The sequence below is a fragment of the Frankia sp. CgMI4 genome, assembly GCF_001756285.1.
Taxonomy (GTDB): Bacteria; Actinomycetota; Actinomycetes; order Frankiales; family Frankiaceae; genus Frankia; species Frankia casuarinae.
The window spans coordinates 1-55,694 of sequence record NZ_MAQZ01000078.1 but is presented as its reverse complement, the minus strand read 5'-3'; the positions used below and the strand labels follow the sequence as shown (position 1 = coordinate 55,694).

42 protein-coding genes and 1 pseudogene are annotated in these 55,694 nt (G+C 69.6%); 26 read left to right on the top strand and 17 right to left on the bottom strand.

Going from position 1 to position 55,694, the window contains the following annotated elements:
• A pseudogene (locus tag Manayef4_RS13590) lies at positions 1-653 on the bottom strand (hypothetical protein); the annotation flags it as partial.
• Positions 654-987: 334 nt separating this feature from the next.
• On the opposite strand from Manayef4_RS13590, the gene Manayef4_RS13585 reads away from it, so the two are divergent.
• The 8 genes from Manayef4_RS13585 (at position 988) to Manayef4_RS13545 (ending at position 6,286) form a co-directional block, all read left to right on the top strand.
• Complete coding sequence (locus Manayef4_RS13585; RefSeq protein ID WP_083282457.1) at positions 988-1,269, top strand: DUF397 domain-containing protein; 282 nt, start codon at positions 988-990, stop codon at positions 1,267-1,269.
• Positions 1,266-1,550 (top strand): hypothetical protein, encoded by a 285-nt coding sequence (locus tag Manayef4_RS13580; protein WP_070131838.1) that lies wholly within the window; start codon positions 1,266-1,268, stop codon positions 1,548-1,550. Before Manayef4_RS13585 ends, Manayef4_RS13580 begins: the two co-directional genes overlap by 4 nt.
• A gap of 124 nt (positions 1,551-1,674) precedes the next feature.
• Entirely contained in the window at positions 1,675-1,893 is a 219-nt protein-coding gene (locus Manayef4_RS13575; RefSeq protein WP_070131837.1) for a hypothetical protein, read from the top strand.
• 3 nt (positions 1,894-1,896) lie between these two features.
• Positions 1,897-2,172 carry a hypothetical protein gene (locus Manayef4_RS13570; protein ID WP_070131836.1) on the top strand — a complete coding sequence of 92 codons (276 nt, stop codon included), beginning with the start codon at positions 1,897-1,899 and terminating at the stop codon, positions 2,170-2,172.
• Between the two features lie 903 nt (positions 2,173-3,075).
• On the top strand, positions 3,076-4,014 hold the full coding sequence (locus Manayef4_RS13560; RefSeq protein WP_139140086.1) for a hypothetical protein: 939 nt from the start codon (positions 3,076-3,078) through the stop codon (positions 4,012-4,014).
• A gap of 98 nt (positions 4,015-4,112) precedes the next feature.
• A complete protein-coding gene (locus tag Manayef4_RS13555; protein WP_070131833.1) occupies positions 4,113-4,574 on the top strand; it encodes a hypothetical protein in 462 nt (153 codons plus the stop codon).
• A gap of 123 nt (positions 4,575-4,697) precedes the next feature.
• On the top strand, positions 4,698-5,297 hold the full coding sequence (locus Manayef4_RS13550) for a hypothetical protein (RefSeq protein WP_070131832.1): 600 nt from the start codon (positions 4,698-4,700) through the stop codon (positions 5,295-5,297).
• Positions 5,294-6,286 carry an exonuclease domain-containing protein gene (locus tag Manayef4_RS13545; RefSeq protein ID WP_175443386.1) on the top strand — a complete coding sequence of 331 codons (993 nt, stop codon included), beginning with the start codon at positions 5,294-5,296 and terminating at the stop codon, positions 6,284-6,286. Before Manayef4_RS13550 ends, Manayef4_RS13545 begins: the two co-directional genes overlap by 4 nt.
• A 189-nt stretch (positions 6,287-6,475) precedes the next feature.
• Here the strand turns inward: Manayef4_RS13545 and Manayef4_RS24265 are convergent, their stop codons facing one another.
• The 5 genes from Manayef4_RS24265 to Manayef4_RS13530 all read right to left on the bottom strand — a co-directional run bounded on the left by Manayef4_RS24265 (position 6,476) and on the right by Manayef4_RS13530 (position 13,929).
• Positions 6,476-7,900 (bottom strand): hypothetical protein, encoded by a 1,425-nt coding sequence (locus tag Manayef4_RS24265; protein ID WP_175443385.1) that lies wholly within the window; start codon positions 7,898-7,900, stop codon positions 6,476-6,478.
• A 1-nt stretch (position 7,901) separates the two neighbouring features.
• Entirely contained in the window at positions 7,902-10,001 is a 2,100-nt protein-coding gene (locus Manayef4_RS13540) for a DUF87 domain-containing protein (protein WP_217494117.1), read from the bottom strand.
• Positions 10,002-10,046: 45 nt separating this feature from the next.
• Positions 10,047-11,003 (bottom strand): DNA adenine methylase, encoded by a 957-nt coding sequence (locus tag Manayef4_RS23055; protein WP_166793674.1) that lies wholly within the window; start codon positions 11,001-11,003, stop codon positions 10,047-10,049.
• Positions 11,004-11,748: 745 nt separating this feature from the next.
• Positions 11,749-12,783 carry a replication-relaxation family protein gene (locus Manayef4_RS13535; protein ID WP_070131830.1) on the bottom strand — a complete coding sequence of 345 codons (1,035 nt, stop codon included), beginning with the start codon at positions 12,781-12,783 and terminating at the stop codon, positions 11,749-11,751.
• 177 nt (positions 12,784-12,960) lie between these two features.
• Positions 12,961-13,929, bottom strand: a complete 969-nt coding sequence (locus Manayef4_RS13530) for a hypothetical protein (RefSeq protein ID WP_083282454.1) — start codon at positions 13,927-13,929, stop codon at positions 12,961-12,963.
• A 291-nt stretch (positions 13,930-14,220) separates the two neighbouring features.
• On the opposite strand from Manayef4_RS13530, the gene Manayef4_RS13525 reads away from it, so the two are divergent.
• Positions 14,221-15,030: a DUF2127 domain-containing protein gene (locus tag Manayef4_RS13525; RefSeq protein ID WP_108913274.1), complete on the top strand. Its 810-nt coding sequence runs from the start codon at positions 14,221-14,223 to the stop codon at positions 15,028-15,030.
• Positions 15,031-15,060: 30 nt separating this feature from the next.
• Here Manayef4_RS13525 and Manayef4_RS13520 read toward each other — a convergent pair whose 3' ends face one another.
• From Manayef4_RS13520 to Manayef4_RS13515, 3 genes are all read right to left on the bottom strand, one after another.
• Positions 15,061-15,594: a DUF2231 domain-containing protein gene (locus Manayef4_RS13520; RefSeq protein WP_175443388.1), complete on the bottom strand. Its 534-nt coding sequence runs from the start codon at positions 15,592-15,594 to the stop codon at positions 15,061-15,063.
• A 202-nt stretch (positions 15,595-15,796) separates the two neighbouring features.
• Positions 15,797-16,117 (bottom strand): helix-turn-helix transcriptional regulator, encoded by a 321-nt coding sequence (locus tag Manayef4_RS24260; protein ID WP_023842061.1) that lies wholly within the window; start codon positions 16,115-16,117, stop codon positions 15,797-15,799.
• A 328-nt stretch (positions 16,118-16,445) separates the two neighbouring features.
• Positions 16,446-17,330: an LLM class F420-dependent oxidoreductase gene (locus tag Manayef4_RS13515; protein ID WP_070131827.1), complete on the bottom strand. Its 885-nt coding sequence runs from the start codon at positions 17,328-17,330 to the stop codon at positions 16,446-16,448.
• Between the two features lie 618 nt (positions 17,331-17,948).
• On the opposite strand from Manayef4_RS13515, the gene Manayef4_RS13510 reads away from it, so the two are divergent.
• Together Manayef4_RS13510 and aat are read left to right on the top strand one after the other, a co-directional pair.
• The gene (locus Manayef4_RS13510) at positions 17,949-20,330 is read left to right on the top strand and encodes an EAL domain-containing protein (protein WP_070131826.1); all 2,382 of its coding nucleotides are present in this window, start codon (positions 17,949-17,951) and stop codon (positions 20,328-20,330) included.
• On the top strand, positions 20,321-21,223 hold the full coding sequence (gene aat, locus Manayef4_RS13505; protein ID WP_023842058.1) for a leucyl/phenylalanyl-tRNA--protein transferase: 903 nt from the start codon (positions 20,321-20,323) through the stop codon (positions 21,221-21,223). Before Manayef4_RS13510 ends, aat begins: the two co-directional genes overlap by 10 nt.
• 115 nt (positions 21,224-21,338) lie before the next feature.
• Here the strand turns inward: aat and Manayef4_RS13500 are convergent, their stop codons facing one another.
• Positions 21,339-22,556, bottom strand: coding sequence for a pyridoxal phosphate-dependent aminotransferase family protein (locus Manayef4_RS13500; protein WP_330218996.1), 1,218 nt, complete (start codon positions 22,554-22,556; stop codon positions 21,339-21,341).
• 791 nt (positions 22,557-23,347) lie between these two features.
• On the opposite strand from Manayef4_RS13500, the gene Manayef4_RS13495 reads away from it, so the two are divergent.
• Positions 23,348-24,085 carry a class I SAM-dependent methyltransferase gene (locus Manayef4_RS13495; RefSeq protein ID WP_070131843.1) on the top strand — a complete coding sequence of 246 codons (738 nt, stop codon included), beginning with the start codon at positions 23,348-23,350 and terminating at the stop codon, positions 24,083-24,085.
• A 47-nt stretch (positions 24,086-24,132) separates the two neighbouring features.
• Here Manayef4_RS13495 and Manayef4_RS13490 read toward each other — a convergent pair whose 3' ends face one another.
• Positions 24,133-27,507, bottom strand: a complete 3,375-nt coding sequence (locus tag Manayef4_RS13490; protein ID WP_070131825.1) for a UvrD-helicase domain-containing protein — start codon at positions 27,505-27,507, stop codon at positions 24,133-24,135.
• Positions 27,508-27,832: 325 nt separating this feature from the next.
• On the opposite strand from Manayef4_RS13490, the gene Manayef4_RS13485 reads away from it, so the two are divergent.
• Entirely contained in the window at positions 27,833-32,917 is a 5,085-nt protein-coding gene (locus Manayef4_RS13485) for an AAA domain-containing protein (protein ID WP_070131824.1), read from the top strand.
• 42 nt (positions 32,918-32,959) lie between these two features.
• Here the strand turns inward: Manayef4_RS13485 and Manayef4_RS13480 are convergent, their stop codons facing one another.
• Positions 32,960-34,291, bottom strand: coding sequence for an acetamidase/formamidase family protein (locus Manayef4_RS13480; RefSeq protein ID WP_070131823.1), 1,332 nt, complete (start codon positions 34,289-34,291; stop codon positions 32,960-32,962).
• A 392-nt stretch (positions 34,292-34,683) separates the two neighbouring features.
• Here Manayef4_RS13480 and Manayef4_RS13475 point away from each other — a divergent pair, with 392 nt between their 5' ends.
• From Manayef4_RS13475 to Manayef4_RS13465, 3 genes are all read left to right on the top strand, one after another.
• On the top strand, positions 34,684-35,718 hold the full coding sequence (locus Manayef4_RS13475) for a thiamine-phosphate kinase (protein WP_070131822.1): 1,035 nt from the start codon (positions 34,684-34,686) through the stop codon (positions 35,716-35,718).
• A 457-nt stretch (positions 35,719-36,175) separates the two neighbouring features.
• Positions 36,176-39,910: a multifunctional oxoglutarate decarboxylase/oxoglutarate dehydrogenase thiamine pyrophosphate-binding subunit/dihydrolipoyllysine-residue succinyltransferase subunit gene (locus Manayef4_RS13470; protein WP_070131821.1), complete on the top strand. Its 3,735-nt coding sequence runs from the start codon at positions 36,176-36,178 to the stop codon at positions 39,908-39,910.
• 145 nt (positions 39,911-40,055) lie between these two features.
• Complete coding sequence (locus tag Manayef4_RS13465) at positions 40,056-40,235, top strand: DUF6104 family protein (protein WP_011438124.1); 180 nt, start codon at positions 40,056-40,058, stop codon at positions 40,233-40,235.
• Positions 40,236-40,280: 45 nt separating this feature from the next.
• Here the strand turns inward: Manayef4_RS13465 and Manayef4_RS13460 are convergent, their stop codons facing one another.
• Positions 40,281-41,261: a zinc-binding dehydrogenase gene (locus Manayef4_RS13460; RefSeq protein ID WP_070131820.1), complete on the bottom strand. Its 981-nt coding sequence runs from the start codon at positions 41,259-41,261 to the stop codon at positions 40,281-40,283.
• A 190-nt stretch (positions 41,262-41,451) separates the two neighbouring features.
• On the opposite strand from Manayef4_RS13460, the gene Manayef4_RS13455 reads away from it, so the two are divergent.
• Complete coding sequence (locus Manayef4_RS13455) at positions 41,452-41,697, top strand: hypothetical protein (protein WP_070131819.1); 246 nt, start codon at positions 41,452-41,454, stop codon at positions 41,695-41,697.
• A gap of 204 nt (positions 41,698-41,901) precedes the next feature.
• On the opposite strand, the gene Manayef4_RS13450 is transcribed toward Manayef4_RS13455, so the two are convergent.
• Positions 41,902-43,128: an NADP-dependent malic enzyme gene (locus Manayef4_RS13450; protein ID WP_070131818.1), complete on the bottom strand. Its 1,227-nt coding sequence runs from the start codon at positions 43,126-43,128 to the stop codon at positions 41,902-41,904.
• A 950-nt stretch (positions 43,129-44,078) separates the two neighbouring features.
• Between Manayef4_RS13450 and rfbC the strand changes: the two genes are divergently transcribed.
• The 4 genes from rfbC (at position 44,079) to Manayef4_RS13430 (ending at position 47,120) form a co-directional block, all read left to right on the top strand.
• Positions 44,079-44,702: a dTDP-4-dehydrorhamnose 3,5-epimerase gene (gene rfbC, locus Manayef4_RS13445; protein ID WP_070131842.1), complete on the top strand. Its 624-nt coding sequence runs from the start codon at positions 44,079-44,081 to the stop codon at positions 44,700-44,702.
• Positions 44,699-45,274: a GNAT family N-acetyltransferase gene (locus tag Manayef4_RS13440; RefSeq protein WP_011438128.1), complete on the top strand. Its 576-nt coding sequence runs from the start codon at positions 44,699-44,701 to the stop codon at positions 45,272-45,274. Before rfbC ends, Manayef4_RS13440 begins: the two co-directional genes overlap by 4 nt.
• Positions 45,275-45,570: 296 nt before the next feature.
• On the top strand, positions 45,571-46,107 hold the full coding sequence (locus Manayef4_RS13435; RefSeq protein ID WP_070131817.1) for an anti-sigma factor: 537 nt from the start codon (positions 45,571-45,573) through the stop codon (positions 46,105-46,107).
• On the top strand, positions 46,104-47,120 hold the full coding sequence (locus Manayef4_RS13430) for a SigB/SigF/SigG family RNA polymerase sigma factor (protein WP_083282453.1): 1,017 nt from the start codon (positions 46,104-46,106) through the stop codon (positions 47,118-47,120). The genes Manayef4_RS13435 and Manayef4_RS13430 overlap by 4 nt, the downstream gene beginning before the upstream one ends.
• A gap of 9 nt (positions 47,121-47,129) precedes the next feature.
• On the opposite strand, the gene Manayef4_RS13425 is transcribed toward Manayef4_RS13430, so the two are convergent.
• A complete protein-coding gene (locus Manayef4_RS13425; protein ID WP_070131816.1) occupies positions 47,130-47,591 on the bottom strand; it encodes a hypothetical protein in 462 nt (153 codons plus the stop codon).
• Between the two features lie 188 nt (positions 47,592-47,779).
• Between Manayef4_RS13425 and Manayef4_RS13420 the strand changes: the two genes are divergently transcribed.
• A complete protein-coding gene (locus Manayef4_RS13420) occupies positions 47,780-48,757 on the top strand; it encodes a diacylglycerol kinase family protein (protein ID WP_070131815.1) in 978 nt (325 codons plus the stop codon).
• Positions 48,758-48,784: 27 nt separating this feature from the next.
• Here Manayef4_RS13420 and Manayef4_RS13415 read toward each other — a convergent pair whose 3' ends face one another.
• Positions 48,785-49,558, bottom strand: coding sequence for a glycerophosphodiester phosphodiesterase (locus tag Manayef4_RS13415; RefSeq protein ID WP_011438133.1), 774 nt, complete (start codon positions 49,556-49,558; stop codon positions 48,785-48,787).
• Between the two features lie 547 nt (positions 49,559-50,105).
• Between Manayef4_RS13415 and Manayef4_RS13410 the strand changes: the two genes are divergently transcribed.
• Complete coding sequence (locus Manayef4_RS13410) at positions 50,106-50,354, top strand: WhiB family transcriptional regulator (RefSeq protein ID WP_011438134.1); 249 nt, start codon at positions 50,106-50,108, stop codon at positions 50,352-50,354.
• Between the two features lie 426 nt (positions 50,355-50,780).
• On the opposite strand, the gene Manayef4_RS13405 is transcribed toward Manayef4_RS13410, so the two are convergent.
• Entirely contained in the window at positions 50,781-52,244 is a 1,464-nt protein-coding gene (locus Manayef4_RS13405; RefSeq protein WP_175443387.1) for a sensor histidine kinase, read from the bottom strand.
• A gap of 100 nt (positions 52,245-52,344) precedes the next feature.
• On the opposite strand from Manayef4_RS13405, the gene Manayef4_RS13400 reads away from it, so the two are divergent.
• From Manayef4_RS13400 to bioB, 3 genes are all read left to right on the top strand, one after another.
• Positions 52,345-53,511, top strand: a complete 1,167-nt coding sequence (locus Manayef4_RS13400) for an 8-amino-7-oxononanoate synthase (RefSeq protein ID WP_070131840.1) — start codon at positions 52,345-52,347, stop codon at positions 53,509-53,511.
• A 30-nt stretch (positions 53,512-53,541) separates the two neighbouring features.
• On the top strand, positions 53,542-54,258 hold the full coding sequence (bioD, locus tag Manayef4_RS13395) for a dethiobiotin synthase (RefSeq protein WP_011438137.1): 717 nt from the start codon (positions 53,542-53,544) through the stop codon (positions 54,256-54,258).
• Between the two features lie 208 nt (positions 54,259-54,466).
• Positions 54,467-55,519 carry a biotin synthase BioB gene (gene bioB / locus Manayef4_RS13390; RefSeq protein ID WP_070131839.1) on the top strand — a complete coding sequence of 351 codons (1,053 nt, stop codon included), beginning with the start codon at positions 54,467-54,469 and terminating at the stop codon, positions 55,517-55,519.
• The last annotated feature ends 175 nt before the right edge of the window (positions 55,520-55,694 follow it).

Sequence of the window (55,694 nt, the reverse complement as noted above, 5' to 3'; positions counted from 1 at the left end):
CGAAAGCGTGCAGAACGCCCACTGAGGTCAGCGACCAAGGCGCTGTCGGCCGTCTTGCCCGCGAGAGACCCGGCGAGCCGCACAGGGTCGGCGACCAGCCACTCGTAACCGGCCGTGACAAGCGCACCACCGGACAGCGCGAGGAATTGGCGGCGACCAAGCGGTGAGGTCAACAGTRCCACCTCCCCAAGCGCGGCGGCCAGCCCGGTCGAACTCCACAGCCGGTCCAGACCCGCGTCTGCGGGCACCCCGCCCTCGGTCAGTGTAGGGACGCCGAGGTACCTGTGGTGAGGCTTCCGGGCGGCCATCGCAGGAGGACCTGGGGAATGCGTAGGCGGCGTTCCATGGGGAATGAGGCGCGTCCCGGGTCTGGGAACGGTGGCGCCGTGCGGGAAGAATCCCAGCTCGGCGTCCGTRTCCGCGTGCAGGATCGCACGCAGCGCGGCACGGTAGCTGGCCTGTGGCCAGCGGATGGTCCCCCGTTCGAGCCGTCCGATGTACTGAGCGTCGAGCGGGCTGGACTCCCCATGGAACACGGCCTCGTTCACGAGGTCGGCGAGTTCCCGGCGGGACATCTGGGCGCCAGGCACGGACGGTGACAACAGCCTTTGCCGCGCCTGGCGTAGCGCGTCGTTCGGCACAGAGGCGGGCACAGCTTCTCCCCCTTTCGACTGCGCTGACGGCGAGATCGTTGCACAGGGAGACAGACCCTGTACGCGAGCAGGGGAAGCGCGACGCCACGTGGGGAACCCTCCCACCAATCCTCCCCCTCCCCTCCCACGTCGATCCCGCTGTGGAGCCCCGGAGGCGTCATTCCTCCCCGCGGGATGCCCTGGCGCCCACGAACCGGCCGACGGATTGTTGCGGTGCGGTTCCGGACGGGCTTGAACTGGATTCGCCCGACCGGGCCGTCCCCCGGAGCCGCCCGGCCCCCAGCGTCGCCCCCACGGGGGTCGGGCGGCCCCACCCTGGAAGGGAACGAGCGCCATGGCCAACGAAGCGGCCTACACCGATGACGAACGACGCAAGCCCAACCTGAAAGGCGTCTTTGGCGTCGACCTCGACTGGATTCGCGCGGAACACAGCGACGACGCCGGAGACACCCGCATCGAGGTCGCGTTCGCGGGCGGYGGCATTGTCGTGCGCGACTCCAACAAGCCCTCGATCATGCTCCGGTTCTCGATCGCCGAGTTCGACATCTTCGCCCGCGCGGTCCAGGCCGGCGAGTTCGACCGGTTCCTCAAGAGCACGACGGTGCAGGTCCCATGACAGACCGACCGGCCTACACGGCGAGGGAACTCGCCGCGCCCGACATGAAGACCGTCTGGCACAACCAGGTCGACTGGGAGCACGCGCAGGCCAGCGACGCCGCCGGACAGGGACGCCTGGAGATCGCGTTCGCGGGCGGTGGCGTTGTCSTACGCAACACCAGGCGACCGGCGCTGATGCTCGCCTGCTCGTTCGCCGAGTGGGACATCTTCGCGCGCGCCGTCCAGACCGGCGAGTTCGAGCAGTTCCGCAACCTCCCTGCGCAGTCTGGTGCGGTGTAGGCCAGCGCCGGCCCGGCCCGATACCCCGGCCCGRTCGCGCTCGACGGCACCGACCCAGAACCTCACATGTCGCCCTCGGCAGGCAAAGGGAAGCGTTTCGAGGGGCGACACGCCCACCTGGTGGATGGGAGACGACACGAAGACGGCAGCGGGGCCGCTGACGCGGCTCACGCTGACCGGCCAGGCGGGACTACTGCTGCGCCAGCCCATGGCTGTGCGAACCCGCGAGTCCGAGCACGACAGGCCGCTACCCATGGTGAGCCCCGACCAGACGGACCTGGAGTTCATCCCAGTCTCACGCTCGGACCTGGCCCGGACAGCCGTCGAACTGCGTCGCTCGTAGCTGGTGAAGCAGGCCGTGGTCATCTGCCCGCCGGGCGTCTCGCCCGGCCGGACCGCGCTGGCGCTGGCCGTGGCCGAGACGCTGAGCACCAGCCAGCCGGGCAACGGGGCCGTGGTGACGTGCGCGATGGTCCCGCCCCTCGGCCAGGGGCGATCAGCGATCCCGCACGAGGTGTGGGTGTCCGCCGGCGGTGAAGTGCAGGAACGCCACGTCTGGGAGATCGTGGCGTGGTCGGACCTGACGCAATGGCTGGAGAGTCATCGTGGCCCCCGACGGTGATGTCCCCACGCTGGCGCTCCTGCGGCCTCGCCGACCCTGGCTGCGTCCTCGGCGGCAGGCATCGCGCCTTCGCCGGCGGGTGCCGTGGCTCGATCCGAGAACGCCGGTGGAGCGGGCGGCCGTCGAGCTGCTGACGCAGACACAGGACGGGGACGTCGGGCTGGCACAGAGATCGTCTCGTTAGCGGGGTGACGGGGGACGCGGGCCTGGCGATCCGTGTCCCCCGTTTCGCGTGTTCGAGGCGGCTCAACAATCAAGCTCGCCGAGCAGGCCGGGGCCGCCGAGGGCGCGCAGAAGCCCCTCGACGGCGCCGACGGGCCACAAGGCGACCGTCGAGCTGCGGATGCCGGCCACACATGGCCGGAGTTGGCCTTTCACTTCTGATACGGCGAGGGAGCCGACCCAACCGTCCACAGCCGACGCAGCGGCCCGCAGCCAGAGCCAATAGCAGCTGTTACTTCCGATACGGCGCGCGAGCCGGCCCGACCGTCCGCAACCGGCGCAGAAACTTCCCCGCGCTGGGGGCTGCGGGGGCGATGCGGCGCGGGCTTCTCTGCGCCCTCACTCAAGATACGGCGATCGGGAGAGCCGAACCGTCCGCCACCGTCAAGAGCGCGGTCCGGACCCGCACCGTCGGGGACCACGGGCCGCAGAAACGCGACGCGGACCGCTGAGCTGAGGCGGAGCGACCAGTCGCCGTAGCCGGGCCGCTACTTCCGATGCGGCGCACGAACCGGCCCAACGCGGCCGGCCCAAGGCGCGGAGGACGTGGGCGCGGGCGTGCCGGCCGGTCGGCACGCCCGCAGCTCCTCCCCACCTATCCAGCGCCGTGGGTAGCAGAATGGGTACCTTTGGTAGTCTGATGGGGTGTCGTCACGGGTTGCCGTTGTGGCGCCTGGCCGGGTGCCGKAGATCTTCGCAGGTGGCTACACGGATGCCTGCGCCGCGCTCGGCCTGCCCGCGGTGAGCGACGGCTATGTGGTGTGTCTGGAGTCGTCACCGGTGCGGCGGTGGACGGTCGTGACCCGCGGCGCGGACCAGGTGCCGACGGCGGACGCGGATGGCTGGGTCGAGCTCTCGCCCGCGGACCTGGGCCGCCCGGTGGCGGTGTGGGACGGGTGGCCGGAGGAGTTCGACCCCGGCCCGCGCTGTCAGTTCTGCGGCGACCCGGCTCCCGACTGGGTCTACCCGAGCGTCGAGGTGCAGGTCCCCATCGTCGGCACGTCGTGGGTAGGCGTCGAGACGCTGGACGCCGAGGTCGGCGGACGGAGCGACTGGTATGCGTGTAGCGCCTGCCGCCGGCCCATCGACGCCYCCGACTGGCCGGGACTGCTGGACCGGTACGGCGAGTTGGGAACACCGATCCCGGTACAGACGGCGTGGCGGCAGTTCTGGGCCCACCGGGCACCGGCCCGCGCCGCGCCACCCCTGCCATGGACAGCGGTGCACCGCCGCCGGCTCGCGCACGCCATCCGCGCCCACTGGGACACGATGTTCGACCGGACATCGATGCCGGTCCTCACGGCCACCCAGGAGCGCGACGCCGCAGCGCAGCAGGTCCTCGACGCGGCGCGCGACTATCTACAGCATCCGCCGGAGCGCGCCGGCTGGATCCGTTCCTACCCGACGTCCGGCGCGGCCCGCCTGCTGTGCGTGGAAGGCACCGGGTGGAACCTGATAGCCCGAACCGACGCCTCGGCCTACGTGCTCACCGAGGAGCTGCCGCATCTGATCATGGCCGTTGATCGCGGCCCGCGGCTGCCGGGGTTGCTATCGGGACTCGACGCGATCGCCGAACAACGCGACCCGCCTCCAGCCGCGAACCGTGTCGCCGACTCGTGAAACGGTCCGACACGGCAGCATGGATCGTGTCGTTTGTTCCGCATCGACCGCTGCGGGCCGCGAAGCTCGAAGGCCAGTCCCGGTAACGAGGAGAYCGTGTGACGGACGACGCGACGGCCCGCCTGACCGCCGATGTGCACCGGCTGCTGGAGCTGCTTGATCTCCTGCCTGTTCCCGATCTGCACGATCACCAAGACTTCTGGGAAGCCTTCGCCCTGGCGCATTGGGCACACTACAAGCCGTCCTATTATGTCGGGAAGCTGGCGGGCGGCATTGAGGCGCTGGACAGCGACCCCGCCGATGCGGCCCGCGCGCGGGAGCTGGCCGAGTATTGTCTGATCTTCTTCGACGGCGACAACTCCAAGCTGTGGACAGTGCTGGACCAGCCGCCGTCCGCCGGCCGCAGCGGCCGACGACTCGCAGCGTCGCTGTGCGAGGCCGCCTGGCGGATCTACGTTCCGTTGGAGTCGGCTCGGCGACGGGAGGACAGTCCTTCCCGACGGCGCGCTCAGACGATCTCCGCGCTCCGACGGGGAATCGACTGCGGCGACGAGCCCTAGCTAGTGCGCTGACCACGAATGTGTGTCGAGGTGGGGCGCGCGGTCGCGGTCGTCCCGGTATAGATCGCTTTAGCCCCCGGATGCTAGCCTCGCCGGGCATCGGGCCACACGGGGGAGGCGTTCGTGCACGGGATCGCGACAATCGACCGACAGCCAGGCAGCGACACCATCGCCGTCTGGATCACCAACAGGACAGAGYCGTCGCGGGCGCAGAGTGTCAACGCTGTCGTTATTGACGAGGTCAACGACCCCCGCGGACTTGAGAAGGTCAGGTTGTTGACGCGCTGCTGCGTTGTCCTGGCCACGGACGGCTCGTCACTGGAAGGACTACCGATCAAGGGCGATCACCTCACCGTCGCGGACCTCAAGGCCCTCGTCGCCGAGACCGAAGGGCATCAGCAGCGGATCGTCGCGGAGATCGACGCCTACAAGCAGCGCACCAAGTCCAAGACCCTCGTCTCGCCGACGTTCCTTGCCAGCCCGAAGATCGACGACTTCCCGCCAACCGCGGACACCCCGAGTCAACGCGCTCTGGCGACCGCGAACTTCGTCGCCAGCGTGTGGATGTCCTGGCTCACGACCGACGAGGAGCGGCGCAGGCGCACCGTCCAGCCGAAGACTCAGCTGTCGCCATGGATCATGCCCGAGGAACTGAACGATCCGACGGTACCGGACTTCCCGCCCGGCTTCGGCGGCAGGCTCCACGAGCAGCCGCTGGTGTGACGGTGCTCGACTACACCGCCATCGACTTCRAGACCGCCAACTCCTACCGCGGCTCGCCGTGCGCTGTCGGACTTGTCCGCGTACGCGACGGCGCAGCCGTGGACGAACGCCGCTGGCTCATCCGCCCCCCGGCGGCAGTCGACTACTTCGACGCGTTCAACATCATGATCCACGGCATCACCGAAAACATGGTCAAGAACGCGCCCAGGTGGAACCAGGTGCTACCCGCGCTCCTCGACTACATCGGCGACGACATCGTCGTCACCCACAACGCCGGGTTCGACATCGGCGTGATCCRCCATGCCTGCACCGTCGACGAGATCTCGTGGCCGACGATGAGGTTCGTCTGCACCCTCGTGATGTCCCGGCGGGCGCTGGCGCTGCCCTCCTACCGACTACCTTTCGTCACCGACGCACTCGGCTACCAGCTCGACGATCACCACGACCCGCTGGCCGACGCGAAGGCGGTCGTCGGGATCATCGGCGCCCTCGCGGCCCGAGAGGGCGCAGGCGACATCGACGCCCTCGCCTCGTCGCTCCGCGTGTCGGTCGGCAGGATGACCGAGGATCTCTACAACGGAAGCCTCTCGAACGGCGGYAACTACTCGCTGGTCCATCCTGACGTCAACCCGGATGCAGACCCGGACGGCTATCTCTACGGACGCATCGTCGTGTTCACTGGCACGTTGATGTCACTCACCCGCCAAACCGCGTGGGAGGAATGCGCCCGCGTCGGCGCGATCCCGGAACTCAACACGACCAGGCGAACCAACATCCTGGTCGTCGGTGACATCAACCCGACGGTCCTTCGCCCCGGAGCAAACCTCACCGCCAAAGCAGCCAAGGCGTTCGCGTTGCGAGCCAAGGGCCAGGACATCGAGGTCATGACCGAGGACGACTTCCTCCGCTGCCTCGGCGGGAAAGCTCTCACCTCGCCTCGACCGGACACGAGTCGACCTATCGCAAGCTCGGCCCACCTACCCCACTGACGTCCATCCTCATCCGTCGAGCCTGCTCACAGCGCTGCCCGCGTCCACCGCTGTCCACCATCGTCGGCTGTCCGGCTCCTCGGGCCGGCGCGCGGTCGCGCGTTTCCACGAAGGAAATATGTTCTCAACTCACGGCTGGCGGTGACGACACCATCGACTTGGCCGTATCCAATTCCGAGCCGGTAAGTATCAGTATCGAGGTGGCTGAAGTCGACTGAGGCTAATACTATCCCTTTCCAGCCCTAGCTGTTTTTGYGCGAGCAACGTGAGGACGCTTCGTCCGGTTCCGAGGGGAAGCGACGACGCGGAGTGCGCCAATGCCACAGGGATAACCGCATTCGGGTACAGGCGAGTTTGTAGTCGGTCTAGAGTCTCCAGGGTTCTTCGTAGCGTCGGGTAGCTCGCAATATCCTCCGAAGGCAGTCCGGATGAGACCGATTCCGATAGTCGTGGCTGCTCGTATGGTGGTCCGGCAGGTGTTCTTGGTAGCGTTACTACTAGCATGTCGCCATTAGTCGTCTTGTAAAAGAATCGCCGACCATAGAATTCGTCTTTGCCGTAGAAATGGTCCGCATTCTGGTTGACTATGTACCTGTTTATGTACGGCGTGTCTAGCACCATCACATGGCCGTCAGGAATGAAGTCGCTTACCGAATTCGCATGATCCGCAAAGCGTCCGGATTTCTCGATACCGACGAGCAGTGGCGGCTCTAGTTCTTTCAACCTGAGATTCGTGCAGAGGCTACCCCAATAATTCAACATCTGCGTCTTCAGTTTAGCTGTCGTACCGTAGAACGAAAGCGGTCCGTCGGTAATGAATATTCCCGCCCCGAGCAACTCGGGCCGTACACGAAAGAACCCATCGATGTACGACACCGAGAGGAGCCGCTCCGCGACATTCATCGTGCGGGTCAGCACCGTAAGGTTGGAGCCGTCTTCAGAGTACTCCTCGTGGGTGCGGAGCCAGTCGGTCGGATAGATCACCTCGCCGCAGGCGGTACATTTAGAACCTCCGACAGATGCGTTCTGTCCGCCATCGCCACAGCCCGGACAGCCGGAGGYACCGAGCGCGAGCGAGTTCAAGGGGCTACCTGGTGTACCCTGAATCGTCAGTAGCGCGTCAGTGAGAGAGAACGGATCGCCAAAATCGGTGATCTRCTGGCTATCGAACGACGAAGACAGCTCAATACGCCAGGAGTTCACGCCGTTCGCACCGGGCAGATAAACGTTGGAACCAGGTAGGACGCTGTTCACCGTCTGCGTGATTTGGGCGCGTTCCAGTCGACGTGCATCGACAAGCCCCATCGTCCGCGCAGTCAAGAAGTCTTCGATGTCGATGTAGGMGCCGGCAATCTGGACGAATCCAACGCGAACCGATGGATACCCAGCACGGGCTTCGACCTCCTGATTGGATCCATCGAAGGMGATGGCGTAAGTAGGAGGTGGACTGAGATCCGGTAGCGAGTCAAGTGAAATGCAACGCTTCGTAACTTCGGGCGGGTCCTGATCGCTGACGCTCGGGGTCGACCAACGGGCCATGGCATCGGCAATGACAGGGCTCCGCGCGGCGATCACATGTCCTAGGCGCGAGGCGTTCTCGTTCGTGTATGGCATTCTAGATGGTTACAGCCGAAAGACCTGCGGCGGCACGAGCCGCGTTAATCATGTCATGATCAAATTTTGCAACCTGAACCGGTACTATGAACTTACCGGAAAACGTCTTCATGCGAACAAMCCCTCGATCTTCGGCTCGACGGATATCTTCAGCAAATGTTGAGAAGTCGTAGTAATGGCTGAGCTCCTTCGTTTCTCGATCAGAATTGAGATGGGCAACCACATAGTTATGGGTGTTTGAGAGAACCCGCGGAYCGACGGAAGTTACCTCCTGAGTGGCGTATAGGAGACCGATTTCATACTTGGMTGCCTGTTTCGCGAGTACCACCCAAGGGTCGCGCTCGTTCTTCAGCGCCTTGTTTCGATCAAATAGATTATGGGCCTCTTCAACGACAATTTGAATTGGGAGCGGATCTCTCCCAGAGCGAAACCTTCGGTTCGCTTGTTCTAGCAGACCGTTTACGACGCGCTCACTCATGACCTGTCCAACTCGCTCGGAGCCGTGCGAGAGGTCGACGATGACGATGCGCCCCAGGGCAAGATCGGCGGCAACCTTTGAAACAACGTCGCCAGAAGCATTTGGATCGTGGAATTCGGTGAAGTCTTTAAGTCGATTAAGTACCGCAGTGCCACCGGACATGTCAAACACAGAAGATATATCTGCCCACGGCTTGCAGTTTTCCCAAGTTCGTAGATCTGTCAAGATCGCATCGTACGGCGGCTTGAGACCAGCACTGCTCTTCTTCTCTTTGATCCTAGCCGTCAACCAGGTCATTGTATCCTTCAGTCCTTCTCCTGTCCGTATTACTGCCTCGCCGGATTGCTTCGTCAGTGCGTTTGGGTGATCCGCGAGGATGGCGTCGGCCAACTTACCTGCCATTGCAAACTTAATTCCAGGCCACCTGGATGGAACGGTGAATCCGGCCTTGGCAAGCGTCGAGTAGAAGGCAAATCGGCCTCTGGCCGCGCTAGTCCTGATCTTATGATAATCTGGATCTTTATCACCGCCGGGAAAATCCTGAGGATTTGGATCCATGATCTCGGCCGACCGGAAGGCTACAGCGTATCCCGCGTCCACGGTACTGCTAAAGTCGCAAATCATATCCCAGGCAACGGGAAGCTCAGTTCGTCCAAAGAAGTTAGCGGTGAGYGGGACCTCTTGGGGGTCTTGGGGATCGGCGCCGAACTTGTAAACYTTCACCCAATCTGCGCCCTGGCCCAACAGACGCAAACCGGTCTTATCTTGTTTGTTAACATTGGCGTACTCGCCCTGCGGATCGAAAATTAGTTGGCCGATCGGGATGCCCTTTTCCCGAGAGTGCTTGAAGACGGCGGTACAGATCGTCTTGTTTGTATTTGACTTTCCCGCGCGAGTCATACCTAGCACGGCTGTCTTACGAGATATGAAATCGGTGACCCGTACTCTCACGGGTACCGAGTCCAAGCTTGCATCCTGCGCCAGACGACGCGTCGACGAAAAGCGGACGGTACCGAGCTCTATGAGATCGGGCACCGCCCCTGAGCGCAGCTCCTGCTCGCTGATCTCGGGATAGGAAGCAATGAAAGATAGAGCAATCGCGGATGGAGTGTAAACGAAATAACGCGCCCCCGCGTAGACGGTGTCGATATCGGCTCCGAACTGAATGAACGGCTTGCCGTCGATCTTCTCGACATAGAATGTGCCAAGTACGTCGCACCGGAACGCGGACATCTCGATTTGTCGAGATGTCAAAGTGTCTACGACATGCTCAGGACGCTGCTCCCGGATGTTGGCATCCCTCATAGCGGCGAGGCGGGTCGCAATCAGCTCGCCCTCGTTTGGTAGACCCGCCGTGCCCTTCACTCGCAGCAGGATTATCTCATCGCCGTCAAGAGGCTGTTGGGTCTCCTGGGTCGGGACCGTCGCAGCTGCCATGAGAAAGCCGTGTTTCGGGACTCCACCGCACTGGCGCTTCACCAGGTCATCGGTGATGACGACCGCGCTCTCATAGTCGAGCTGATAAACTCCACCGAGYCGCTTGGCTCCTGCAAGCAATCGTGTAAGCGGGCTTGCACCTGCTGCTGCCTTGCCTGCAATTCCTGTCAGAACCGGCGCGGTCACCCTCAACTCCTCTCGCAGCTTCGGCTGCTATTTAGCTTCTTGCTATCACCGTGAGGACGAGTTTGGATCTTCATCCAAGACCTTAAAACGGCCCGACTCGGGAAGATCCACATAGTTCGTGACTAGCAACTCGTCGCGCTCTGAGCGACTTGCCAAGCCTGCCGCCGTGTAGCGATGCGGTACGAGAAGGAGATGACGATCCATCCTGGATGGATATAATCCTCTCACGATTGGATTGTCGTCGTAGGAGAGTAGCCATCGATAYTGATCGGCGTTCCGCAGTTCCTGCGCGAGCTCCATATGGTTTTTACTGTCGAATGACCATTCATACAGGTACTCGGCCTTGTTTACATATGGAGGATCGAGGTAGACGGAAATTTCGGATGGATCTAGATAGGAAAAACTGGTGCGAATTCGAGCCAGTGTCGATCGCCAGTCCGAATTCCATACGTCCAAAAGGCGTCCAGTATCGGCCAGCTCACCGACGGCCCGTATTCGTCGCTGCAAACCTTCCCTACCGAACCGGCAGTCTATCTTATACTGGGATTTCTGGGAGCGGCCACCGATGGGACCGGCGCGACCGTGGAGAATACCCGAGAAAGTGGTCCGATTCAGGATCAGGCATTTTAGCGCGAGATCGCGCCTCGAACGAGGTCGCGATGCCCGCCACCAATCCCATCGGTCGACAGTTATCTTCTCTTCCCACATGCGATTGATCAGCCAGCTAGTGTCAAATGCCGCAGTATACCAAAAGGCTGCGACGAGGGGGTCGGCGTCGGCGAAAATGACGTGTTCGACGACTCCGCCCCCGGCCATCCGAAGAGCGGTGGTTGCTCCTCCGCAAAAGGGTTCCACGAAAAGGCGAGGCGGCGGCACGTTGGCCTTGATTATCGACTCAATGACGGTTGTGAGTTGCCGCTTCGCCCCTGGGTAACGCAGCGGGCTTAGGACGGAACGCTCGAAGAATTGACGATCTTGGAGCTCGTCTGGCTTGTCGAGCACTGTGCAAGGCGGCCAAGGCGTCCGCCGTACGGCCGGGGACGACTTCGGCATGTTGACGCGACCTCCCCGTGCTCCGCTGACGCCTGAACGTTAACGAACCGGGGTAGGAGTTCCGACATCCCCCCACGATCCGCCTGATGGAGGCTGAGCGTAGCGGATCTCTGACCAGCCAGTCGATGGACGCAGCAGATGATCAAGGAATGTTCGACCGATCCGCGGCGCTGCTGGGCCTATCGGGTGCTGGTAGTGATGGCCCGCCAATGCCGGGTTGCCTGACGTTCGCGGTGAGCCAGGAGGCCGCCTCCTGATCAGCTGCCACGAGATGATGGCCTTGACGCCCGAGTGGAGCTGTCAACTGTCTCGGYGGGTGGCCGGGCAGGACGCAGCGTTACAAGCTGCTMGGCGATCCAGTTGACGCGCGCACTGGTGGGCCTGTTTGGCGGAGTGTCGTGGATCTGCGGCCGGCGGTGGCGCACTGCCGCGCACGACACGGTCAGACGATCAGCTGGATGAGGTGTGACGCCGACGACGGCATCGACTACGGCCGCGTCCAGTTCGCCCGCCGCCCCGGCGGCCAGCCCGTGCTCGAAGACACCGAGTGCTTCGCCTTCATCGCAGCCGTAGACCCACGCGAACGCGGTCTGCGGGCGCGGCAGCCTGGTCCGATCGCGCTGATGGATGCCGCCACCCGGACGCGGTCGCCGTATCCAGGTGGCGGGATCCATCGAGCCGTGTGGAGCTGCGGTCAGGCCGCACGCTGCTGGAAATCAGGAGCCGTGGGTGGCATCGGCTGGGGCGGGTGCAGCCGTGTCGGGCGTCCGAGGTCGCTGTCGGCTGTGGAGCTGTCAGTCAGGGGCTTGGCGGTGTTAGGCCAGAGGCTGCCCAGTTGGCCCAGGCTGAGGCGACCGGTGCCGGGCCGGGCGAGGGGCAGCCAGCGGGGCAGGGTGGCGTCCAGATGCTGGTCCGGTTCGGCGAGGTCCGCGGCCGTGGTCGCGACCGGTACCCGCGCCGGGTCATCAAGGGTGCGCAGCGCCTGCGTGAGGACCTCGCGCAGGCGAGCTTCGCGGCGCAGGGTGGTGGTCCAGATCAGGACCGGCGTGTGGATACGGGTCGCCTTCGCGAGCCGGTGGTAGGCGTCGACCTTGAGGGCAAGGCGGCGTAGCGGTTCGGTGCCAAAGTCCAGTTCGACGAACCACTCGATCTCGGCGCCACCCTGCGCCCACCGGCCGTAGCCGTCCGGGCGGACGATGTCCCCGTACAGTCCCGCGCACCGTTCCTCTGACCACCAGGCCGTGAGCCGGCCGGGGGCGTCGGGCCGGCGGGCGCGGTGGATCAGCCGGGTGAACATCCCGTTGACCGCGATCCGGTGGGCCAGGTGCAGGGAGTGGGCGATGCCCATGGCCCGGTCGTGYTGATAGCCGATCTTCTTCGGGTCTAGGCCGTCCTCGTGCGCGAGGACGGCGGCGCCGGCGACGTCGAGGACGTAGTGCATGGGCGACAGGCCACTGACGGCCAGGGGCTGGAACCGGTCGAGGACCCGCCAGCGGTACAGCTCCAGCAGGCGGATGTTCGCCGACCGGCGGGTGACCCAGCCGAGTTCGACGATCTGGTGGGTAGTCAACACCCGGTGCTCGTGGATCATGCGGGTGATCCACCGGTCCCGTGGGGTGAGGTGGCGGGCCAGCCACAGTTGGTGCTCACCACTGGACACGATGCGGGCGGTGGGCCGGGCGTAGGTGCGGCGGCCGAGGTAGGTCTGCTGCGGAGGATTCGTGATCATGCGAAGAGGTCTCCCCAAAGAGGGTCGTCAGGCAGGCAGAGGTCGACGAACACGCAGGCAGGAATGGGCAGACGGCAGGCCAGGCCGAGGGGTGAGCGGGCTGTCGCGTCCGCGCCGGGACACCCGCCCGCCAGCACACGGGGTGTGCGCCGGTCCCACCCGCCGGGGCGGGGGCCCTCATCCGACGGCGGCCAGCGCACCTGTCTCGTCCGGCTCCGCCGGCCCAAGGTCAACCATGTCGACGTCGTCCGGCACGACCACCGCGGGCAGCCCATCCGCAGCCGGGTCATCGGCCTCCAGCACGATCGCGGCCGTGCCGGCCTCGGACACGTCGGCGTTGGGGGCGTGTTCTTCCAGCACCCGGTGCGCCTCGGTGCGTAGTTGCGTGACCAGGGCCCGTGCCTTCTTCGAGCCGACTTTCAGCCGCTTGCGCAGCTCGTCCGAGGAGATCGGACGGCGGTGTTCCTCCCAGTAACGGGTGTCCTCACGCCGCGCCCGGTCCAACAGCGAACCATCGACCACCACGGTGTTCGCCTGCTCGGGAGCGCGCTGCGCAGGAACCGCGCCCACCTCGGCCCGCGGGCTCCCACCTTCGGTTGCCACAGGCACCGCGGTGGACGCCGCTGCCCCGGCAGTCTCCGTCGGCTGGGGTGYGGGCTGAGGGATCGTGGCGCCCTGCGCTGCGGGATGGAAGGTGGTGGGGTGGCGCATCGCACGTAGCAATCCCGGGCCAACCTCGGACCAGCCGATAAGCAGCGCCGGGCCGGCGTCGAACGCGGCCTTGCCGTACTGGCCGGCGATCACCGGCTCGGCTACATTCAGCGCCAGGGTCACCACGCTGGAGAACACCAGCAGCCGCCGAGCCGGATGCAGCAGTTCCGGCGGCGCGCCCTGCACCGCCAGCTGCCGTGTCCCCAGCAAAAGGCCCACCACGGACAAGTCGACGGCAGGAGCCACCAAGGGGGCGACCCAGACTGGCACCCCGAGACGTAGCCCGAGCTGGAAGACGTTGCCGAACCCGAAGGCGAACGTCAGACCGACGACCACAGCCATGATCATGGTGACGAGAGTGACCGCCGCATCCCGTCCCGCCGCCGACGGCACCACAACCGGGCCGTCCACCATGGCGGTACCGCCCGCGGCCATCAGGCACCCGCCTTGGCCAGGGCCCGCGCCGCTACCGGCCGAGATCCGTCACTGGGCGTGATAGCCGCAGGTACGCGAGCCGAAACCACCAGGCTCGTCTTCGCCTGGCTTTGCGTGGATCCTGTCCGAGCCTCCCCGGGGACACGCGACCCGCCATGCCCGTCGGTTGCAACCCGGGTGCTCACGGGTCGGCCGCCCGCCACGGACCGGGTTCTCGCGCCAAGCTGTGTCAGCCTAGGTTGGGAAGAAGCGCGGCGGGCTGGAGACACGGGTGGGACGTGGATGGCGCGGATGAACTGGGAGCTGCGGACGTGTGCCCGCAAGGGCCACGTCACCTACCGTCCGGACGAGACATCGCTGGCCGAGCGGCTGACCGCCCGGACCGCCGTCGGTGTCAGCTGGCGGTGCCTACGGTGCGGCGACTTCGTCGTCGGGGAGCCGGCCCTGTCCGGACCGGCTGAGGACGCACCGCTGCTCCTGCGCGGACGGGCGCTGCGCGACGCGACGGTCCTGCGGCTACTCGCCGTGGAACGGATACTCCGGGCGCTGCTCATGGTCCTGATCGGCTACGCCATCCTCCGGTTCCGCCGATCGGAGGGGCAGCTCCAGCAGCTGTTCGACCGGGCCGTGCCCGCGGCGCGCCCGCTGGCCGACGTCCTGCGTCTCGATCTCGACCATTCCCCTACAATCGATCGCCTGCACCACCTCCTGCACACCCGTCCCCACACCCTGCTCCTCGTCGCGCTGCTGCTGTTCGGCTACGCCGCCGTACAGGTCGTCGAGGGGATCGGGCTATGGCTACTCAAGCGCTGGGGCGAGTACTTCGCCGCCGTCGCCACGTCGGCGTTCCTGCCGTTGGAGATCTACGAACTCACCGAGCGGATCACGGTCCTGCGCATCGGAGCGCTTGTCATCAACGTCGGTGCCGTCGTCTACCTCATCGTGAGCAAACGGCTGTTCAGAGTCCGGGGTGGGGCCGCCGCGTTCGAGGCCGAACGGCACGCGGAGTCCCTGCTCGAGGTGGAGCACTCCGCCCAGGCCGATCCGGCCCGTCCCGATCCTGCGGTACCGCAGGATCCTCGTCCGCAGGCCTTCACCTGAACCGGGCAGGCCCATCACCGGGCAGGCCCATCACCGGGCAGGCCCATCACCGGGCAGGGGAGTCCGGCTGAAGCTGCCGTGCCAGACGGCCTGGGCACCACTGTCGCCGATCCGGTAGACCTGCACGACCGAGCCGGCGGCGACGACCAGGCTGAGCACGGCGAGAACCGCCACGAGCACCMTCCGGCCGGGACCGGTCGCGGTGCGCGCCGGAGCCGTTTCCGTTCCGGTGGCGGCCGAGCGGCGTGCGAGCACCCACGACGCCGCGGCCGCGACGAACAGCCCGGCGGCCCAGGGCAGCAGGGTGTCACCGAGTTCGGCGTGCCGGCGGACCAGCTCGCTCGAGGGCACGCGTGCCTCGAGCCACTCCCCCGCATGGGTGGTGAGCGGCACGCTCACCAGCGCGACCAGAGCGACCAGCGGGGTGATGACGCCCAGCCGGCGCCGCGCCGCCGGCCACACCGCGGACAGCACCACCAGCATCGCTGCCAGCGGCACGAGGATGACAACCACATGCACGAGCAAGACGTGCGCCGGCAGTCCGTTGATCTCCGTTGGCCCCACGGTCGCTCCGATCGTCATCTCGTGATGTCCGCACCACGAGCCGTCACAGACAGGAGAAATCCCGCCCCGCATTACTACAGCAGTAGTAGTACTAATACTACTACTACTGCCTCTGTCGTAGATGAAGCGGGGCGACTAGGGACGCACCGTGCCCAGGGCGAGGCGGAAACGCCGGGGCCGGGACGGTCTCCCGCAGGGTGCGCTAGATCTCGTCGAACTCGCGTACCGCCCGGACATACCGGTGCGGCGCGAGCAGCCGCAGCCGCTCGGCCGGCCGAAACCCCAGCTCCGGCTCGGTGACCGCGAATAGCAGGCAGTAGGCACGCCGATAGGCGACTCCCGGGAATACTTTCCCGAGCTCGTGCCGACGGACCATTTCCGCAGTCGCCGCGGGCGGTGTGAAGCTTTCTCCCCCAGCGAGACCACGCACCTGCTCGGCGAGCCCGTCCTGCGTCAGGCCCCGGGCCTCACGGAAGCGACGAAGAGTACTCGGAGTCCAGCCCGGGTGCTTCGCGTTCGACATCGACGACCTCGTTCCAACGACCTCGTTCCGCTGCCCCGCCAGTTCTCCCACCAGCAGAGTAGTCAGACGGATACCGCGGACGGGCGACAATGTCGGAATCGAGCGCTGGACATCCCTCAAGGTCCGTTTCCTGTSCGGTCACCGGACTGCCCGGGTAATCGCCTGCCGGCTRCCCTGGTCAGTGCGGCCGACACGCGTTGGACTCATGACCAGCGGCTCCGCTCGGGCTGACGGGAGGTCCCCGGGTCCGGCGCCGCGCACGGGCCTGGCCAAGAACGAGCTGCCCCCCTTCGGGACCGGCCTGGAGATCTGGGTCGGGAGATCTGGGTCAGGAGATCTCGGCGAGCCCGGCGACCCGCGGAATCACCTCTTCACCGAGTATGTGCAGAGGCTCGACGTGCCAGACGTCGCGCACGCCACCGAGAACCGCCTGGACACCGAGTTCGGCCAGGTCGTTCAGCTCGTCGAGAATCCTCGCCACATTCTCCCCCCTCGGTCCGACGTCAAAGGAGAAGACCACGGTCTTGAGGATGTCGTCGTAGTTCCGACCCTCGCGTTCGCAGTGTTCACGCAGCACCTGGAGCTTGCGCGCCAGATCGGGACCGGGGAAGAGGTTGCACGCCTGTGCGTACCGGGCCACGAGGCGCAGCGTCTTCCTTTCGCCACCCCCACCGATCAGGATGGGTGGATGCGGCCGCGTCAGCGGCTGCGGCGAATTCAGTGGACGGGCCAACTGGTAGTACCGGCCAGAGAAGGGGCTCTCGTCACCGCTCCACATCCGCAGGCAGATCTGCAGCGTCTCCTCGAGCCGTTCGAACCGCTCGGCCAGCGGCGGGAACGRCAGACCGAGACCGACCGCCTCCTGTTCGTACCAGGCGGCGCCGATGCCCAGCCAGGCCCGCCCGCCGGAGAGCACGTCCAGCGTCGTGACGATCTTCGCCAGGGCGCCGGGCTCCCGGTAGACCGTCCCGGTGACCAGGGTCAGCAGCTTCGYGCGGCGGCTGTGGGCGGCCAGGAAACCCAGCGTCGTGTACGCCTCCAGCATCTCGTTCTCGGCCGGACCGACCATCGCGATCTGGAAGAAGTGGTCCATGACGGCCAGGTAGTCGAATCCGACCGTGTCCGCCACGCGGACCACCTCGGCCAGATCTTCCCCGAGCCGCCCGGAACCGTGCGGGGAGGTGAAGTCGGGTAGTTGCAGACCGATCCGCATGTGCGCTCCTCCCCCGCCTCCAGCGCGGGAAGYGGGACATAGCCGATATTTTCCCATCTGTCGCGCGGCGGCAGCCTCCGGCCGCGGCGACCATGATCGGGCCGCCCTGACGTGATGAGTCGACGACACGGCCACGCCTGCGCGCGGTCACCCCACCCGAACCCAACGCCACGCCCGCAAATCGCAACAAATTTCGATATATAAATAACAAGAGGCTGAGATGCACGAGAATGTAGGCATGCCCGGCCAAGCCTCCGTCATGATGGTCACATGAGGCCCGAGTGGCGGGACCTCCGGGGTGTCCGTACCCTTTCCCTCGACGGAGGTAGTCCCACTCCTCCCGCAGGACCGGTCGCCGTCGGCGGCGGTCGATTACTGGATCTGCGGAGTCGGCACCATGGCGGCACCGGAGAGGGGCCGGAGGGGGAGTCGCCACCAGCGCCCGCCCACGGCGCACCCGTAAAAGATCATATTTTTCGGCGAACCGGCCTTCGGCGAACCGGCAGGCAAGACGGCCGTCGGTGCCGCTGGTGTTGTCGCCGCGGCACCGGGCGATGGCCGTCGGCACGATGYCGGGCACGTGCACAGGTTTCCACCACTCTGCGGGGGGATGACCGGTTGACCGCCTCTCTCCCTCCCCCGTGCCGGTTCCGTCTGATCCGGATTGCCCAGCTCGTCCTGATCGTCGCCACGGTCTACCTGTCCGTTTCCGCGTTCGTCACCGTGCCCCACATCGGCAACGAGACCGGGTCGCTGCGTTACGGCGTCGCCCTCGGCTCGGGCCTGATCTGCCTGGCGCGGGCGGTGTTGATCCGCGGCGAACGCCTCCCCTGGGCCCTGCTCGGTACCGGGCTCATCAGCTACGGAGGCGCGACGATCTACTACAACGCGGCGGTCGCCGGCCGGCAGGACGACGACCTCGGGCCGTCGCTGGCCGATCTCGGCTGGCTGCTCTTCTATCCGGCGTGCTATGTCGCCGTCATCCTCCTGCTACGCAGAAGAGTGCTCCGGCTGCACACGAGCGTCTGGATGGACGCGCTCGTCGGCCTGCTCGGCGTGGCCGCGCTGACCAGCGGCATCGGCGTGGCGATGGCGAACGCGTATCCGCGCTACAGCGCGTGGACGATGACGGTGAACCTGATCTATCCGCTCGCCGACCTGCTGCTGATCYTGCTGATCGTCACGGTGTTCAGCCTGCTGGGCTGGCATCCCGGCCGGGTGTGGTGGCTGCTGGGCATCGGGCTGGTGGGCTTCGCGATAGCCGACTCACTCCTGCTGGTCATCGTCACCACGGACAGGGACCCCGGGTCCGGCCTCCTCGGCACGCTGTGGCTGTTCTCGGTGCTCATGYCGGCCCTGGCCGCCTGGCTGCGACCGCGCTGGCACCCACCGGCCAAGATGTCCGGCTGGGGCGTCATCGCGGTCCCACTGGTGCTCACCGTGATCGCGCTCGGTCTGCTCGTCCTCGGCGCCACGGTCCAGCTGCCAAAGGTCACCGTCGGACTCGCCRCGGCCACGGTGCTGACGGCCCTGGCCCGCGCCGCGTTCACCTTCATCGAGGTCCAGCAGCTCGCCGAAAGCAAGGTGCTGGCCCGCACTGACGAGCTGACGGGCCTGGCAAACCGGCGTGGCTTCATCGAACGGCTGACGAAGGCCGAGCAGCGCGCCACCGGGGTGGACACCTTCGCCCTCCTCCTGCTGGACCTTGACCGGTTCAAGGAGATCAACGACTCGCTGGGGCATCAGGTGGGCGACGCGCTGCTGGCGCAGGTCGGAACCCGTATCTCCGACGCCCTGCGTCCCGGCGACCTGCATGCCCGCCTGGGCGGCGACGAGTTCGCGGTCCTGCTCGAACACGCGGACATCGAGGCCGCAAAACGCGTCGCCGACCGGGTGCTGGCCGTGCTCGGCAATCCCTTCGACGTCGGCGGGGTGACCCTGCACGTCGGCGCGAGCATCGGCGCCGCCGTGTACCCCGACCACGCCGAGGACGCCCACATCCTGTTGCAGCGTGCCGACGTGGCCATGTATGCCGCGAAGTCGGGCCGCACCGGCGTGGAGTCCTACCGTCCCGGCTCCGACGTGAACAGCCTCGTCCGCCTCGACATGATCGAGTCCCTGCGCGCGGCGCTCGGCACCGGCCAGCTGGAGGTGCACTACCAGGTCAAGGTCGACCTCGATTCCGGGCAGGCAAATGCCGTGGAGGCCCTGGTCCGCTGGCGGCATCCCAGCCGCGGCCTGCTCGGGCCAGAGGAATTCGTCCCCCTGGCCGAACAGGCCGGTTTCATCCGGATGCTGACCATCGAGGTGTTGGAGACCGCCCTGGGCCAGTGCCGGCAGTGGCACTCCGCCGGATTCGACGTAGCGGTGGCGGTGAACCTGTCCGCCTCGGACCTGCTGGACCGTGGCTTTCCCGAACAGGTCAGCGGCATGCTCTCCGGCTTCGGGCTGAGCCCGACGGCACTCGAGCTGGAGATCACCGAGACCACGTTGATGCTCGACCGGGTCCGCACGGCCGCCGTACTCGGGGAGCTGCGCGACCTGGGGATCGGAATCGCCGTCGACGACTACGGCACCGGGTACTCCTCCCTGGCCAGGCTCTGGGAGCTGCCCGTTGACGTGCTGAAGCTGGACAAGTCATTCATCCAACGCATGGAGGTCGATGGCCGGGCCGAGGCGATCGTCCGTTCGACGGTCGGGCTCGCCCACGCGCTCGGCCTGCGCATCGTCGTCGAGGGCGTGGAGACCGCTGGAGCGATGCGGATGCTGCGGGATTTCGGCTGCGACCTGGCTCAGGGCTACTTCCTCGGCCATCCGGGCCCATCCGAGCAGGTGACCGAGCAACTGCGGCGACGGGCGCCGTCGGCTGGCATGATCGATCCGGAGACGATCGGCCGGACGGAGGAATGTCCCGGCGATCTCTCCCCGACGATGGAGAGTGYCGTGCTGAACGCCCCAGTCGCCCCGGATCGGACGCCGGCGGTCAAGTCGTGGCGCTGACGGCGCCGCCCCGCGATCTCGGCCCCACCGTATGGGACGGGTTCTCGCTGCTGAGCAGCCCCCGCCAGGCCCCGGTCGCCGTCGGCGGTGAGCTGGATCCGGCGACGTTGATCGGCGCCTACCGGGCCGGCGCCTTCCCCTGGCCGGCGAGCGAGGCCGACGGCGGCAAGGTCCATGAGGACGACGAGGCCCACGGGGACGACAGCGACGACGCGAGCAGCGGGACCCGCGGGGGCGGGGGGTGGCTGCGCGAGATCCTGCGGGCGGCGGTGGCCGCCCGACGCATCCCCCATCTGCCCCCGCACCGTCCCGGTGGGCTGGACCTGCCCTGGTGGAGCCCCGACCCCCGGGCGGTGATCCCGATCGGCCGGCTGCGGGTCAACCGGACACTGCGCAAGCGGCTACGTAACTGCGGGTGGACCACCACCGTCGACGAGCGCTTCGTCGACGTCGTCCGCGGCTGCCGCCGCGGCGGTACCTCCGAATGGATCACTCCCCAACTGGTCGAGGGCTACGCCGAGCTGCACGCCCTGGGCTGGGCGCACAGCATCGAGGTCTGGGAGGGCGACGAGCTGGTCGGCGGCATGTACGGAGTGGGCGTCGGCGGCGTGTTCGTCGGTGAATCGATGTTCCGCACCCGGACCGACGCCTCCAAGGTGGCTCTGGCCGACTTCGACGCCCGGTTCACCGCGGCCGGCGGGGTGCTGCTGGACGTGCAGATCGCGACCCCGCATCTGATCGACCTGGGTGCGGTGGAGATTCCACGGGCCGATTTCCTCGCCGTTCTGGCCCGCGTCCGGGATGCCGACGTCCGCCTCGACCGCGACCGGTATCCGGTCGCCCGCCTTGCCCCGCATGGCGCCTCCGGCGCAATGCGGGGACCCCTGGCCTAGGGCGCCGTCCGGGGTCTCCGTCACCTCGCCTCCGGCGAGCTTCCTGGGAGAGCCGTCGGGCGCCTCCGGCGCAATGCGGGGGCCCCGGTAGGAGCCTGTCTCGGCGAGGTGGGGTTCAGTCGCCGGCGCGGGCCTGCGGGACCGACACCAGGGGAAACCGCTCGACCGCCTCGGCCAGGACGGCCAGCAGATGATCGATCTCGGCGTTGGTGTTGGCCGCGGTGACCTGGATGCGCACCCCGACCTGCTCACGGGGAACGACCGGGAACGGCACCACACTCGCGAAGATCCCCCGTTCGAACAGAAACCGGCCCAACGGCTCGGCCTGCGCGGCGTCKACCAGGGGAATCTCTATGATCGGAAAGCCGCTGGCGTTGAGCGTGAACAGACCGAGCCCGCGCAGGCCGTCGAGGAACCGGCTGGTCAGGCGGTGCAGCCGGGCCCGGATGGCGTCCCCGCGTTCCGCGTTGACCCGCAGCCCGACCAGCCCGGTCGCCAGGGACGCCACCGGCGACGGGCCGGAGAAGACGTACGGGCCCGCGGTGGACTTCAGATACTCCTTCACCTCCGTGGGGCAGGCGACGAAGGCGAGCAGCGACGAGTACGCCTTCGAGAAACCGCCGACCAGGACGAGATCGTCGTAGGTCTCGCCGAGATGGCGGACGATTCCGTTGCCGCGGCTGCCGTAGGGGCTCGACGCGGCGGGATCACGCTCGCCGACGACACCGAACCCGTGGGCGTCGTCAACGTAGAGCAGGGCGTCGTGCGCACGGGTGAGCGCCGCGAGTTCGGCGAGCGGCGGGCCGTTTCCGGTCATGCTGTGGACGCCGTCGACGCACACCACCCGGGGGTGAGGGCTCGTCCGCAGCCGGCGTTCCAGCCGGTCGAGCCGGTCCTCGCGGAAGCGCGCCACGGCGGCGCCATGGGCCGCGGCCACGACCGCGCCGTCATGTGCCGTCTGATGGGCGTGCACCTCGACGAAGAGGGCCCCCTTGCCCACGAGGGCGGGCAGCACCGACAGCTGGATGTGGGTGATGGTCGGGAGCAGCAGCGCGTCCTCGGCACCGAGGAGAGCTGCGAGCGTGTGCTCGATGTCGTCGTACATCCGCGGGCTGGCGATCAGCCTCGACCAGCTCGGGTGGGTGCCCCAGCGGTCCAGGTACTCCGGGACCGCCTCGATGATCTCCTGGTCGAGATCGAGGCCAAGGTAGTTGCACGACGCGAAATCGGTGAGCCAATGATCACCGATCCGTATCCGGCGGCCGTCGATCTCGTCCACCGTCGCGTCGTAAAAGGGCGCGTGGCGGCGCAGGCGGTCCAGTTCGGCCCGCATACCCATAGGCTGATCAAGAACGTGTCGCCAGGCCGGCGATAACGCCGAGACAGGGGACGAAGGCAAGTCGGGACTTTCGTAGGTCTGCGACATCCCCGCGGCCTAGCCCATGCCCTGGGCCACGGCGATCGGCCGGGCGGGCAGGATGATCACTAGCATCCCAAACAGTCCAGATAGTCCAGATAGTCCAGATTCTCGGAAGGCAGTCGGCCCTGCCAGCGGAACCGRGTGCACTACCACCATCACCAGCCCTCAGGATCGCCGGGAACACACGTCGCCGGGTTCAGGGAACGAAGAAGCACCAACGGACCAAAGGAGTATTCAACACGTAAACAATAAACCTCAGGGCCCGGATAATTCCACAACAAGCGTGGTATGCCCCTGATCCGCGCAGCGGAGCCGGGAGATCGGGCGGACGCCGAGGCCACTGCGGACCGGGCGTCCACGCCACGGCCGGGGCGGATCCGACTGGCGGCCCGGGCGGCTCCCRCCGCCCACCGAAGGCCCGCCGCCGTGGTGTTATCGTCCCCGGCATGTCTGACACGGCGGCATCCGCGGCGACCTCCACCGCGTCCACGGCTGCGGCTTCCACGGCTCCCCCCGCAGGCTCGAGGCAGGCCCCGACACCCTCCGCGGCGACCCCGGAACCGGGTGGCGAGTCCCGGGCCGCGGCTTTCGGGACCGCGCCGCCGGCCGGCCCGTCCGGCCCGGTGCCGGCGAGCGGAGCGGGCACGGCGAGCGGAGCGCAGGCGGCGGCCACTCCCCGCGAGCGGACCAAGGAGGGTCCGCTGGTGCGCGCCCTGCCCTATTCCGGGTTCGGACTGTCGCGCTCGAAGACGCTGTTCCTCGCGCACCGCAAGGAGCCCGTCGACCCGGCTGGCTTCTACTCGCTGATCGCCGCGGACTCCGTGCGCCAGCTGATGCGGTACACATCCCTGACCGGCCAGCTCGTCCTCGACGTCGGCGGCGGCCCGGGTTACTTCCGCTCGGCCTTCCTCGACGCCGGCGCCCGGTACGTGTGGGTCGAGCCGGACGTCTCGGAGATGGAGGCCGGTGGCATCGAGGTTCCCGGCCGGGTCCGGGGCAKCGCCTTGGACCTGCCGTTCCTCTCCGGAAGCGTTGATCTCTGCTACACGTCAAACGTGCTCGAACACGTCCCCGACCCGTGGCGGATGTGCTCCGAACTGGCCCGGGTGACCCGCCCTGGCGGGCTCATCTTCCTGAGCTACACGAACTGGCTGTCCCCCTGGGGCGGCCACGAGACCGCACCCTGGCACTATCTGGGTGGTGACCGGGCGGCGGCGAGGTTCGAACGCCGCAAGGGCAAGGCGCCGAAAAACATCTACGGCAAGACTCTATTTCCGGTGTCGGTGGCCGACACCCTCGCCTGGGCGAAGCGGCGGTCCGACGTCGAGATCCTCGACGCGATGCCGCGCTATCTGCCCGACTGGGCGAAGGTGATCATCAGGATTCCCGGTGCCCGCGAGATTGTGACCTGGAACCTCGCGATGGTGTTGCGCAAGCGCTGAGCCGCCGGGCCGCGCGAGTGTCGGTCCAGCGGCTCCGGCCCGGTGGCTCAGAGGAGTCGCAACTGCTTGCCCGGTGCCGGCCGGCGCGACCGGCGCCGCCCGCCCTCGGCCGGGACGCCCTCGGCCGGGACAGAGGACAGCAAAGCCGGCCTGATGTCCGCAAGAAACGGTGAGGGACGGGTCGTCACGACCGACCCGGCGCGCCGCCGGCTGGCCGCCGAGGTGAGGACCAACCGATGCCTGGCCCGGGTGACGCCGACGAAGAAGAGTCGGCGCTCCTCCGCCTCGGCGTCCTTCGTGCCGGCGTCGGCGGTTCCGTCGGCGGTTCCGTTGACGCCACCGCCCGGGATCCCACCGCCCGGCGCCTCACCGGCCGGACCGAAGCGCATCGGCAGCAGCCCGTCCTCACAACCGACGATGATGACCAGGCCGTATTCCAGACCCTTGCTCGCGTGCAGGGTCAGCAGCGAGATCCGGTCCGCCCTCGGGTCCAGCCCGTCGACCTCGGCGGCGAGCGTGACCGACGTGAGGAAACCCGCCAGGTCGTTGCCTGCCGCTGCGGCGGCCGGTGCGAGCAGCTCCACCGCCAGGCGCAGCTCGGCCTCGGTCGGCACCCGTCCGCCGGAGAAGCCGGGAAACCCGTCGGACGGCACGGCGCCGAGCTCGCTTCTCCTCGCCTCGGCGAGATCGGTGGCCCGTGCCGCCGCGTCGCGCAGCAGACCCGACACCGGACGCGGGACGCCGGGACCCGAGGGATCCGTGGTCGTCAGGTCCTGCAGCAGGGCGAGCAGGTCGGCGACCGCGGGAGCGTCCGCGAGCGGGAGATGAGAGCGCCGCTGGAACRGGAAACCGCGGGTGGCCAGCGCTTCCATGATCGGCTCGGCCTGGCGGGCGGTCCGGTAGAGCACGGCGATGTCCGCGAAGGAGAACCCCGCGTCGACCGATCCGTCCACCCCCGAGTCCAACGCGTGGAACGAGGTACCGCCGAGCGCCGCGTCGATCGTGTCGACGACGGCGATCGCCTCCTCGGCCTCACTGCGGTAGCGCCGCAGCAGCACCGGGCCGTCGCCCTCGGCGCCCCGCACGGCGGTCAGGGTCCGGTCCGGGACCAGACTCGTGGGCGCGATCACATCGAGCGCCGTCCGCACGATGGTGCGGGTGGATCGGTAGCCGCGGGTCAGGGCGACCGGGCGGGCACTCGGGTAGTCCTGCTCGAACCGCAGGAAGAACCGGACGTCCGCACCCCGGAAGCTGTAGATAGCCTGGTCCGGGTCGCCGATCACGCACAGGTTGGCCGTGGGGGGACACAACAGCCCCAGCAGGCGGTACTGGAGTTCGTCGGTGTCCTGGTACTCGTCGACCCAGACGTGGCGCCACCGCCGCTGGTAGTGCTCGGCGAGATCCGGGGACGACCGCAGCAGGGTCAGCGGCAGGGTGATCAGATCGTCGAGATCGACCATGTCCCGATCGCGCAGCGCGGCGTCGTAACGGGCGAGCGCCCCGACCAGGTCGTGGTCGCGGATCGCCTGGCCGAGCGCTCGGTGCCGCTTGAGCTCGGCGACACCGGCCGCCACCCGCCGGCGCGTTCGGGCGTCGCCCTCACCGTGCAGTGCCGCGGCGATTAGCTCCACGCGCACCGCGTCGTCCGCGACCTGGACCTGCGGGCCCCGGGCGAGTTTCGCGTGCTGCTCACGGATGATCGTAAGCCCGAGGCCGTGGAAGGTCGTCGCGAGCACCCGTCCCGCGGCGTCACCCAGCAGGCCGGCTAGCCGTTCGGCGAGCTCCCCGGCCGCACGCCGGGTGAAGGTGACCGCCAGGCACTCCCCGGCCGGCACCCCGTGCTCAGCGACCCGGTGTGCGATCGCGTGGACCAGCGTACGGGTCTTGCCCGTTCCCGGTCCGGCGAGGACGAGCAGCGGACCGGACAGGTGCGAGGCTGCCAGCCGCTGCTCGGGATCCAGCCCGTCAAGCACCGACGGGGTATCGCCGGAAACCGGCGTGAACAGCTGGCTGTCGGCCACCGCGGCATCCCCCGGCACCACCGCGGCATCGGGTGCCGGACGCGCCCGCGCCGCGAGCGCCTCGTCGAGGGAGGGTCCCGCATCGATCCGGTCCTGCCCACCAGCCGCGCCGGACCCCAGGTCGAACAGGGTGCCACCGTCCCGGGCGAGCTCCCGGGGTTCGAACAACCGGATGACGCCGTATTCGCCGTCGAACCCGGCCTGCCGGATCACCTCCCCGCGGCGCAGGCGACTGATTGCCTCGACCAGCTCCGGCGATCCGACCCCAGCGATGTCCGTGAGCGGTACGTCGCCGAGGATGTCGAGCTCCGGGCCCAGACGGGAGACCAACGACGTCACCTGGCCCGCGACCGCCTTGCTCTTCGGGCCCACGCCGAGAATCTCCCCGACGACCTCCGGCAACGGAACCAGCGAGGTGACGTCGGGCGCCGTGACGGGGCGGTGGCCGGGCCGCCGGTCGGCCAGCGCCTCGACCCGGTTGAGGACCCCGACGGTGAGGCCACCGCCGCAGGTGGGGCAGCGTCCGCCGACCTCCCGGGTCTGGTCCGGCGTGAGGACCACCCCGCACTTGCGATGCCCGTCGAGGTGGTACTTGCCCTCTTCCGGGAAGAACTCGACGGTCCCCGCGAAGCCGTCCCCGCCGCGCAGCGCGGCCTCGATGGAGAAGTAGTCGAGGTCGCAGGTGAACGCGGTCGCCTCCCGGCCGAGCATCGGCGGGGAGTGGGCGTCAGAGTTGCTCACCAGCCGGTAGCGGTCGAGACCGGAGATCCGCCAGAACATCTCCGGGTCCGCCGAAAGCCCCGTCTCCAGGGCGAAGACCTCGTCGGCGAGGTCGCCGTAGCAGTCCTCGACGGCGTCGAACCCGGACTTCGAACCGAGAACCGCGAACCAGGGCGTCCACACGTGCGCCGGGACCAGATAGYAGCCCGCCCCGCCACCAAGGGTGATCTCCAGCRGATCGCGGGAGTCCAGGCCCAGGATGGGACGCCCGTCCGCGGCGAGGTTGCCGATCCGAGCCAGCGCCGCCGTGATCCGTCCGGCGGCCTCCCGGTCGGGAGCGTAGAGAAGATGATGGACCTTACGGGTCCGGTCGCCCCTCTTGTAGATCGTCGAGATCTCACTAGAGATCATGAAGCGGGTCGCCGTCCGGCAGGAGGCCGGTAACGTGCGCAGCACCTCATGCTCAAGATCGGACCGCAGCCGGAACAGGCCGGGCTCGGCCGGGACCAGCTTCGTCGCGATCTCCTGAGACCAGGCCGGATGGGTGAAGTCGCCGGTGCCGACGACGGCGATGCCCTTGCGTGCCGCCCACCAGGCCAGGTGCTCCAGATCGCAGTCACGACTGCAGGCACGCGAGTACCGGGAGTGAATGTGCACATCAGCGTAGAACCGTGACCTCACGGATGCGTATGTTGTCGCACCCGCCTCACCATGCCGCCGGCGGCACGCCGCAACCTCACCCGAACCCRCACCCGCACCCGCACCCGGCGCACCCCGCGGACGGGCTACCCCCTCCTGTCGCTCCGTCGGAGAGGGGCACGTCATTATGCGTAGGATGCCGGCATCCTGCCGACCTCGCGGACGGGGCGTCACAGATCGGTGGCGCCACGGATCGGGAGAGCGGATCGGGAGAACAGCGCCGACGGGAGGAAAGTCACGTGTCGACAACCGACGGACGGCGTTTCCCTCCCGGCGCGGGCGCCGGGATCTCCAGAGCGAGGTCCTGATGACGACGCAGACCGCCGGCCCCGAGCGGCATGCCGCCCTCGCGGACCGCTGTCACCGGCTGGTGCGGTTCCTCCATGAGGTCGCGGCGGCCCGGTCGGGCCGGATCCGGACCATCGAGGAGCATCCGCTCACGGTGTGGCTCGCCGACATCCCGGCCGGCGTGCCGCTGTCCGAGCACGCCGGGGCCGGCGAGGTGCTGCTGACCGCCCCCGCCGCCACCGTCCTACCCCCACCGCCGCCACCGCCCGCGATCCTCGCCGGCCAGATCGTGCTGCCCGACGCGGCCGGCGCCGATCCCGACCAGCCGCCGGTGTGGAACGGCGCCGCCGCCGAGCAGACCGCCGCCGAGCAGACCGCCGCGGCGGCGGCCTACCAGGCCTGGTTGCCGCGATGGCAGCTCTGGGCGACACGCGCGCGCGTTGACGCGGAGCGACGCAATCTGCACAACACGCTGCACGCGGTCGCGGCCCGGGTGGCCCAGGAGGGTGACGCGCTGGAACTCGTGCTGGCGACCGGCCTGCTGACCTGGCAGCCACCGGGCGGCCCCACCGTCCGCGAGCACCTGCTGACCACCCGGCTGACCTGCGACATCGACCCGGTCACCTCCGATATCAGGGTGCGGGTCCCGGCGGGGGCCACCACGCGCCTCGCCGACGGCCCGCTACTCGACGGCATCGCCGGCTTCCGCCGGGAACGGACGAACGCGCTGCACGAGCGCCTGCGGGGACGACCGTCGGCGCCACTGGGTCCGGACGACATCCGGCTGCTGCGGGACTGGCTGGCGCTGGCGCTCGACGTGCCGACGGACGGCTTCGAACCCGACCTCGCGCCGCCCGCGCCCGACAGCGCGTCACGCCCGCGGGTGACCTTCGCCCCGGCCTTCGTCCTGCGCACCCGTGACCAGGCCGCCCTGCTGACCTACTACGAGCGGATGCTCGACGTCCTGCGGGGTGACGGACCTCCGCCGCTCGGCCTCGTCCAGCTGGTGGAGACCCTCGACGCCGCCGACCGGTTGGCCTGGCTCGAGGCAGAGGGAGCGACGAGCGGCGCCGAACTCGGTGCGGACCCGCTGCTCCCGCTCCCGGCCAGTCCCGAGCAGGCCCGGGTGCTGGAGCGGCTTCGCCACGACAACGGCGTCGTCGTCGAGGGCCCGCCCGGCACCGGCAAGACGCACACGATCGCCAACCTGGTCTGCGCCTTGCTGGCGGAGGGGCAACGGGTTCTGGTCACCAGCCAGAAGTCGCAAGCCCTGCGGGTCCTGCGGGAGAAACTGCCCCCGGACCTGCAGCGGCTGTGCGTGTCGTTCACCGATACCGAGGAGGCGCGCGACGCACCGGTCGACCAGGCCGGGAACGCGGGGGCGGACCTGGACGGCCGGCCCGACGCAGTCTTCGACCCCGCCCCGGCCGGGGCCGAAGACGAAGCGGACGAGCTTGGCGGCATCGGCGTGGGTTCCCCCGAGCTCGCCGCGAGCGTGAGCGCCCTGGCCGCGGAGAAGGCCACCTATCACCCCGAGGCGCTCGACCGGCGGATCGTGCGGGCCGCCGCGCGCCGGCAGGAGGCGATCCGCGCCCGCGATGTCCTGGCGGACCGGGCCCGCGCCCTGCGGTTGGCCGAGCACACGGTGCATCCGGACAGCGAGGTGGCCGCGGGCTGGGGCGGGACGCGGGCGAGCATCGCGGCGCGGGTCCGGGCCGAGGCCGACGCGTCGCGGTGGCTGCCGCGGCCCGTGCCCCGGAGCGCGGCAGCCACCACCACCGCGAGGACCACGGCGACGGGGTCCGGGTCTGTCGGCCCTGCGCCGGTTCCCCCGCCGTTGACCGACGCCGAGGCGCTGGAGCTCCACGCCCTGCTGCGATCCGGTCAGGTGCGATCCGGTCAGGTGCGATCCGGTCAGGACGTCGGCGCGGACCGGTCCGCCKGCCCGGTGGTCGAGATGAGCCGATTCCTACCCGCMGAGCGGTTCGCGGACCTGGTGGCCACCGCCCGCGCGGCCGACGAGGCGGTCCGCCTTGCCCGCGCGGCCGTCCGTCCCGCGACCCGGGGTCTCCTCGACACGCTCGCCGCCGTCGATCCCGCGGTGGTCTCCCTCGATCCGCTACAGCAGGCGGTCGCCAGCCTCTCCCGCGCGCTCGAGGAGCTCGACGGGCGCGGGCAGCGGTCGAACAGACGGCACTGGGTTCCGGCGGCCCTCGACGACGCCCTCGCCGGCCGGGACCGGGTCCTCTGGGCGAAGGTGGCCGCGGCCACGCCGATGATCGCCGAGGCGACGCGGCACGTGACCGAGCTCGGTCTGCACGCGGTCGCCCTTCCGACCTCCGCCTCCCCGGACGGCTCCGCCTCGGCGGCCGACGCCGGCTCCCCGGCGGATCCGGGCTTCGACCCCGCCGCCCTGCTCGCCCGGGGGGAGGCACTGCGCGAGTACCTCGACGCCGGGGGCGAGCTACGGCGCAGGTTCCGGCCGAAGGTCCAGAAGGAGGCGGACACGCTGCTGACCCGGACGCTGGTGGACGGCGTCGCGCCGACCACCCCGGAGCTGCTCGATCTCGTGCTCGTCCGGCTCCGGGCGGAGGTCGCGGTCGAGGCCGCGACCCGCGGATGGGTCCTGGTCGGGATCGCGCCGCGGCCCACCGATCCCTTCGAGGTACGCCTGTCCCGGCTGGTTGAGGCGCAGGAGGCCGTCACGGAGATCCAGGCGATCGTGGCGGCGCGGAACCGGGTCGTGGCAATCCTGGAGGACATCGTGCCCGGCCGGGCACCGGCGATGGACTCCGCCGAGCGCGTCCGGGATCTCGCGGCCGTCATGGCCGCGCTGCGCCCGATGGCAGCCGCCACCGACGCCGAGCGGGCGCTGGGGGAACTGCGGGAGGGCTACGCCGGGCTTGCCACCGCGGCGGGCACGCCGTCCGAGGTCGCCGAGCTGGCCGGCGCGGTAGCGGCCCGCAATGTGGCCGCGTACACGCGGACCCGGGCCGCGCTCGCCACCACCATGGCTGCCCGGGAGGTGGCGCTGCGCCGGGACGAGCTGCTCGGCCGGCTGCGCGCGGCGCATCCCGACCTCGCCGATCTCCTCGTCTCGACGGCCGGCGCGACCCGGCCCAATGGAGCGGAGATCTGGCCGGCCAGGCTCGCGGCGTTCACGACCGCCTGGTCCTGGGCGGTGGCCGCGAGCTGGCTGACCGCCACGGCCCCCGGCGCCGCCACGGCCCCCGGCGGCCCGGCTGGACCACCTGTCGATCTGGACGCCGAGCTGGACGCGGCGGAGGACATGGTCGCCGCGGCCACCGCGGAGCTGGCCGGCGCCCGCGCGTGGAAACACTGCCTCGAACGGATGGGCGCCGAGCAGTCGGCCGCGCTGCGCGCCTATGCCGACGCGGTGGCGGCCAGCGGCACCTTCGGCGGCCGCCACGCCGAGCGTTTCCGCCAGGCCGCCCGGGAGGCGATGGAGATCGCCCAGACGGCGGTGCCGGCCTGGGTCATGCCGATCCGGGAGGTGCTGTCGACGATCCCGGCGGTGCGCGACAGCTTCGACGTCGTGATCGTCGACGAAGGCAGTCAGGCCGGGCTCGACAGCCTGTTCCTGCTCTGGCTCGCCCCACGGGTGATCGTCGTGGGCGACGACCGGCAGTGCACGCCGCCGGTGGAGGTCACGGACGAGCTCGACCGGGTCTTCGACCGGCTGGAGGCCCTGCTGCCGGAGGTGCCGGCGTGGCTACGCGTCGGGTTCACCCCCCGGTCGAGCCTGTTCACGCTGTTGCGAACCCGCTTCGGCGAGGTGATCCGGCTGCGGGAGCACTTCCGGTGCATGCCGGAGATCATCGAGTGGTCGTCGGCCATGTTCTACCGGGACGCGCCGCTGCTTCCCCTGCGCCAGTTTGGCGCCGACCGGCTGCCGCCGCTGGTGGCCCGGTTCGTTCCCCACGGTTTCACCACGGACGCGGGCCTCGGTCCACGCAATCCGGCCGAGGCCGATGCCCTGGTCGCACAGGTGCTCTCCTGCGCCGAGGATCCCCGGTACGCCCGGCTCTCCTTCGGCGTCGTCGTCCCACAGGGCACCGCACAGGCGGCGCTGATCCGCGACCAGCTGGCCGACCGGATGTCCGCCGCCGAGCACCAGCGTCGACGGCTGCGGGTGGGCGTCCCCGCCGACTTCCAGGGTGACGAGCGCGACGTCGTCTTCCTGTCCCTGGTGGTGGCGCCCGACTCGCGCATCACCCCGCTGACCCGGCTGGAGTACCAGCGGCGGTTCAACGTCGCGGCCTCCCGGGCCCGCGACCAGGTCTGGCTGTTCCACTCCGTACCGGTCACCGATCTTGACCCTCGCGATCTGCGGCACAACTATCTGAGCTACGTGCTGTCCACGACGCACCCGGCGGCCGGCGGCCGCGGCGAGGAGCCCCCGGCACTCGCCGAAGTGCCGACCAACCGTCCGCATCCGGCCTTCGGATCCCTGTTCGAACAGCGGGTCTTCCGGGAGATCGTCGGCCGCGGCTACCTGGTCACCCCGCAGGTGGAGATCAACGGTCGGCGGGTCGACCTGGTCGTCTCCGGCGGTCGGGCCCGGCTCGCCGTCGAGTGCGACGGGGACGTCGGCTCCGGTCCGGACGAGATCGCGCACGAGTTCGCCCGGGAGCGCGAGCTGCGCCGGGCGGGCTGGCGGTTCTGGCGGGTCCGCCAGTCCGAGTTCGAACTCGACGCCGACGCCGCGTTGGCCTCGTTGTGGCCGCGGCTGGCGAGGGCCGGTATCGCGCCCGTGAACACCGGGGCGCGAGGACTGCGGGACGAGGCCGCCACCGGCCTCCCCCGCGTCGAACATTCCACCGTCCGGGCGAGCGCCGACGAGGCGCTGCACCGGTGGCGGCCCATCGCCCTGTCCGATCTGGAGGGCCTCGACGACGCACCGCCGGACGCCGATCCGCGCGGTTCGGCCCGTGATTCGGCCCCTGCCCTCCGGCGAGGCACGGGCACGGCCCCGGGCGCCGGTGGGGGAGACTGCTCCCCGCGTGCCGAACGGGTCGGTCAGGCCGGCGGCCCGGTCACCCCGTCCGGTTCGAACGGCGCCGGCAGGACGTCGGGATCGTGATCGTCGTGGGATGCCTCGACACCTGCTCCGGCGCCCGGCCGGTCACGGGGTGTCCGGGCCGCCGGCTTCCGCGTCGATCGGGGGTGAGGCACCGGCCGGCTCGGYCCAGTGAATCCGCACCGCGCGACCGATCTTCTCGTCGGCCCGATCCGGCGTCTTCTCCGCGGCGTGTTCCGGATCCGTCGGGTCCTCGGTCTCCGAGTCGCCCACGCCGACGATCCGCACGAGTCCGGATCGCGGCAGTCGCGGCTTCGCGATCGGCAGTTCGGTGAAGTCCGCCCGACGGATGCGGCAGAACGCGCTCTGGGTGCCGGTGCCGAGCTGGCAGGCCCCGAAGTCGGCCGCGGCGGACAGGTAGGCGAGCGCCTCGGTCCGGTCGAGCCCGACCCGGCTCTGCAGGAAGACCACCGCCGACCGCGCCGCGCGGCGGACGGACTCGGCGAGGTCAACGTCGAGCCCCAGGGTGACCCAGGCCGTGTCGGTCTCGATGAACGGTTCCCGCAGCGCGCCGAGAACCGACCGGGCCGCCGTGTCACGCAGCACGGTCAGCCGCAGCGTCGCCCGTAGCGGGCCATCCAGGGCGGTGGCACCGATCTTCCCGTCCCCGAGGGCGTAATGCGGATCGCCGACGGCGAACAACGCGCCGCTCACCTGGACCGGCAGGAACAGCCGCGCGCCCGCGCCGAGTTCCCGGCAGTCCAGGGCGCCGCCGTGCAGACCGATCGAGGTGGAGGGGACGATCTTGGTGGTAGTGTCCACGCCGACCGCCATGATGCCCAGGAACGGCGCCAACGGAAACCGGGTCCTGCTGCCGTTCACGCTGGTCAGGGCGCCGAACAGGCGGCCCCGCCGGCGCTCCACCGCACAGAAGGTGGTAACGGTGCGGAAGCGTCRCCAATGGCGGGCGTCGGCGTCCGCGTCCGGCGGCCCCCCCTCGGGGAACTCCCCTGCAAGCAGGCCCGCGCCATGGCGGGTCGAGACGATCCCATACCGTGCGCGGGGATGCAGCGAGACCACCTCAACCCGCAGCACGTCCCCCGGTTCCGCGCCCCGGATGAACACCGGTCCGGTGACGATGTGGGGACCGTCCACCCCGAACCGGTGCGGGATACCCGAAGCGGYGATCGCCCGGGCGTCGGCCAGCACCTCCGACGGCGCGACCCCGAAACCGGCGAAGAAGGCGTCGGGATCGCGCCCCTGGTCGCAGAGGATCCCCTCTTGGCTGACCGTGTCGAAGGTGACCGTGGCGCCGGAGTCGATACTGAGAACCGGCCTGGTCAGGGCGTTCGGCAGCTCACCCCATCTGATGGTCTCGGGGGTGGAGGGCAGGTAGTGCCGTCCCTCGATCCTTCCTCGGCCAGGCTGCAGCGCCACCCGACCCTACCTGGACCGATGCCTGGTCAGCGGACCTCCGCTGGGCCGGATCGCCTGGGCGCGCGGCTGACCGACCCCACGGATCACGGCAGGCCGCGGACAACATACACGCGGACAGGTCTGGCTTCGCACGCGCGTCAGATTTCCAGCAGCATATGTCGGGAAGGTGACGCAGACGTTGCGATCACGGTCATTCCGCTGTTTCCGGGTAGGCGGTGCGGCCAGGGCCGCATCCGGCACGCCCCGGACTCGCCACCATCCACCCGTCGGTGCCGCCTCCGGCCGGAAGCCGCGGGACCGGTTGGTCCGGTCGGTCCGGCGGGCGGCGGGGTCGGGAAACTCCGCCTGAGGATGGAATATCTAGATCATCTAGATATTGGAGGATATGGCGAATGGGAAGTCACGGGAGACCCCCGGCGGGGGCGACGCTGCGCGATCTGGGCGAGTTCGGCTTGATCKAGGCCGTGACGGCGCGTTTCTCCCATGGACGGGACGTGCTGGTCGGCCCCGGGGACGACGCGGCGGTGCTGGCCGCCCCGGACGGTCGGGTGGTCGTCACCACCGACCTGCTGCTCGAAGGACGCCACTTCCGCCGGGACTGGTCGTCCGCGGYGGATGTCGGGCACAAGGCCGCCGCGCAGAACCTCGCCGACGTGGCGTCGATGGGGGCGAGGCCCACCGGCCTGTTCCTCGGCTTCGCCGCACCCGGCGACCTCGCGGTCGACTGGGCCCTGGCGATGGCCGACGGAATGGCCGAGGAATGCGCGCAGGCCGGTGCCTCCGTGTCCGGCGGGGACGTCAGCTCCGCGGATTCGATCATGCTCGGGGTGACCGCGCTCGGTGACCTGCAGGGCCGGCCGCCGGTCCTGCGCTCGGGCGCCCGGCCCGGCGATGCCGTGGTGCTCGCTGGTCGTCTCGGGTGGGCCCAGGCGGGGCTGGCCCTACTCACGGCGGGTTCGGCAGCCGGCGACTCCCGATGGGTCGACGACCCGAGATGGAAGGAACTGATCGCGGCGCACCGCCGGCCCCGGCCGCCCTACGCGCTCGGGCCGGTGCTCGCCGCCGCGGGCGCGCACGCCATGTGCGACGTCTCGGACGGTCTCGTGGCGGATCTCGGTCACATCGCCGTGGCCTCGGGGGTGTCCATCGATCTCGCGTCGGAAGCCTTCCTGATCGACGAGGCGATGCGGTCGGCCGGGGCCGCCCTTGATGTGGACCCGTTGCGCTGGGTACTCGGCGGCGGCGAGGATCACCCGCTGGTCGCCTGCCTTCCCCCAGGAGTGACCCCGCCGGCCGGGTGCATCGTGATCGGTTCGGTCCTGAGCGGCGCGGGATCGGCCGGCGCGGGGGTGACAGTGGACGGGAAGCGCCCCGTAGGCAGCGATGGGTGGGATCACTACGGGCAGTCCGCGACGGACGCATCCTGACTCCGGACACACCAAGGGACARCGACACCAAGGGACAACGACACCAAGAGACAACGACACCAAGGGAGAAAAGACACCGAGGAGCAGAAACATCAGGAGGCAGACGCCGGCCCGCCAGGTCGCCTCACGGGCGTAGGTCGCTCGAAGCGACATTTATTGGGTCCGGGGGCCATGATGCGGGCCGGCGTCACCGAAGCATAACCGACGGCCCGCCCGGGAGTATCCCCACCGCGCGGTGAACGATGGAACGATCTCGCTCTCGCCCTGATTGGCTGTAGCTACCGGACGTTCCCGGCGCCGGTCCGCCCATCCCGGAGAACACGCCGAGCAATCTACTCGTAACCGATCATGGACGGGCCAGGCCGGGATGCCCAGAGCGGGTAGGATAGGCAGACGGTGGCGGAAGGGCCTTATCGGAGGCCGAGAAGCGAGACCGTGGATAGAGGCGAATGGCCCCGTGACAGCACCGACGGTACCTGCGTCAGGACCTGACTTCGGACCCAACGAATGGCTGGTCTTCGAGATCTACCAACAGTTTCTCGAAGATCCGCAGAGCGTGTCGCCGGAGTGGCGCGAGTTCCTCTCCGATTACCACCCCGGCGCGCCGCCCGCCGCCGCGGGCGGCGCCGGGCAGGCCGCCACGGCGGCACCTAACGGGGAGGTTTCGCCGGATGGTGAGGTCTTCCACACTACGCCTGTTCCGGTGAAGCCGAGCACGGCCGCGCCGTCTACTCCGGCCGCGCCGGTCCCGGCGTCGGCACAGCCCGCCGGGCCCCCGAAGCAGGCGGCACCCGCCGACAGGCAGGCTCCGGAGGCGGCCACGCCGCTGCGCGGCGCCGCCGCCCGCGTGGTCAGCAACATGGAGACCTCGCTGCACATCCCGACGGCGACCTCGGTGCGGGCGGTGCCGGCCAAGCTGCTCGCGGACAACCGCATCGTGATCAACCGGCACCTGGCCCGCTCCAGCGGCGGCAAGGTGTCCTTCACGCACATCATCGGCTACGCGATGGTCAAGGCGCTGGCCGCGCATCCCGTCATGAACGCCTCCTACACGGAGGTGGGCGGCAAGCCGGCCGTCGTCCAGCCGGAGCACATCAACCTGGGCCTCGCCATCGACCTGGTGACCCCGAAGGGCCGCCAGCTCGTTGTCGCCGCCGTCAAGAAGGCCGAGACGCTGGACTTCACCCAGTTCTGGYAGGCCTACGAGGACCTCGTGCGCCGGGCCCGGACGAACAAGCTGACCACCGACGACTTCACCGGCGTCACCATCAGCCTGACCAACCCCGGCGGCATCGGCACCGTGCACTCGGTGCCCCGCCTGATGGAGGGCCAGGGCACGATCATCGGCGTCGGGGCGATGGAGTACCCGGCCGAGTTCTCCGGCGCGTCGGCGAACACCCTGGCGAAGCTCGCGATCTCCAAGATCATCACTCTGACCAGCACCTACGACCACCGCATCATCCAGGGCGCCCAGTCGGGTGAGTACCTGCGCCGGATGCATCAGCTGCTCCTCGGCGAGGAGGGCTTCTACGACGAGATCTTCCAGTCGCTGCGGGTGCCCTACGAGCCCGTGCGCTGGGTCGCCGACATGCCGGTCGTGCACGAGGGCGACCTCGACCACAACGCCCGGGTGCTGGAACTGATCCACGCCTACCGGGTGCGCGGCCACCTCATGGYGGACACGAACCCGCTCGAGTTCGCCATCCGCAGCCATCCCGACCTCGACATCATCAGCCACGGGCTGACCCTGTGGGACCTCGACCGCGAGTTCGCCGTCGGCGGCTTCGCCGGGCACCGGACGATGTCCCTGCGCGACGTCCTGGGGGTCCTGCGCGACTCGTACTGCCGTCGGGTCGGCATCGAGTACATGCACATCCAGGAACCGGATGAGCGTGCCTGGATCCAGGCCCGGGTCGAGCGGGCCGCGGAGCGGCCGGACCCGGCCGAGCAGCTGCACGTGCTGGAGCGGCTCGGGGCCGCGGAGGCGTTCGAATCTTTCCTGCAGACCAAGTACGTCGGCCAGCGCCGGTTCTCCCTCGAGGGCGCCGAGTCGACGATCCCCGCCCTCGACGAGGTTCTCTCGCGTGCCGCCGGCGCGGGGATGGACGAGGTCGTCATCGGCATGGCCCATYGCGGCCGGCTGAACGTGCTCGCCAACATCGTCGGCAAGTCCTACCGGCAGATCTTCGCCGAGTTCGAGGGCTACCTCGACCCGCAGACGGCGCACGGCTCCGGCGACGTGAAGTACCACCTCGGCGCCGAGGGCGTCTACACCGGCCAGGACGGCCGCACGGTACCGGTTTCGGTGGTCGCGAACCCGTCGCACCTCGAGGCGGTCGACCCGGTCACCGAGGGCGTCGTCCGCGCCAAGCAGGACATTCTGGACAAGGGCTCGGCGGGTTTCACCGTTCTGCCGGTACTCGTCCACGGCGATGCCGCGTTCGCCGGGCAGGGGGTCGTCGCCGARACCCTCAACCTGTCCCAGCTGCGGGGATACCGCACCGGTGGCACCGTGCACCTGGTCATCAACAACCAGGTCGGATTCACCACCTCGCCGGACTCCGGCCGGTCGTCGGTGTACGCCACCGACGTCGCCCGGATGGTCCAGGCACCGATCTTCCACGTGAACGGGGACGACCCGGAGGCGTGTGTCCGGGTTGCGGCGCTGGCGTTCGAGTACCGCCAGGCGTTCCACAAGGACGTCGTCATCGATCTGGTCTGCTACCGGCGGCGCGGGCACAACGAGATGGACGAGCCCTCGTTCACCCAGCCGTTGATGTACGACACCATCGCCAGCAAGCGTTCGGTGCGCAAGCTCTACACCGAGGCGCTGATCGGCCGCGGGGACATCACCCGCGAGGAGGCCGAGCAAGCGATGAAGAGCTACCGCGCGGAGCTCGAGAAGGCCTTCGCGCAGACCCGGGACACCACCCCGGCGAGCTCGTCGCCGCAGCCACGCATCATCACCACCCCGGAGGAGGCCGCCGCGGCGGCCGCGGTCAGCACCGCCGTGTCCGACGAGGCCGTGAAGAAGGTCATCGAGACCCAGGTCAACCTGCCGGAGGGCTTCACCGTCCATCCACGGCTGCGTCCCCAGGTCGAGCGGCGGGCCCAGATGGTGGAGACCRGCTTGATCGACTGGGCGCTGGCGGAGACCCTGGCCTTCGGAACGCTCCTGCTCGACGGCCGCTCGGTGCGGCTGACCGGTCAGGACAGCCGGCGGGGCACCTTCGGCCAGCGGCACGCCGTGCTGGTCGACCGGCACAGCGCCGCGGACCACACCCCGCTGCGGACCCTGCGCCACGGCCTCGACGGCACCATCGTGAACGACGGTGTCGKCACCTTCTACGTCTACGACTCGCTGTTGAGCGAGTTCGCGGCGATGGGCTTCGAGTACGGCTACGCGGTCGCCCGGCCGGACATGCTGGTGCTCTGGGAGGCGCAGTTCGGCGACTTCKCCAACGGCGCCCAGTCGATCATTGACGAGTTCATCACCGCCGGTGAGGCCAAGTGGGGCCAGCGGTCGGCGGTCACCCTGCTGCTGCCGCACGGCTACGAGGGTCAGGGTCCCGACCACTCCTCCGCCCGCATCGAGCGCTTCTTGTCGCTGTGCGCGGACAACAACATGACGGTCTCCGCACCCTCGTCCCCCGCCAGCTACTTCCACCTGCTGCGCCGGCAGGCCCTCTCGCCGGTCCGGCGTCCGCTGGTGGTCTTCACCCCCAAGTCGATGCTGCGGCTGAAGGCCGCAACGTCCACCGTGGCCGAGCTGACCGGCGGCGGCTGGCAGCCGGTGATCGACGACGGGTCCGTCACGGACCCGTCGGCCGTGCGCCGGATACTGCTCACGGCGGGCAAGGTCTACTACGATCTCGCCGCCGCCCGGGGGAAGCACGACGACGCCGAGCGATTCGCCCTGTTGCGCGTCGAACAGCTCTACCCGACGCCCGGGCCGGAGCTCGCGCAGGTCCTGGAGCGTTACCCGAACGTGACGGACATCGTCTGGCTCCAGGAGGAGCCGGCGAACCAGGGCGCCTACCCGCACATGGCCCTCAACCTGACCGAGTTCCTGCCCGGCGACATCCGGCTGCGTCGCATCTCCCGGCGCGCCGCCGCGGCCCCGGCCTCGGGGTCGTCGAAGGTGCACGAGCGCGAGCAGCAGGCCCTGGTCGAGGCGGCGTTCGAGAACTGAGCACGCGGCCGGCGGAGCGTCGCCCGATCCGAGGACCGTCCCGCCGCACCGGTGGTGTTCCCGGGCCGCCGTGCCCGGCAGCGCCACCGGCGTGCGGCGGCCGGTCCGGCTCGCCAGACATCCGCTCGCCAGACAGGGGGCAGCGATGTACTTCACCGACCGGGGGATCGAGGAACTCGCCGCGCGGCGCGGCCCGGAGAGCCTGACCTACGAGGGTCTTGCCGACTCGCTGCGCGTCTTCGTGGACCTGTATCCCGACTTCGAGGACGCGATCGACCGGCTCGCCACCTGGCTGGCCCGCCCCGAGGAGGACCCGGATCTCTAGCCCGCCCAGCCCCGAGCCAGGAGTCCCCGCACCACGACGAAGGGGCTAGGCGGGGGGGCGGAGTATCAACTTGCCGAAGAACTCACCGCCGAGCAGCTGCTCGAAGGCGGCCCGGGCATCGGCCAACGGGCGCACCTCGTGGATCAGCGGCCGCACCCCGGTCCGTTCCACGAATGCAACGAGATCGACTAGCTCGTCCCGGCTCCCCATGGTGGAACCGATCACCGACAGCTGGAGAAAGAAGATCCGGGTGAGGTCCGCCGGCGGGTTCGGACCACTGGTGGCGCCCGAGACCACGATGCGCCCGCCGGGGCGCACTGCCTTCACCGAGTGACCCCAGGTGGCGGCGCCGACGGTCTCGATGACCGCGTCGACCCGGCGCGGCAGCCGGGCACCGGGTTCGAGAACCTCGTCGGCGCCGAGGGCGGCCGCCCGCTTCCGCTTGGTCTCGTCCCGCGAGGTCACGAAAACGGTGTGCCCGGCGGCCTTGGCGATCAGCAGCGCCGCGGTGGCCACCCCCCCACCGGCTCCCTGGATGAGCACGGTGCCGCCGCCCCCGGCGGGCAGCCCCGCCCGGGAGACGACCATCCGGTAGGCGGTGAGCCAGGCGGTCGGCAGGCAGGCGGCCTCCTCCCACGACAACCCTGCGGGCTTCGGGATCAGGTTGCGCCGCGGCACGGCGACCCGCTCGGCAAGGGTTCCCGGGTACAGCTCGGACAGCAGGGTCCGCTTCGGGTCCAGCGTCTCGTCCCCCCCGCCCGCTGCCGGATCACCGATCACGCTGTGGACGATGACCTCCTGCCCGTCGGGGGTCACCCCGGCGGCGTCACAGCCGAGGATCATCGGGAGCCGATMCGCCGGCAGGCCCACTCCACGCAGGCTGAACAGGTCGTGATGGTTGAGCGAGGCGGCCCGCACCGTGACGGTGACCCACCCGTCGAGCGGCGCGGGTTCGGGCTGCTCCCCGATGGCCAGGCCGTCGAGCGGGGAATCGGGGTGGAGGGACATGGCGGCGGCGGCTAGCACCCTTCGAACCTACGGCTACTGGCGTGCAGACGCGAGCGAGGCCGACCGGCGCGGATCCACTCAGGACAACCGACAGGCGACGCCACGGACGAAGGGGACCATCCGGGCCGGCAACCGCGCCTGCCAGGCCGGTGTGCTGAACTCGACACCGTGGGAACAACAAGGGTGGACACCCAATGGTAAACAGGCCGTGGTGACCCACGAGGACATGCCCGACTCGCCACGCARAAACGGGTCGAGCCGGCGGCTGGGCTGGCGCCGCCGACACCCCGCGCCCGTCCCGGAGGCACCCGCGACGGTCATCGTGGACGGCATACCGGTCATCACGGTGGCTCCCGCCGACTTCGTGTGCTGCTCTTACAAGGGATGTGGGACCCTGCGCCCGCTCGCGGAGGCGGTGGAGAACCGGCCCTGCCCGGGATGCGGCCGGGTCTGAGACCCACGCGGGCTGAGACCACGCGGGCTCGCGAACGGCCCGGGAACGCGGCTCAGGACCCGTAGCGGGACTCGGGGGACTCGACCGTCAAGGGGGGGGACCCCGCGTGGCACGGGCCCCGTGGAGGCGTCCAGGGACCCCGGAGAAGGTGCACCGGGATCCCTGGACGCCTTGGCTGGCACGACGGCGATCAGCCGGCCCTCGTCAGCGGCGGGCCACCCCGTCCGCCCGCGCGGCCGCGGCCGTCGCCGCGGCGACGGCCGGGGCGACCCGGTCGTCGAACACGCTCGGGATGATGAGATCCTCGGCCAGCTCGTCCGCGATCACCGCGGCGAGCGCCCTCGCGGCGGCGAGCTTCATGCCCTCCGTCACGCGGCTGGCCCGGACGTCGAGCGCTCCCCGGAAGATTCCGGGGAAGGCGAGGACGTTGTTGATCTGGTTCGGGTAGTCGCTGCGACCGGTCGCCACGATCCGCGCGTACTTGTGGGCGACCGCCGGGTCGATCTCGGGATCGGGGTTGRCCATCGCGAAAATGATCGCCTCCGGCGCCATGGTGGCGACCGCCTCCTCCGGGACCTGCCCGGCGGACAGCCCGAGGAAGACATCGGCGCCGGCGAGCGCGTCGGTGATGGACCCGGCCAGGCCGGCACGGTTGGTCTCGGCGGCGAGCGCGGCCTTGCTCGGGGTGAGGTTGTCCCGACCGGCGTAGAGGATGCCGCGGCTGTCGCCAACCKCGATGTCCCCGATGCCGGCGGCCAGCAGGATGCGGGCCACGGCGGCSCCGGCAGCGCCCGCGCCGGACACCACGGCACGCAGATCACCGAGGGTGCGTCCGGTGAGCTTCGCCGCATTCTCCAGCGCGGCCAGCGCGACGATGGCCGTTCCGTGCTGGTCGTCGTGGAAGACCGGGATGTCGACGCGGTCCTGCAGGAGGCGCTCGATGGCGAAGCAGCGCGGTGCCGAGATGTCCTCGAGGTTGATCCCGCCGAAGCTCGGAGCGAGGCGCGCGACGGTGTCGACGATCTCCTCGACGTCCGTGCAGGCAAGGGCCAGTGGCACCGCGTCCACACCACCGAAGCGCTTGAACAACGCGGCCTTGCCCTCCATCACCGGCAGGGAGGCCGCGGGGCCGATGTCACCGAGGCCGAGCACGGCCGTCCCATCCGTGACCACGGCAACGGTGTTAGACCGCCAGGTGTAGTCGTCGGCAAGGGCCGGAGTCCCGGCGATGGYGGTACACACCCGCGCGACTCCGGGCGTATAGGCCAGGGACAGGTCTTCCCGACTGTTCAATGGAGCGGTAGCGTTGATGTTGATCTTTCCTCCGCGGTGCAGGGCGAACGCGGGATCGTCGTCGGACGGCCGCGGRCTGAGCCCGGCGAAGTCCGACGTGGTGGAACCGAGAGTCGGCTGGTCAGTGGTTGCGGTCACGGAGGTTGCTCCTCGAACGAGCCGCCGGCGGACCCCGCGACGATCGCGGTCTCACCTGGGCTGCGGCTACAACGTGCTCATACTCCCGTGCGGTGCGTGTTTCGCGGAAGAACAAGCCTGAGCGGTACCGCCTCATCGTGTAAGGCGGGCGATCGACCGGGTGTTGCCCGGGGTTGCTTCCAATATGGCACGCGCGGCCGCCCCTGCTCCCGACGGCGCTTCGCCGACGGCGAACCGACAACGAACGTATCGGCAACGGAAACGAAACATACCGCCACGGAGAGGATGCCGACGCCCGAGGGAAGCATCACGTGATCAGAAGCGGGGGTCTCCCCCGGCTACCGGCAACCCACCGACACGCCCCCCCGGGCCCAAAAGGTAATCCGTGCACAGCGATGCTTTCCGTCGTACTCGGGCGATGCCCATTCCGGCAATGACGGTAGCACTCCTGATGATTTCCGTCGGTGACCGGAACGACGGCTCCGGTGCCCCRGCGACGGCGATCTCCGGCATCCTCCGTCGACGGCTCCGTCCCTGGTCAGCTGCCCAAGGAGGTGCACGACAAGGGCACTCCGACGGTGTGACGACCAACAGTTCTGACGGTATGGCGACCGACAGTTCGTACGCGCTGAACGAATTCGTCGACACCGACGGAAGAACCATCGTCAGCATGGATATCGACCTGGCCCGGTCGCTCGCCGGCCTCCTGGCGGGCGAAGGTGCAACGCGCCCGGATCGCCTTCAATTCGGTTCCGCCATGGCCCRCGTCCGGTTGTTACGACATCGCTATGTCCTCGTTAACCGACACCAAGGAGCGGGAGAAACGGGTGGAATTTGTCACCTGCTTCGCCGCGGCCCCTCCGTCACGACCGGAGTCCGGGGCCGGCTCGGGTCCGACGCGTGGTCCGGCGTCCTGGGAGGCGCGGGACCGAACCGGTACCTTCGCACACGTGGAGATCAGCGAACTATCGGTTCCGGACGCCTGGGTGTTCACCCCGCGCCAGCACTCCGACAGCCGCGGGACCTTCCTGGAGTGGTTCCGCTCGGACGCTCTCGCCGAGGCGGTGGGGCATCCGCTCACCCTGTCGCAGGCCAACCACAGCGTGAGCCGGGCCGGCACGCTGCGCGGGGTGCACTACGCGCAGGTCCCCCCCAGCCAGGCGAAGTACGTGACGTGCGTGCACGGCCGGGTGCTGGACTGCGTCGTCGACATCAGGGTCGGCTCACCGACCTACGGGACGTTCGCGGCGGTCGTCCTCGACGACGTCGACCGGCGGGGCCTGTATGTCGCGGAGGGTCTCGGGCATGCCTTCATGGCGCTCACCGACGACGCCGCGATCTCCTACCTGTGCTCGACTCCGTATACCCCCGGGCGCGAGTATGGGGTCCACCCACTCGATCCCGATCTCGCGCTGCCCTGGCCCGACGATCTCGCGCCGTTGCTGTCCRACAAGGACACCGCGGCGCCGTCGCTCAAGGAGGCGGAGGCGGYTGGCCTGCTGCCCGACTATCGCGCCTGCCGGGCCCTGTACGCCGAGCTCCGCTCGGCGAGCGCCGCCGGGGACATCCGGTGATCCGGGTGGCCGGCCCCGGAGACGTCGAGGTCGTCCACCGCYTGGTCACCGAACTCGCCGCGTACGAGAAGGAGCCGGCCGCCGTCGCCATGACGCCCGCCGATCTCGACACGGCCCTGTTCGGACCGGTGCCAGCCGCGCACTGTCTGGTGGCCACCACAGACCACCTTGCCGGCGACCCCACCCCACCACAGGTCGCCGCCCCACCACAGGTCGTCGGCTTCGCGCTCTGGCACCCGACCTTCTCCACCTGGACCGGCCAGACCGGGATGTACCTCGTCGATCTGTTCGTCCGGCCGAACCACCGCCGCCGTGGCTACGGGCAGGCCCTGCTCACCACCCTCGCGACGATCTGCGCCGACCGCGGCTACCGGCGCATGGAATGGGCCGTACTGGACTGGAACGCCCCGGCGCAGGCGTTCTACCGCTCCCTCGGCGCGGGGCCGATCGAGGGCTGGACGACCTGGCGCATGGACGCCGACGCCATCACCACCCTGGCCGGCGTCGGGACCGGCAGCGCCGCGGCCGACGACCGCCTAAGCCGACGACCGCCTAAGCCGACGACCGCCTAAGCCGACGACGGCCTAAGCCGACGACGGCCAGACAGGCCGGATGCAACAGCTTACGATCACCCGACCTGCGGTACCCAGCGGCGGCTGGGTACGGTGGAGTCGGTGGCCGCCGCCCGGCCGCCGACGGAGCGGAAACCGTCCGCCCATGCGGGACGTCATGGTCGGGAGCGGAATACTCGACCCGTCGACGGGTGGGAGAGGAACCGCCGACAATATCATTATCTAATCGACCTTGGTCGGCAGGACACCCGCGAGGCGCCGTCCTCGCGCGACGCAGGCTCTTTGGGGGTAGGAACGTGGATCCGACGCCTTCGACCGGCGGCGCGGAGAGCTCCGACACCATCGACAGCCAAACCGCCCACTCGGGCGGCCTACGCGACGTGGTTGCGCTCACCCTGCCCGCCGCGAGCGCCTACCTCACCGTCCTGCGCACGGCGACGGCCTCGCTGGCGGCCCGCCTCGACTTCACTCTCGACGACATCGAGGATCTCCGGATCGCCGTGGACGAGGCGTGCGCCCTGCTGCTCGTCTCGGCCGTGCCGGGTTCCTCGCTGGACTGCACGTTCACCCTCTCGCCGGGGGTGATGCACGTCCTGGTGACGGTCGAGAGCCTGGACGGCGAGCAGCCCTCCGAGGACACCTTCGCCTGGACCGTGCTCAAGGCGCTGGCGGGCGACGTGCAGACCTCGACGGGCCCAGGGTCGCGGGTGAGCATCGCCCTGCAGAAACRCAGGGGCGTGCGCGCCGACCTCGGCGGGCCTCCGGCCGGCCACGTCCGAGGGTCGGGCGCGTCCAGAGAGACTCCACTGGGCGACACGGTAGGTACGTCGTGACGTCGACCGGGAGGACGCCGACCCCACCGCGCACGGTACCTGATCGCGACGTAGCCGATCATGACGTAGCCGATCGCGACCCGGTGTCCACGGTGGACCCGGTAGCGGCGTTGAGCCAACGGGGATCCGGGCTCGACGACCAGCCGGGGATCGACAGCGATCTCGGCCCCGAGGTGACGACCCAGGCGCCACCGAACCCGGCGGTGGACGGTCCGGCGAWCGACGGGGAGAGCGATCGGCCCGAGCGCGCGCACTCGCCCGACCGGGCCCTGGCCCGCACGCTGTTCGTCCGCCTCGCCGAGCTACCCGAGGACGATCCCGAACGCTCCGCCGTCCGCGATCAGCTCGTCCGGATGCACCTACCGCTGGTGGAGTACCTCGCCCGCCGCTTCCGTAACCGGGGCGAGCCGCTCGACGACCTCGTCCAGGTGGCCACCATCGGATTGATCAAATCGGTGGACCGGTTCGATCCGGAACGTGGGGTGGAGTTCTCGACCTACGCCACCCCGACCATTGTCGGTGAGATCAAGCGGCACTTCCGGGACAAGGGCTGGGCCATCCGGGTCCCCCGCCGCCTTCAGGAGCTCAAACTCTCCCTGACGAAGGCGACCTCCGAGCTCTCCCAGACGCTGGGCCGCTCCCCCACGGTGAGCGAGATCGCCCGGCATCTGCAGATGAGCGAAGATGACGTCCTCGAGGGGCTGGAGTCGGCGAACGCCTACTCGGCGGTCTCCCTCGACGCGCCGGACTCCGGCGACGACGAGGCGCCCGCCGTCGCGGACACCCTCGGCGTCCAGGACGAGTCCCTGGAGGGCGTCGAGTACCGCGAGTCCCTCAAGCCGCTGTTGGAGAAGCTCCCTGCGCGGGAGAAGCGCATCCTGCTGCTGCGGTTCTTCGGCAACATGACCCAGTCCCAGATCGCGACCGAGCTCGGCATCTCCCAGATGCACGTTTCCCGGCTCCTGGCCCGGACCCTGGCCCAGCTGCGGCGCGGCCTGCTCGAGGACGGCTGAGCGGATTCGTCACCCGGTCCCGCCGCCGCGCCGAGGCGGGACCACCGGCCCGAGCCCACCGGCCAGCAGCAACGCGACGACGATGACAAGGGGCACGACGAGCAGCGGGATGCCGTAGCCGTAGCGGCCGGACTGCACCAGCCCCCACGCCACCGGCAGGCACAGGATCTGCACGACCAAGGTGGGCGAGCGGAAGGATGYGCCGTTGCGCAGCACGCCCCCCGCGAGGACCGCCACACCGAGCCCGCCGACGATGGCGAGCACCCCACCGCTCTCGGCACGACCCACGTCGTCGATGTCCGGCCCGAAGCCGCGCAGCACCTGCAGGATTCCGAGGGCCAGCAGGGTCAGCGCCTCGATGGCGAGCAGGACGGACGCCACCCGAGTGGGCACGGACGCCGCGCGAGCAGCCTGCCGCAGCGTGCCGAAGCGGCCGGCCGCCGGCTGATCGGGATGACTCGTGGATCCCATATCCCTGACACTACGTTCCCGGGGCCGTCGGCGTTCCCGGGGCCGTCGACCGGTGCCCCCGGGGACCCTCCGGACGGTGTCCACCGCGCCATCACCCGTCGCACTTCGCGAGGTGCCCGCCGGATTCCACCGGTGTGAGAGTTTTCCCAGCCGGCGACCCGGATGACCGGGCGGACTACGGTGGAGGCATGCGAGGGCTGTTGGTCRTCAACCCCGTCGCCACTGCTACGACCGAACGTGTTCGTGACGTCCTCGCCAGCGCGCTCGCCGCGGACCTCGCTCTGGAGACTGTGGTCACCAAGGGGCGGGGGCACGGGGTGGAGCTGGGGGCCAGAGCGGCCGAACTCGGCGTCGACGTGGTGCTTGCGCTCGGTGGGGACGGTACCGTCAACGAGATCATCAACGGACTGCTCCAGAACGGTCCGGTACCGGGCGGCCCAGCGTTCGCCGTGGTCCCGGGTGGCAGCACCAACGTCTTCGCTCGCGCGCTAGGCTACTCCGCGTCACCGGTGGAGGCGACCGGCGAGCTGCTGAGCGCGCTCCGCGAGGGCCGCACCCGGCGGATCAGCCTCGGCCGGGCTCAGTACGGCGACGAACGGCGCTGGTTCACGTTCTGTTTCGGTATCGGCCTGGATGCCCGGGTCGTCGCGCGGGTCGAGGAGAAGCGTGGCAAGGGCAGGCGCAACACCGCCGGCCTGTTCCTGCGGACCGCGGCGGGTCAGATCCTCCACGGCACCGACCGCCGCGGTTCGCCCATCACCCTGACGACCGCCGACGCCGGCTCGGCCCCCGCCCCCGGGACCACCGACCCGGCGGGCGGGCGGGCCGAGGAGCACATCGCCTTCTGCATCGTCTGCAACACCCGCCCGTGGACCTACCTCAACTCCCGTCCCGTCCTCGCCTGCCCGGACGCGTCCTTCGACACCGGTCTGGACCTCCTCGCGCTGCGGCGGGTACGGTTGCCCAGCGTGCTGCGGGCCGCCTCGCGGATACTCACCGACGGCGAGGGTCCGCGCGGTCGCAACGTGGTGCGCCGCCACAACACGTCGCGTATCCGCTTCTCCACGGATACGCCCCTGCCGGTGCAGATGGACGGCGAGTATCTCGGGATGTTCTCCGAGGTGCTGCTGACCCACCARCCGCACGCGCTGCGCGTCGTCGCCTGACGGCTGCCCGCCCAGGAGAGTGTCCGCTCAGGCGTCGAGCGCCGTGGTGGGGGTCCCGTCCGGCCGGGACAGCGCCTGGTGGATCTCCATGGGGTCGTCGCAGATCGCCCCGGTGACGCCCGCGTCGCGGATCCGCCGGGCGTCCTCGAGACTGGTCACCGTCCAGGTGATCAACCGGATGCCGGCTTCGCGCGCCCGTCCCGCCGCGTCGGAGGTGCCGAGCACCGCGCTGGTGTGCACATGCAGTTCGGTGTGGCCCGCCGACCGTGCGTAGGCGAGGCCGCCGCTCACCGACATCCGGGGCATGGTGAGGAACGCCGTCGTGACCGCGAGGTCGGCGTCACGCACCGCCTCGATGGCGAACCAGTCGAACGACGACACCGTGATGCCGCCGGCACCGGCGTCAAGGTCGGCGGCGTCCGGCCGGCGGCCGGTCCATCCCCGGGCACGCAGCGTCTCGGCGAGCCGGCGCGCGGTCTGCTCCCGGGGGGCGTCGAAGTCCGGCTGCCCGGGCTGGTTCTTGATCTCACAGATGAGCCGACCGCGGCCATCCCACACGTCGAGGATCTCATCGAGCAGAGGGATGCCCCGGGCCCGCAGCGCCACCGTGGTCTGCCGGACCACGGCCCGGCCGGCGGGACGGGACAGCCGCGCGTCGTGCACGCAGACCAGGTCGCCGTCCGCGCTGCGCCGCACGTCGACCTCGACACCGTCGGCGCCCACCCGCAACGCGGCATCCACCGCCTCGACCGTGTTCTCCGGGCCGGGAACCCTGCTGCCACGATGACCGAGAACCTCCATGCCCCAACCCTGCCATCTCCGGCGACGCGAGCGGGTCAGATCGGGCCGGGATGACGGCGCGCACCGGCGCCGGAGCAGCCCTCAGGCAGCCCTCAGGCACCACAGAACGGATCCATGACCGACTGGCATGACACCGGCGGCTTGATCGCCGAGGATCCGGGCCGCCCACCGGCCGCACCGGTGACGATCGATGCAACGGAGCGTAACATCCCCTGGCAATCGGGACTCCCGTGGCACTTCGGCCATCCAGGGAGACGGTCGCCCCCCGTGGTCCGTCTGTGTCCTTGCCGGACAAGTGCAGGCCAGCCAGGCTGTGAAGAGGCTTGCAGGTTCTTGCGCCGCTGCCTGTTCGGGTGGGAGGGTGGCGAATGTCCGAGGTGGATGCACGTGCACCCGGGCTTACCGACACCCGGCAACCCGCTCTACGGCCGCCGTCGAGGCCGAGCAGACATCCTGCTCAATTTATTTTTCACCTCGGCACAACCGTAGCGGCTCACAAAGCGTCTCATGTGCAGTGTGGCCCGAGACGAGAGAGGGAGTTGTACGCATGGACTGGCGCCACAGAGCGCTCTGYCGTGACGAGGATCCCGAGCTCTTCTTCCCGATCGGTACAACCGGTCCGGCGGAACGCCAGGTCGAAGAGGCAAAGGCCGTTTGCGCGCGGTGCGCAGTCACGAGTGACTGCCTCAACTGGGCACTGGACACCGGGCAGGACTCCGGTGTCTGGGGCGGGATGAGCGAGGACGAACGCCGGGCGCTCAAGCGCCAGGTCCGACTCCGGGTTCGAACCGCCTGACCGCAGGACCGTCCCCGACGGCGGGCCGACAGCACCCGAGGAACCGGCACCACGTCCCGGGTCCGAACAACAACACCCGCTCGCGGCAGACCCTGCCCGCCGGAACCGGCACCACCGGATCCACCGGCGGACCGCAGTGGTCGCCGCATGAGGTCATGCCACAACCCGTACCGCGGCACAGGGGTGGCTGGCAGCAGCATCGGCCGTTCTGTCCGCGCGTCCGCCGCAGCAATGCGGCGCGACGCGGACGGGGCGGYCGTAATGTTTTCCGCCCCCGACCACACCTTCCGGCGATCGGGCCCGCTCAGGCGAACCACCGCCCGGGACGGTCCCGATCCGGCCCCCCACGAGCACGCCACATCGGCACGACGGCCATGGACGAGGGACACATCCTGGGGGATACCCCCTCCCGGGCACCCTAAACACTCAACTTTCAGAAAGTGGGATCGACAGGAGCGCCTCCGTCCCGTGCTCTGGACCGGCCTGGAGCCGGATGGTGCCGTRCATCTCGCCCAGCACCAGCTGGCGGACGATCTGCAGCCCCAGCCTTGGCGAGTGCTCGAGCTGGAAGTCCTCGGGCAGCCCGGCACCGTCGTCGGCCACGACCACGTCAAGCCGGTCCGCCAGGCGGCTGACCCGGATCTCGATGGAACCCGCCGAACCGTCGAACGCATGTTCTACAGCATTCTGCAGAAGTTCGGAAAGCACAAGAGCCAACGGGGTGGCGAGTTCGCCGGGAAGCCGCCCGAACGACCCGGTCCGGCGGGTGTTCGCCCGGGCCCCGGTGGAGGCCAGATCCACCGTGACCGAGGTGATCTGGTCGGCGATCTCGTCGAACGGCACGCTCTCCCCCAAACTCTGGGACAGCGTCTCGTGCACGACCGCGATCGAGGTGACCCGGCGCACCGACTCCCGCAGCGCCGAGCGCRCCTCGTCGACCTTCGTCCGCCGCATCTGCAACCGCAGCAGGGCTGCTACGGTCTGTAGATTGTTCTTGACCCTGTGATGAATCTCACGGATCGTCGCGTCCTTACTCAGCAGCAGCGCCTCGCGGCGACGCAGTTCGGAGACGTCCCGGACGAGCACCAGCACCTCCCGGGTCGCCCCGGGGAAGAGCGGGATCGCCCGCAGAAGTACCACCGTGCTCCCGACCGCGGCTTCCACCTCCACCGGCCGGCGCCGGCCGAGCGCGTGCCAGACCGCCGGGGTCGTGGCGGACAGGTTCAGCGCCCGGTGCACGGAGCGGAGGTCCTCGCCCGTGACATTGCCGGTGTAGCCAAGCCGGCGGTACGCCGAGAGCGCGTTCGGACTCGCGAAGATCACCTTCCCGGCGCCGTCGAGCCGCATCATGCCGTCGCCCACCCGGGGGGACTCGGGAAGCTCCGCCGAGCTGCCGCGGAACGGAAAGGCGCCCTCGGCGATCATCAGGGCCAGGTTGTTGGCACCCTGCAGATAAGCCGACTCCAGCGCGCTCGGCGTCCGGGTGGTCGCGAGGTTGGTGTCCCGGGCAAGGACGGCGATCACCTCGTCACCCCGCCGGACCGGGATCGCCTCCGTCCGCACCGGGACCCCACCGTCCCACTCGGGCTCGCCCTCCCGCGCGATCCGGTGTTCCCGCCAGGCGTTCTGGACCACCCAGCGATTGATCACGACGCTGCCGACCTCGTCGTTGTGGTACGCGGTCGGACCGGTGGTGGGACGGACCTGGGCCACGACGAGGAATTCGGCTCCGCTGGCGTGGCCGCCCCGGCTGGCCCCCGAGCCGGAGCGGACAGGCACGAGCAGCAACAGATCAGCGAAGGAGAGGTCGGCGAGCAGAGCCCAGTCCGCGACGAGCGCGTGCAGGTGGTCGATGCCGTCGTCGCTGAGATCCGTGCTCGCGCGCAGCATGTCGGCGAGGGTTCCCACGGCTCGCAGACTGCCAGACCGGCCGGGTTCGTGAGGTGGCGGGCACCCCATCACAGTGGCCGATACCCGTACGCTGGCCGTCGTGACCGTCGATGACGTCGAGGCTGCCGCGCCGCTCGCCTGGCTCACGGACCACGCCCGGGCCCGGGCCGCCGCCGGGCTGCGCCGCGAGCTACGCCCGCGGGGCGGCCCGGACAAACCGGGCGCAAGCGTGCTCGTCGATCTCGCGGGCAACGACTACCTCGGGCTCGGCCGTCATCCGGCGGTCGTCGGCGGCGGGATCCGCGCCCTGCGCGCCTGGGGTGCCGGGGCCACCGGGAGTCGGCTCATGACCGGGACGACCACGTTGCACGGGGAGCTGGAGAACGCGCTCGCCGCGCACGCCGGATTCGCCTCGGCCCTGGTCTTCTCCTCCGGCTACACGGCGAACCTCGCGGTGGTCACCGCCCTGGCCGGCCCCGGCGACCTGGTCGTCTCGGACGCGCTGAACCACGCCTCGATCGTGGACGCCTGCCGGCTGTCCCGGGCGGACGTCGTCGTGACACCGCATGCCGATGTGGMCGCGGTCGCGGCGGCCCTCGCCGGACGCCCCTGGCGACGGGCACTCGTCGTGACCGAGTCGGTGTTCTCCGCGGACGGCGATCTCGCCCCGCTGACCGAACTGCACGAGGCCGCCCGGGCCCACGGAGCGGTCCTGGTCGTTGACGAGGCCCATGCGCTCGGGGTGGTCGGGCCCGCCGGTCGGGGGGCACTCGCCGCCACGGGCCTTGCCGGGGAGCCGGACGTGGTGGCGACGGCCACCCTGTCCAAGGCGCTGGGCGGCCAGGGCGGCGCGGTGCTGGGCGAGGCGGCCGTGCGCGATCACCTCATCGACACCGCCCGCAGCTTCATCTTCGATACCGGCCTCGCCCCGGCGAACGTGGGCAGCGCGCTGGCCGCCCTGGAGTTTCTGGGGGCCCACCCGGAGCTGCCCGGCACCGTCCGGCGCCGGGCCCGTCAGCTCGCCGGCCTGACCGGCGCGCCGGATCCCGCCGGGGCCGTCGTTTCAGTGATCATTGGGGATCCCGAACCCGCGATCGCGGCCGCGACGACCTGCCGCGGGCACGGGGTGGCCGTCGGCTGCTTCCGGCCACCGACGGTGCCGGTCGGGACCAGCCGGCTGCGCCTCGCCGCCCGGGCCGATCTCACCGATGCCGACCTCGCGATCGTCACCAACGCGCTGGCCGCCGCCGGGGTCCTGGCCCGATGACAGCCCTGGCCCGATGACAGCCCTGGCCCGATGACAGCCCTGGTGGTGACCGGGACCGGCACCGGGGTCGGCAAGACGGTGGTGACGGCCGCGATCGGCGCGCTCGCGCACGACCGACACCACGCGGTCGCGGTGGTGAAACCGGCCCAGACCGGTGTCGGCCCCGGCGAGTTGGGTGACGTCGACCTCGTCCGCGATCTGACCGGGATCACCGACGTCCACGAGCTGGCCCGCTACCCCGACCCGCTCGCTCCGGCCACCGCCGCCCGCAGGTCCGGGCACCGGGCCGTCGACCTCGACGAGCTCGCCGCCCGGATCGGCACCCTCGCCGACAGCCGCGATCTCGTCCTCGTCGAGGGCGCCGGCGGCCTGCTGGTCCGCTACGACGCGGGCGGCGCCACCCTCGCCGACCTCGCCCGGGTGCTGCGGGCGCCGGTGCTCGTCGTGACCGCCGCGGGCCTGGGCGCTCTGAACGACACGGCGCTGACCCTGGAGGCGCTGGCGCACCGCGGCCTGGACCTCGCCGGCGTGGTGGTCGGGTCCTGGCCGGCCGAACCGGATCTGGCCTGCCGGTGCAACCTCATCGACCTGGAAAGCCTGGCCGCCCGGCCGCTGGCCGGCGTCCTTCCGGCGGGAGCCGGCCTGCTGGCCCGGCTCGAGTTCCTGGCCGTGGCGCGTGCCTCGCTGCAACCGGCACTTGGCGGCACGTTCCGTGCCCAGGAGTTCAGAGCTCGCTACGAGACGTAACCACCATGCTCGATAGTCTTCGGGGCTCGATGGTGTTCGGGAATCCGGCCCCACATCCGCGCGCCGGTTCGACAATGGATGCGCATGCACCTGGGTGCATGCGCATCAGTCCCGACCACGATGCCCACCGCACCCACGCACCCACGCACCCACCGCACCCGTCGACCCTTGTCTGGAGACCCCTGTGACTGCATCCGTGACCACGTCCGTGACCGCGCACCCCACCGCACCTGCACCTGCGTCGCAGCGGCCGCCGGCGGACCAGGACGGTGCCGACATCCTCACCGTGGCACGGCGCGAGGTCCTCGATGGCGGACGGGGGCTGGACGAGGCCGGCGTGCTCGCCGTGCTCCGGCTCCCGGACGAGACGCTGACCGATCTGCTCGCCCTGGCCCACGAGGTGCGGATGCGCTGGTGTGGTCCGGAGGTCGAGGTGGAGGGGATCGTCAGCCTCAAGACCGGCGGATGCCCGGAAGATTGTCACTTCTGCTCGCAGTCCGGCAAGTTCGACTCGCCGGTGCGGTCCGCCTGGYTGGACGTGCCCTCGCTCGTCGACGCCGCCCGGCAGACCGCGGCGACAGGCGCCACCGAGTTCTGCATCGTCGCGGCCGTGCGGGGCCCGGACGCCCGGCTCATGGCGCAGGTGCGGGAGGGGGTCGCCGCCATCCGTGCGGCGGTCGACATCAACGTCGCCTGCTCGCTGGGCATGCTGACCTCCGAGCAGGTCGACGAACTCACGGCGATGGGTGTGCACCGTTACAACCACAATCTGGAGACGGCCCGCTCGCACTTCCCGAACGTGGTCACCACCCACAGTTGGGAGGAGCGGTGGGAGACCTGTGAGATGGTGCGGGCCGCGGGGATGGAGCTGTGCTGCGGCGCCATTCTGGGCGTCRGCGAGAGCCTCGAGCAGCGTGCCGAGCTCGCCACCCAGCTTGCGGCCCTGGAGCCCGACGAGGTTCCGCTGAACTTCCTCAACCCGCGGCCGGGAACGCCCTTCGGGGATCTTCCGCTGGTCGAGCCGCGTGACGCGCTGCGCGCGATCGCGGCGTTCCGCCTCGCCATGCCGCGCACGATCCTGCGCTACTCCGGCGGACGCGAGATCACCCTGGGCGATCTCGACGTGCAGGGGATGCTCGGTGGCATCAACGCCATGATCGTCGGAAACTATCTGACGACGCTGGGCCGCTCCGCGGAGGCCGACCTGAAGATGCTGGCCGAGCTGAGCATGCCGATCAAGTCCCTGCAGGCCACTCTCTAAGCCGTTTTGACGCTGGTTCGTGCCCGGCTGGTTCGTGCCCGGTGCTGATGCTCCCGTTCGCGCAGGAGGTGGACCTGCTTCACACTTGGATGCGTCTCTACCCGCCCGAGTCTCCGACGGTGACCGGCGGCTCCGGCCCCGGCAGGACTGGTCCCGAGATGAACCCGACGCCGCA

What these genes read in the sequence shown, in the direction of transcription:
- Manayef4_RS13575 (WP_070131837.1), top strand. Translation starts at nt 1,675, where the DNA reads ATGGGAGACGACACGAAGACGGCAGCGGGGCCGCTGACGCGGCTCACG.
- Manayef4_RS13525 (WP_108913274.1), top strand. Translation starts at nt 14,221, where the DNA reads ATGAACTGGGAGCTGCGGACGTGTGCCCGCAAGGGCCACGTCACCTAC.
- Manayef4_RS24260 (WP_023842061.1), bottom strand. Translation starts at nt 16,117, where the DNA reads ATGTCGAACGCGAAGCACCCGGGCTGGACTCCGAGTACTCTTCGTCGC.
- Manayef4_RS13465 (WP_011438124.1), top strand. Translation starts at nt 40,056, where the DNA reads ATGTACTTCACCGACCGGGGGATCGAGGAACTCGCCGCGCGGCGCGGC.
- Manayef4_RS13415 (WP_011438133.1), bottom strand. Translation starts at nt 49,558, where the DNA reads ATGGAGGTTCTCGGTCATCGTGGCAGCAGGGTTCCCGGCCCGGAGAAC.
- bioD (WP_011438137.1), top strand. Translation starts at nt 53,542, where the DNA reads ATGACAGCCCTGGTGGTGACCGGGACCGGCACCGGGGTCGGCAAGACG.